A 57,671-nucleotide genomic window follows, 5' to 3' on the forward strand; every position below is an offset into this window, starting at 1 on the left:
ATGCTTTTATCACACCAACATCATTGCCGAAACTGCCAACAGCGCGTGGCCGCAGCGGCGCGATGTCACGTTCGATAAATTTATCTACAATCTGCCGCAGCTGACGCTGGGCGTGCTGTGCTGGTGGCTGCTAGTGCTGCGCCCTGACCGCAATAAGCGCTCAGGATAAATGGGCATCAAGCGGCGGTGTTAATCACCGTGCCAACCGTGGTGGCCGCGGCGATACTCTTGTCGCCGTTTTCAGGCCCAGCAAGATCACTGACACGCTCACCGGACGCCTTGGTTTGACTACCATCCGATTTAGGGACGGTCACCTTACGGTCGGCATCCTTTTGCAGCAAGGCTATTTGTAATGCCTTGATCTGCTGCTCAATACCGTCAATTTGCTGCTGCAATGCGATCCTTTGCTGGATCCCGCCTGAACTGCGGTCGCCTGCCAACTTGGCTAATTGTTCGCCGAGCCCGGCTTCCAGCTTTTGCAGCTTGCGGATTTGCTGCAGGATCGCGGCCCGCGCCGTGGTGCTTTCCGTGGCGCCCGACGCGCCCGGAGCGCCAGTGGCGATGGCCAACTGCGCAAGGTACGCAGGAGCTACATTTGATGCGTTCATACGCCCTCCCGTTCTGGTCCTTCCATCGTTAGCGACAGACTTCGGAAGAACCTTAGCAAGAAGCTACATGACTAAAGCCTATTGCCCAACCTCAGAAATTCCGTTATATTGAACAGGAGTTCGCTATAGCGGATATTAATTATGCATCAAGAGTCGGTTGATCCGACGCCAACCTGCCTCCCCGGGCAAGGTGGAAGCCATTACGGCGATGCGGCCTTTTAACGGCAACGAAGCGGGTGCACATGAATTGCTCCGAATCGAGCCAAGATTTCTGGAGCAATCATGACCACTCAGACTTCCCTTTCCCACGACACCTGCACCTCGGACCTGGACAACCAGTTCCGCATGACGCACACCTTCCACCTGCATCTAGGCTCCAGCCAACCAGCCGCCGGCCAGCTCGAATCCACGCTGAAAGAATCCAATGCCCGCATCGACAAATGGCTGATCCTGCGTCGCGGCGGCAATTACGAGCACAGCATCACCGTCGGCGGCATCGGCGAAGCCGCCGCCCGCACTCTGCGCAAAGCCCTTTCCAGCCTGAACAACGAAATCAAAGTCCACGTCGAACACATGCTGCACTTCGACAGCGCCGCCGCGTCCCGCTAGAACGCGATACTCTTTTTGCAATCCAACGCTTGCAAGAAGTTCAGTGATGCTGGTGGTGTCAATTCAATACCTGGTCAGCGAAAACGACGTCGAGCTACTCAATGAAACGGTAACGACGCCGCTGGAACGCGTCCTGCAAAAACTGGAGCGCGTGGAGGCAATTAACACCACGACGAGCCACGGAAGCGTCGAGGCCGAGGTCCACTAAAAACTATAGGCGAAAAAAAACGGGCCGAAGCCCGTTTTTTGTTTGCTGCGTAAACCGTGGATTAACGCTTGTCCAGCGGTGGTACGTCGCGGGTGGTCGCGCCAACGAACAGCTGGCGTGGACGGCCGATTTTCTGTTCTGGGTCGGCGATCATTTCGTTCCACTGGGCGATCCAGCCGATGGTACGCGCCATCGCGAAGATGCCGGTGAACAGCGATACTGGGATGCCCAGTGCCGATTGCACGATGCCCGAGTAGAAGTCGACGTTCGGGTACAGTTTGCGCGAAACGAAGTATTCGTCGTTCAGTGCAATCTTTTCCAGCTCCATCGCCAGCTTGAACAGTGGGTCGTCTTGCAGGCCCAGTTCGTTCAGCACTTCGTAGCAGGTTTCACGCATCAGCTTCGCACGTGGGTCGAAGTTTTTGTAGACGCGGTGACCGAAGCCCATCAGCTTGACGCCGGAGTTCTTGTCTTTCACCTGAGCGATGAAGGCCGGGATGTTTTCCACCGAGCCGATTTCTTTCAGCATGGTCAGTGCCGCTTCGTTAGCGCCGCCGTGAGCAGGGCCCCACAGGCAAGCAATACCGGCAGCGATACACGCGAACGGGTTGGCGCCCGACGAACCGGCCAGACGCACGGTCGAGGTCGATGCATTTTGCTCGTGGTCTGCATGCAGGATCAGGATACGGTCCAGAGCGCGCACCAGCACGTCGTTGACTTTGTACTCTTCGCATGGATTGCCGAACATCATGCGCATGAAGTTGGCCGAGTACGACAGGTCGTTACGTGGGTACATGAACGGCTGGCCGATCGAGTACTTGTAAGCCATTGCCACCAGAGTTGGCATCTTGGCGATCAGACGGATCGCCGAAATTTCGCGCTGCTTGGCATCGTTGATGTCCAGCGAATCGTGGTAGAACGAAGCCAGCGCGCCAACGGTACCAACCAGTACCGACATCGGGTGCGCGTCGCGGCGGAAGCCACGGAAGAAGAATTGCATCTGCTCGTGCACCATGGTGTGCTTGGTCACGGTGTCGACGAATTCTTGTTTCTGCACGCCGTTTGGCAGTTCGCCGTTCAGCAGCAGGTAGCACGATTCCATGAAATCGGCGTTCACAGCCAGTTGTTCGATTGGGTAGCCGCGGTATTGCAGTTCGCCTTTATCGCCGTCGATGTAGGTGATCGACGAGTTACATGCCGCAGTCGACATGAAACCTGGGTCGTAGGTGAACTTGCCTGTGCCGGCGTACAGCTTACGGATATCGATGACGTCTGGACCTACGGTGCCTTTGTAGATCGGGAATTCGATCGGCTGGCTACCATCGGAGAACGAGAGAGTGGCTTTGTTATCAGAGATGTTCATGGACTCTTCCTTCTTGGAGAGATGATGCGAATAAAAAAAGCAAAAATTCTGGGTGTGATTTAACTACGCACTACGCAACCGCTGCAGCATCGCATGTACGTGCGGCAGGTCGATTTCGCCTTCCGGCTCTTTACGGGCCAGTACCAGATCCATCAGGGCATTGTCCGACAAGTCGAGGAGCCGCGTGAATGCGTCCACTTCCTCGTCGGTCAATTCGGTTTCATGCGCATCCAGAAAACGGGTGAGGATGATGTCGTTTTCCAGCAGACCCCGGCGGGAGCGCCAGCGCAGGCGGGCACGGTTGGCTGGGTCGGACTGATGCGCAGAGTGGTTCGTTTCAGTCATAGTCTTACTACTTTACAAAAACGGGCGGCGCGCGACACGCCGCCCGATTGCGCATTAAATTGCGCGGCGTACCATCAGCTCTTTGATCTTGCCAATTGCCTTGTTCGGGTTCAGACCCTTAGGGCAGACATCGACGCAGTTCATGATCGAGTGGCAGCGGAACAGGCGGTACGGATCTTCCAGGTTGTCCAGACGCGGGCCGGTGGCTTCGTCGCGCGAGTCGGCGATGAAGCGGTAGGCTTGCAGCAGGCCGGCTGGGCCGACGAACTTGTCCGGATTCCACCAGAACGACGGGCACGAGGTCGAGCAGCACGCGCACAGGATGCACTCGTACAGGCCGTCGAGTTCTTCGCGCTCTGCAGGCGTTTGCAGACGCTCTTTCTCTGGGCGGATCGAATCGTTGATCAGGTATGGCTTGATCGAATCGTACTGCTTGAAGAACTGGGTCATGTCGACGATCAGATCGCGGATTACCGGCAAACCTGGCAGCGGACGCAGCACGATAGGCTCGCTCAGCTCGTTCAGGTTGGTGGTGCAAGCCAGACCGTTCTTGCCGTTGATGTTCATCGCGTCCGAACCGCACACGCCTTCGCGGCAGGAGCGGCGCAGGGCCAGCGAATCATCCACGTCCGACTTGATGCGCTGCAGTGCATCCAGCAGCATTTTGTCGGTGTCTTTCAGCTCGACGGTGACGTCTTGCATGTACGGCTTGGCGTCCTGATCCGGGTCGTAGCGGTAAATTTTCAGTTTGAGAGTGCGTGCCATTTTATAGCCTTAGAAAGTACGTGGTTTCGGTTTGAAGGTATCAACCGTCAGCGGCTTGGTGACGACTGCCTTGTAATCCAGACGGTTGCCTTCCGAGTACCACAGCGTGTGCTTCATCCAGTTGTCGTCGTCGCGGTGCGGGTGGTCATCCTGAGCGTGGGCGCCGCGCGATTCTTTGCGGGCAGCGGCCGAGATCATGGTGGCTTTCGCGGTTTCGATCAGATTGTCCAGTTCCAGTGCTTCCACGCGAGCGGTGTTGAACACTTTCGACTTGTCCTTGAACGACACGTGCTTGCGGCGCTCGTCCAGCTTCAGGATTTCTTCCACGCCTTTGTTCAGCATCTCGTCGGTACGGAACACGCCGCAGTATTTCTGCATGGTGGCGCGGATGTCGTTGGCGACGCCCTGCACTTTTTCGGTACCGGTCGAGGTTTCCAGCGCGTTCAGACGATTCAGCGCGAAGTCGGCAGCGTCTTTTGGCAGCGGCTTGTTTTCTTTTTGCTTCAGGTTCGAAGCCACCACGTGGTTGCCGGCTGCACGGCCGAACACCAGCAAGTCCAGCAGCGAGTTGGTGCCCAGGCGGTTAGCGCCGTGTACCGATACGCAGGCGCATTCGCCGATGGCGTACAGGCCGTTGACCACTTTCTGCGAGCCGTCGCCGTTAGGCGTCACCACTTGACCGTGGATATTGGTCGGGATACCGCCCATCTGATAGTGGATGGTTGGTACGACCGGGATTGGTTCTTTGGTCGCATCGACGTTGGCGAACTTGTGGCCGATTTCCAGAATCGACGGCAGACGCTTCTCGATGGTGTCCTTGCCGATGTGGCGCAGATCCAGCATGACGTGGTCTTTGTTCGGACCGCAGCCACGGCCTTCCTTGATCTCCTGGTCCATCGAACGGGACACGAAGTCGCGCGGCGCCAGGTCTTTCAGCGTTGGCGCATAACGCTCCATGAAGCGCTCGCCTTCCGAGTTGATCAGGATACCGCCTTCACCGCGTACACCTTCGGTGATCAGCACGCCCGCGCCGGCCACGCCGGTCGGGTGGAACTGCCAGAATTCCATGTCTTGCAGTGGCAGGCCGGCACGTGCCGCCATACCCATGCCGTCGCCGGTGTTGATGAACGCATTGGTCGAGGCAGCGAAGATACGGCCAGCACCGCCGGTGGCGAAGATGGTGGTCTTGGCTTCCAGGATCATGGTTTCGCCGGTTTCCATTTCCAGCGCGACTACGCCGACCACGTCGCCTTCGGCGTCGCGGATCAGGTCCAGCGCCATCCACTCCACGAAGAAGTGGGTGCGGGCTTTGACGTTACGCTGATACAGGGTGTGCAGCAGTGCGTGGCCGGTACGGTCAGCTGCGGCGCAAGCGCGCTGCACAGCTTTTTCACCGAAGTTGGCGGTGTGGCCGCCGAACGGACGCTGGTAGATGGTGCCGTCCGGGTTACGGTCGAAAGGCATGCCGAAGTGTTCCAGCTCGTACACGACCTTCGGTGCTTCGCGGCACATGAATTCGATCGCGTCCTGGTCGCCCAGGTAGTCGCCACCTTTAACGGTGTCGAACATGTGCCAGAACCAGTTGTCTTCGGCCATATTGCCCAGCGAGGCGCCGATACCGCCCTGCGCTGCCACAGTGTGGGAACGGGTTGGGAATACTTTCGACAGCACGGCCACGTTCAAGCCGGCTTCGGCCAGTTGCAGCGATGCGCGCATGCCGGAGCCGCCGGCGCCGACGATTACCGCGTCAAAGCGGCGGGTAGGGATTGCAGATTTGATAGCTGCCACGATTAGACACTCCAGATAATTTGAATCGACCACACGGCGCAGCCGATCAGCCAGGCCATGGTGGCGATTTGCAGGAACAGGCGCGGACCAACAGCGCGCACATAGTCCATCCAGACGTCACGCATGCCTACCCACGCGTGGTAGAACAGGCCGATGAGGGTCACAGCGGTCGCCAGTTTGAACCACTGCTGGGCGAACAAGCCGGCCCAGCCTTCGTAGGTGAAGTTCTGGCCGGTCAGGAAGGCCAGCACCAGGGTGGCGGTGTAGATCACCATGATGACTGCGGTGACGCGTTGCGCCAGCCAGTCGCGCATGCCGTACGATGCGCCTACTACTCGGCGCTTAGGGCCGATACCGTTATCGTTGATGGACATTTCAGAATACTCCAAACAGTTTCAGGGCGATCAGGGCGGTCAGCACCAGGCTGATGACCAGCACGGTGGCCGACGATTTACGCGCCGAGTGCTTGTCCAGACCGATGTGCAGGTCCATCACCAGGTGACGGATACCAGCGCACATGTGGTGCAGGAAGCTCCACGACAGGCCCAGGATGATCACTTTGACCAGCGGATAGGTCACGAAACCTTCGTAGTACGCGAAAGAGATCTCGGAGCGCAGGGAGTTCTGCAAGAGATACAGCACGAATGGCAGCAGCACGAACATGCCAACACCGGAAATACGGTGCAGGATGGATACGATGGCAGCCAATGGCATACGGTAGTTGGACAGCTCGGTAACATGAATGTTACGGAACTCCGGCCGTTCTTTTTTAGGGGCTTCCCTTACGGCTTCTGACATAACAAGACCTCCTCAGGCTTATACAAAAATTTGGTGAGACTGCGATTTTCGCCGATTTCCACTCTCATAACCAATATCTATTGTTACATATAATAAAAATAGTAGTTGGCAACACTCCGGGAATCTCGGCTGTGGCTACCTTTCCGTAGCTCAACGTATTATCAGCGCAACAATGCTACAGCCGTATGACTGCGCGCCGTGTCTCCATCAATTCAACTCATTGTGGTAGTGGTGGCGCTCCGTCAGGTACAAGCCGCGGCGCAGCTCGACCGGCTTGTCGCCATAGGTAAACGAGACCCGCTCCGACGCCAGCAGTGGCGTGTTGGCGGTGATTTTCAACAGTGCGGCGTCGTCCGCACCAGCACAGACGGCGCGGATTTTTTCCGTGGCACGTATCATGCGCGTGCCGAATTCCGATTCAAACAGGCCGTACATCGGGCCTTTGTATTCTTCCAGGCGCTCGGCGGTCAACCCCTTGAAGGTGAGACCCGGTAGCCACAGTTCTTCAACGATAGTCGGTACACCGTCGAACGATTGCACGCGCTTGACGAAGATCACGGCGTCGCCGGACTTCAAGTCGAGCAGGCGCGCCACATCAGCCGGCGCGCGCATGCGCTTGACTTCTATGAACTTACTTTCAGGGTAGTGCGGCACGCCTTCGTCCGGCATCAGACGCAGGAAACGGAAGTGGGCGCGCGCTTCGTGGTGGGTGGACACGAAAGTGCCCTTCCCTTGCTTGCGCATTACCAGGTTTTCCGCAGCCAGCTCATCAATCGCCTTGCGTACGGTGCCCTGGCTGACCTTGAACCGGTTGGCCAATTCCACTTCGCTGGGGATCAATTCGCCCGGTTTCCACTCACCGGACTGCAAGCTCTGCGTGATCAGGGCCTTGATTTGCTGGTACAAAGGAGAGAAAGTAGGAGACGAGCCACCCGCACCGCCAGCGTTCGCGGCAGCAGGATTATTATTCGAATTAGGTGGGGTGGAACTCATAGGCCAAGATTTCACCACAAAAGACCAGTGCCGTCCAGAAAAACCAGCAATAACTTATCTGTCTTATATAAGACATAAGATAGGATTGACAGATAGTGGCGTCAAGCCTACACTCCCGAGCCAAGCGCTTTATGGATACTCGATTATAAAGCGCTTATTTTGCAGTATCATTACGTTTTCCCGGACCGGCCGCCGGTCCTGCTTCACGAACGATTCACTTCCCACTTTGGAGATTCATCATGGCTAAAACCCCTCTGCGTGTTGCTGTTACCGGCGCCGCCGGCCAAATCGGCTACGCCCTGCTGTTCCGTATCGCTAACGGCGACATGCTCGGCAAAGACCAACCAGTTATTCTGCAACTGCTGGAAATCGCCGACGAAAAAGCACAGAAAGCGCTGAAGGGCGTGATGATGGAAATCGACGACTGCGCATTCCCGCTGCTGACCGAGATGACCGCTCACTCCGATCCACTGACCGCATTCAAAGACGTCGACTACGCCGTTCTGGTTGGCGCCCGTCCACGCGGCCCAGGCATGGAACGTAAAGACCTGCTGGAAGCCAACGCACAGATCTTCACCGCCCAAGGTAAAGCACTGGACGCCGTCGCTTCGCGCAACGTTAAAGTACTGGTAGTCGGCAACCCAGCCAACACCAACGCTTACATCGCCATGAAATCGGCGCCATCGCTGCCAGCGAAAAACTTCACCGCCATGCTGCGTCTGGACCACAACCGCGCCCTGTCGCAAGTGGCTGCCAAAACCGGCACCCAAGTGAAAGACATCGAGAAGTTGACCGTGTGGGGCAACCACTCGCCAACCATGTACGCTGACTACCGCTTCGCGACCGTGAACGGCAAAAACGTTAAAGACCTGATCAACGATCAAGAGTGGAACGCTAACACCTTCCTGCCTACCGTGGGCAAACGCGGCGCAGCGATCATCGAAGCGCGCGGCCTGTCGTCGGCTGCTTCGGCTGCCAACGCTGCCATCGACCACGTGCATGACTGGCACGTCGGCACCAACGGCAAATGGACCACCATGGGCATCCCATCGGATGGTTCGTACGGCATCCCGGAAGGCATCGTGTTCGGTTTCCCAGTGACCACCGAAAACGGCGAATACAAAATCGTTCAAGGCCTGGAAATCGATGCATTCTCGCAAGAGCGCATCAACCTGACCCTGAAAGAACTGACCGAAGAGCGCGAAGGCGTTAAGCACCTGCTGCCATAATCTTCTGTCCGCACGTGGAACCGGTTAAACCACCGATCCGCCGCACCCGCCGCGCTGCCGAGAGCAGCGCGGTATCCGTTTCACCTGATCCCACCTGCATGCACCCATCCGAGGTTTTATTCCAGGGTAACCGCCAGCCGCTGTTACTGCCAGCATGTGATCACTACGCCGGCTCCGAAAAGCTGATGCGCAAGTCGATCGCCCTGCAACAAGAACTTGGCCCCCTGTTCGACATCACCCTCGACTGCGAAGACGGCGCCAGCGCCGGCAACGAAGAAGCCCACGCCAAGCTAATCGTCGAGCTACTCAACTCCGAAGAGAACAAATTCAACCGCATCGGCGCTCGCGTGCACGATGTGGAGAGCCCGTTCTTTGCGCGCGATGTAGAAATTATCTGCACTGCCGCCCAGCGCCTGGCCTACATCATGGTGCCGAAGGCGCATAGCGTGGCCGAAGTCGAGCGCGCCATCAAGTTGATCAACACCCACGCCGCCAAGGCCGGCCGCAAGGACCTGCCGGTGCACGTGCTGATCGAAACCCACGGCGCCCTGCGCGATGCCTACGCCATCGCTGCCCTGCCCCAAGTGCAGAGCCTGTCGTTCGGCATCATGGATTTCGTCTCGGCCCACTACGGCGCGATTCCGGGCGCAGCAATGCGAACGCCGGGCCAGTTCACCCATCCGCTGGTGACGCGCGCCAAGCTGGAAATCGCCGCCGCCTGCCACGCGCACGGCAAAGTGCCGTCGCATAACGTGACCACCGAAATCAAAGATACTGCTGTCGCAGCGAATGATGCCCAGCGCGCCGCCGCTGAATTCGGCTACACGCGCATGTGGAGCATCCACCCGAACCAGATCAAACCGATCATCAAGACGTTCACGCCGCGCCTCTCCGAGGTCAGCGAGGCGGCCGCCATTTTGCACGAAGCCGCAGCCGTGCAATGGGGGCCGATTGCCCAAAATGGCCGATTGCACGATCGCGCCAGCTACAGATATTATTGGACCGTTTTACAGCGCGCCAAACTGGCCGGGCTGACTCTGCCCGAGTCGGTCGCCCCGCTGTTCAACGGTAGCACGACCGTTCACCCATAGGAAGCACACAGATGTCCATCTCCAAATTATTCATGGCCTGCAGCCTCGCGCTGGCCTCCCTGACGCTGGCTACCGGCGCCCACGCCGCCGACGCCGACACCACCAAAAAAGTGGTGAAGAAAGCCGCCGCCAAAACGACCAAGAAAACCGCCAAGCCGGCCGAGCCGAAAGCACCGGATGAAGAAGCCGACGAACCGGCCATCACCGACTCCGCCGTCACCGACTTCGACTGCGAACTGGGCAACAAGATCACCATCTACGCCAACACCAACGACGAAGCGCACATCGCGCTGCGCTGGAAGAAGCGCCTGCACCGCCTGACCCGCGTCGGCACCACCACCGGCGCCAACCGCTTCGAAAACAAGTTGTACGGCCTGATCTGGATCGGCATTCCCGCCAAAGGCATGCTGCTGGACTCCAAGCAGAACCGCCAGCTGGCCAACGAATGCCGTAACGCCGAACAAATGAAGCCGGTGGCGACTGCCGCCACCCCGGCCAACACGCTGCAATAAGCTTAAAAACCCAGTACCCACCCGAAGGAGAGGTCATGTCCCACAACACGCTTAACACGCTTCAGGAATTCAAAATTTCGGGTAAAAAGGCGAAGTTCTACTCGCTGCCTGCCTTGGAAAAAAGCCTGGGCACCAAAATCTCGCGCCTGCCGGTATCGATCCGCGTTGTGCTGGAATCGGTTCTGCGTAACGTCGACGGCAAGAAGGTCACCGAAGAGCACGTGAAGCAGGTTGCCAACTGGGGCGCGACCGCCGAGCGCGTCGACGAGATTCCATTCGTCGTCGCCCGCGTGGTACTGCAAGACTTCACCGGCGTGCCGCTGCTGGCCGACCTGGCCGCAATGCGCAACGTCGCGTACAAAATGGGCGTGAACGCCAAGAAGATTGAACCGCTGGTGCCGGTAGACCTGGTGGTCGACCACTCGGTCACCATCGACCACTTCCGCGAGCCGAACGCGCTGGACCTGAACATGAAGCTGGAATTCTCGCGCAACAATGAGCGCTACCAGTTCATGAAGTGGGGCATGCAAGCCTTCGACACCTTCGGCGTGGTGCCACCGGGCTTCGGCATCGTCCACCAGGTCAACCTGGAATACCTGGCGCGCGGCGTCCACAAGGACAACAACGGCGTCTACTACCCTGACTCGCTGGTCGGCACCGACTCGCACACCACCATGATCAACGGCATCGGCGTAGTCGGCTGGGGCGTGGGCGGCATCGAGGCGGAAGCCGGCATGCTGGGCCAGCCAGTCTACTTCCTGACCCCGGACGTGATCGGCGTCAACCTGACCGGCGTGCTGCGCGAAGGCTGCACCGCGACCGACCTGGTGCTGACCATCACCGAGATGCTGCGTAAAGCCAAAGTCGTGGGCAAATTCGTCGAGTTCTTCGGTGAAGGCACCCAGACCCTGTCCGTCACCGACCGCGCCACCATCGCCAACATGGCGCCGGAATACGGTGCGACCATGGGCTTCTTCCCGGTTGACGACGCCACCATCGAATACTTCGAAGGCACCGGCCGCACCAAGGAAGAAATCGCTGCCTTCCAGGCCTACTTCAAGGCCCAGGGCATGTACGGCATTCCGAAAGCCGGCGACATCGACTTCACCCGCGAACTGCAGCTGGACCTGTCGACCGTGACGCCATCGCTGGCCGGTCCTAAGCGTCCGCAAGACCGTATCGAAATCGGCAACGTGCGCAACAACTTCATCGAGCTGTTCTCGAAACCGACGTCGGACAACGGCTTCAATAAAAAGCCGGAAGACCTGACCACCACCTACACCACCACCAACGGCGTGGACGTGAAAAATGGCGACGTGCTGATCGCCGCCATCACCTCCTGCACCAACACCTCGAACCCGAGCGTGCTGCTGGCTGCTGGCCTGCTGGCCAAGAAAGCCGTGGAAGCCGGCCTGACCGTGGCGCCGCACATCAAGTCCTCGCTGGCCCCTGGCTCGCGCGTAGTGACCGAGTACCTGACCGCTGCCGGCCTGCTGCCCTACCTGGAAAAACTGGGCTTCGGCGTAACCGCTTACGGCTGCACCACTTGCATCGGCAACGCCGGCGACCTGACGCCTGAACTGAACGCTGCCATTACCTCGAACGACATCGTCGCTTCGGCTGTGCTGTCCGGTAACCGTAATTTTGAAGCGCGTATTCACCCGAATATCCGTTCGAACTTCCTGGCATCGCCACCGCTGGTGGTGGCCTACGCCATCGCCGGCAACATGACCGTCGACCTGATGACCCAGCCAGTCGGCAAGGGCAAAGATGGCAAAGACGTGTATCTGGGCGACATCTGGCCGACCTCGAAAGAGATCGCCAAGCTGATGAAGTTCGCGATGAATTCGAAAGTCTTCAAGACCAACTACGCCGACGTCAAGGGCAACCCTGGCAAGCTGTGGGAAAACGTCTCGTCGACCGAAGGCCAAGTCTACAACTGGCCTGCTTCGACCTACATCGCCGAGCCGCCATTCTTCGACGGCTTCGAGATGACGCCGAAAGAGACCAACCCGAACATCAGCGGCGCACGCGCGCTGGGCGTGTTTGGCGACTCGATCACCACCGACCACATCTCGCCAGCCGGCTCGATCAAGGAAGACGGCCCGGCCGGTAAATGGCTGAAGGAAAACGGCGTACTGAAGTCGGACTTCAACTCCTACGGCTCGCGCCGCGGCAACCACGAGATCATGATGCGCGGTACGTTCGCTAACGTGCGTATCAAGAACAAGATGATCCCGCCGAAAGCCGACGGTTCCGCAGTGGAAGGCGGCATCACCATTCACCAGCCATCGGGCGAACAGCTGTCAATCTACGATGCGGCCATGAAGTACGTGGCAGCGGGCACCCCGACCATGGTGTTCGGCGGCGAAGAGTACGGCACCGGCTCGTCGCGCGACTGGGCAGCGAAAGGCACCCAGCTGCTGGGCGTGAAGGCAGTGATCGTGCGTTCGTTCGAGCGTATCCACCGCTCCAACCTGGTGGGCATGGGCGTGCTGCCGCTGCAATTCATCGGCAACGACTCGGTCGAATCGCTGGGCATCACTGGCAAGGAAGTCTACGACCTGAAAGGCCTGGACGGCGAGATCAAGCCGCAGCAACAAGCGACTCTGGTGATCCACCGCGCCGACGGTTCGAAGCAGGAAGTGCAAGTGCTGCTGCGTATCGACACCCCGATCGAAGTGGACTACTACAAACACGGCGGCATCCTGCCGTTCGTGCTGCGCCAACTGCTGGCTGCCTGATGCCTTAAAGGAAAAGAAAAAGCCCTGTGATTCTTTGATCACAGGGCTTTTAACAATATCAAAAACAATCGAGATCACAGTCAAAATTTAGTATCAAGCATCAGTTTCCTCAACCTCTTCGACGGAAATTACGTCCACTAGTTTCCCGTACAAAGAGTCAAGAGTATCAACTATAAATTTCGGTGTTAATTCATTAATTTTCGAATTTCTCACTGATATGTAGTTCCAAATATAAACCAAGTTGTCAAGATTTATCGGCAAAGTTGGCCGGGCCCGATTTAATACCGACATTACCGCTACCCGATCAATACGAAATATTGCCTTTGCCAAGTCCAGATCAGCATCAAAAAGAACGCAAAGCGGTGCAGACAAATGGGGCTCGACTCGCATCCGAATCTTATTGTGCAACATTTCCGGCCACTTCCTACATTTATAGTTCCGATATGCCAAATCATCAAATATCTTGCGCATGGACCATTCTGCCGTTTCGATTGTAGCCATAATACCGTTCAGTGCACGACTTAAATCTGGCTGAGATTCCCAGTTTTTCTTCGACTTATAACGCAAATCATGCTCAACTTCGTGCCATCCCTCAGAAAGTATACTTCTAAGTTGAACCTCAAACGTCTTATCAATCGGCAAACTACCTATTGCTTTCGTTACATCGCCGCTGTGTTGCTCTGGAACTGTAAAAATTAAATTATGCCGTGTTACAGCGAACTGATCAGCTTTAGGAACATCAACCGTAGATGAGGCCCTATCAATATTAAACTCCTTATCCAGTAGCCCAGCAACAATTTCAACATCCTCAGAAAAATAGAGTGCTACTCTGATGCCAATAGCATCTTGAATCATTTTTCCATCGCGACTATACTTTCCCGACTCTCTTTCAAGCTTTTTCCTTAAAGATTGCTCATCTTTCCCTCTCGCGAATACACGACATAAGATCCCGGCTCTTTGTAGGATCGTCTCTACTTCTCGCCTAATATTTTCCGCGGAATGTCTGAAGTTAGTTGCCATGAACTGCCCCCTGCCGCCCTAGAATCAAGCGGACTTCGATAATCTTCTCGAAATTTAATTCTACAAACGAAGCTGAATGAGGTTCTAGCAATATTCCTCGTTTTTTTAACGAAAGTATAGAGTCCAGTATTTCACCTTGTCGAAATTCTCCAGAATTAGAACAAATGCCTTTGATCGGCCTATGTTTGTGCATGACTGTATCGCGTCCAACAGGCCAGAAGCGCTCTAATACGAATCTATCAAGAAGCAACTGCCTATCAGGCGCGACAGCGTCAGCGGCATTTACGGTAGACTGTGTAAGCAGCTCAATTATTTCCTGATCGCCGATTCCACCAAACTCATGAATCGGCCCCTTCGCCGTCAAATTTATTATTTGACAATCATAATATCTACAATTGAGAAAGGTTACCTCGCTCAACATGCTAAGATCAAACTCACACTTCTTGAAGACGCATTCATTGAACTGGAAATTAGAAATATAGGCTTGGCCTATTAATAACTCAACGAATTCCAGACCCTGAGCTTCGTCATTTTCCAACTCAAATCCAACCTCTTCTTTAAGTCGTGCAGAAATATCAATTTGATCGGAAACAGGAAGGAAATTTAATGACTGAGACAAATTTTCCCATAACTTACCTTTCGTTGATGATGATCGTGGTTGATAGGAAATTACCGCGGGTTCAATAAAGCGAAGATCATCACTTATCCAGTCGGCATCCTTAAGTATAATCTGAGCAATAAAGTGACCAAAAACAAACTCATTAACGAAACTAATCTTATCAGGCTCTCTTACATTACGATCTAACAAAGCGTGACTCGCAAGTTTATTTACCAATCCTTCCTTTGTAGGTCTCTGTCCTGGTGGATATGCCAATAACGCGTCATCAAGTAATTTCGAATTATCACGTGCTATTTGATCAACTATATAGTCGCGATTTTCTGATGTGTAACCAAAATTAATCATATCTTCAGCTATGGATTTTAAAACCCTTTGTTGCCGAGCAGGATTCATTCGCAGATCTTGCCGTATAGTTTCACGGTTTAGCATAAAATCAAAATACCGATCCACCAATTCATGCGGTTGAGAAGCCACATCAACAAATTCCGCATCTGAAATACACCTTAGATAAGATAGCAATACCGGATTCGCTATATGCTCAACTTTTAAACCAGCCTCTTGGAGAGAGGAAATACGGGCATCCGGCAGCCAATCGGCTACTTTAGGTTCACTGATTTTTATTCGGATAAGATCAAACTCATCACTATGCTTATCAACCCAGCTATGGAACGCATCACCTTCGAATAAAACTGTTCTCCTTGTGGTCAAAACTATCTTTGCATTGCCAGTCAAAAATTCTCCGATAGTTTCCAACATAGGTTCATGATTCTCGAACTCACCTCCGTCATCATTTTTCCTGAGCAACTCATCGAAACCATCAAGTACCGTAATTACACGGCCATTGCGCATTTCATTTTGCACTAGTCGAGAGCTCAACATGGGGAAAGTCCGATCTATTTCATCAAGTAAGATGTGACGAAATATTACGGCCTGCCTGTTGCGTGATAACTCTGAAAATAATGGTAAAAACTCATGCTTTTCGGTAAGTTTATGTACTAATTCATATGCCGTACAAGTTTTTCCAAAGCCTGCTGCTGCCTCAATAAGAAATAAAGTGGGTTTAGTAGAGGATATCCTAGAAGTAACTTCTTCAGCAGGACTCAAAGCACCGGGTTTTCCGTTAATCAAGTACGGCGCATTAATATATTCATATTTTGCGTCTTCCGAAAAGGCAGAAACTATATTATTTGCAAAACGCTGATAATCGTTATCTAAACGAGCTAAAATAGAATCAACTGAAAAAAAACCCTTAAACAGTTGTTGCTCCGCCTGATCCGGCGATAAAAAAGAGCGAATAGTGCACGCGAATCCAGCGTCAGAAAATTCTTTAAATGCCACACCGGAGTCACTCTGGGCGTCAGTGGGAACAATATCAGCGTTGTCAAAGTATCCTGTTTTTAGTGTAAAAACCAAAACACTGTCGTTTTTATATGTTTTTGCCAGCTCAAAACCATAAGTCTTATATATGTCTGTCAACTTCCGTATCAGAGCTTGATCCATGCAGCTTCTCCGTCGTGGTCACTGTTCTTTACCAAAAGGTATTGCAAAATTGCAACTCAACCATTAGTAGTTAAGAAAGACTAATCGAGTGATGCAGTCTAAACAGTACCCTACTATCGGTACGCAGGAATCAACCCAAAGATCACATTTTCAATGGAAGGTCAACTCGACAGTCCTCTTAGCAAGAAGCGATACGTACGGCGCTCGACATGAACCTATTACATGTTCATCACCCTATTGTGACCACATAGGATTTGTACGATAAGCTCGCGACGTTCGCGCTACGTATTGGATTGTGTCAGCATCAAGAGGGCAAAAAACTAATGGAGTATGTGCACAATAACGATCGACGGCCAAGCATGTTCTGCAGGGTCAACAGGCACATTGACTGCTTTCATCACCAAGCTCAACATCAGGCAAGGCTCAGCGAAGAGTTAGCTCACTAAGCCGGCTCGGCGAGAGCGGTCAAAACATCTCAATCTGAGTAATCAACTACAATAGGGCTTATAAGGGTTATCATTTGCATGACTGATCCGTTTTATTCACTTTTAATGAGACTCTTACTGCGCTATGCGTCGTCCATCTAAAGCTTCATCCCAAAAATTGTCCGCCGAGAGCCAGCGCCTCGCCACTTATGCCCAGGCAGTCGGGCAGGCGGCTAGCCGTATCGAAGAACGGGCGTGGGAACACTCTCTCGATGCACAGCTCCATAAACTCCTGAAGACCGGCCACCAAGACTCTATCGACGCCACGCTCAACGCGCTGTTCAAGGAAGACCTGAACGCATACGACGTGCTGATGGACAGCGTGGAAGCGGTCAGCGAATCGGGCAGCTTCAACGTCGACACCGCCGATGGTGTCAGCAAGCCATATGACGTGCTGCTGGTGGCTGCGCCTATCCTGGCGTGGACTCGCTTTGCGATTGCCTCCGGTGCGATTCCATCCGATATCCTGCAAACGCTGTCGGCCCATTTCTCCGCCCACCTGCTGGCCGATGGTACGCAGATGGCGATGTCGCCTACCCTGTTTTCGATCGACCAGCTGCCGCGCAGCCACGTCGAGACCTACGGCAAAGTACACAAGCTGGCGCAAGCAGCCATCAAAGGCAGCACGCTGAAGGCCGACACCAAAGTGCCTGAAACCGCGCCCTTCCTGGCCGACACCCGCTACCTGCTGGTGGCCGTGGTGGCGCCGGCTGGCGCGCCGCTGTTCCGTTGGCAGATGCCTGAGCACCAGGCCAGCTTCGCTGTTGAGCGCGCATCCGCGCTGGAGCAATGGCGCCTGCAAGCCACGCCAACCGTCAACCGCCTGCTGCCGGGTTGCGGCGTCGAGCTGCTGCTGCCGGAGGCGTACTACATGGCCTGCCGCGAAGCCGACAAGTTGATCCGCCCGGTCTCGATTCGCGCAGCGGTGCACTACCTGACGCACACGCTCGCAGTGGAACCTTCCGAACTACGCGCCGTGATTGCCGGCTTTGGCGAGGAAAGTGCCGACGGCCAGATCGACGAATACCGCGTGGCCTTCACGCAGCGTTCATCGTCGGATGTGATCTACGGCGTAGTGTGGCCGCTGTACGGGCAAGAGGATGAGGAAGGCACACCACCGGAAGGTCCGGTCGCACTGGCAGCGCTGCAAAAGCCGCTGACGCCGGTAGAGGACATCAGTGCGCACCTGAACGCAGCAGGCATTACGCAGATCAAGAAGCACACCGAGCGCTACGTGGTGGAGTTCTGCGATGACTGCGGTGCCCCATTGTTCGCCGACCCACAAGGCGAACTAGCCCACGCCGAAATGCCGGAAGACGCCCCAGCCGGCACGGAGCACTTCCACTAAAACAAAAGCCCCATGTGCGCATGCAGCAGCCAAGGCCGCCGCATTGCCACATGGTTTTTTTATTTACCAGGCAGAGTACGGGTGCTTGATCAGGCTTGAGTTGAGGTAGCGCAGATCATCGGTGACTTCCTCGCCGATCCAATCCGGCTTGTCGAACTGCTGGTCCTCCGACTGCAATTCGATCTCCGCCACGACTAAACCGGCATTTGCGCCAAGGAACTCATCTACTTCCCACAAATTGCCCGCAAACGTAATGCGGCGGCGGTATTTCTCGATCAAAGGCTGCTCGCACAAACCGTCCAGCAGTTCGGCCGCATCGGCAACGGGAATCTCATATTCCCACTCGCCGCGCGTGGCGCCGACGTTGCGGCCCTTGACCGTCATGACCGCACGCCCGCCTTCAATCCGCACGCGCACCACGCGGTCCTTGTGCGACGACAGGTAGCCCTGCTTGAAGAACACCGGTTCTCCAAGCTGCATCCAGCCATCGCCGCGCAACAGGAACTTGCGCTCGATTTCAACGCCCATGATCAGTAGTCGTTCAGCGACAGCAGGATAGGCTGCAAGATCGCAGCACCCAGTGCAGCACTACGCGCGCCGTTCCAGCCGACGTGTGGATCCGGCAGATCAGCGTTGTCCTTGAACGGCATTTCGAGGGTCAGCGCCAGGCAGCCGAAGTGATGGCCGACGTACTTGGAGGCCAGCGTCAGCATGTCTTCCTTGTACTTGCTGGCAGCGTAGCCCACGGCATCCTGGAAGTCCGGCGATGCATTCTTGTAGCGGTCAATGAAAGCCTGTTGCTTGGCGCGGCGCTCATCGCTGAAGTTCTCCAGCATTTCGTTACCGGCCACGAAGTTGTACGGCAGCGCTTCGTCGCCGTGAATATCGAAGAACATATCGATGCCGGTTTCGTGCATCTTCTGCTTCACGTACAGCACTTCCGGGCTGCGCTCGACGGATGGCGTCATCCACTCGCGATTCAGGTTAGCGCCAGCCGCGTTGGTGCGCAGGTTGCCGCGCACCGAGCCGTCCGGATTCATGTTCGGCACGATGTAGAACACGCAGCGTTGCAGCAGCTTGCGCGCGATTGGATTCGCGTCATCCAGCAGCGAATCGATCAGGCCTTCGATGAACCACTCGGCCATCGATTCGCCCGGGTGCTGGCGCGCGATGAACCAGATTTTCTTTTCCGCTTCCGGCTTGCCGATGACGACCAGGTTCATATCGCGGCCATCAACCGTCGAACCCAGATCATGCACGCGGGCCAGCGGATGCTCGCCCACCTCGCCCAGCAAACGCAGGTGGCGTTCGAACGAATACGGCTCGAAATAAGCGTAATAGACGCTGTCGGTATCCGGCGCGTGCTGGATCGTCATGACCTCGCCATCAAACGTAGTCGGCACGCGGAACCAGTTCTCGGTGTCGTAGCTGGCGACTGCCTGATAGCCATCGTATCCCTTGGCGTAGGTTGCCGAACCGGCGTTCAGGAAGCGCATGTTCAGCTTTTGGCCGCGTGCACCCTGGACTCGGAAGTGGAACCACTGGTGAATGTCCGCGTGCGAATCTTTGCGCAGGTTCAGTTCAATGGTGGCTGCACTGTCGGCGCGCAGCACTTCGATAGCGCCGGAGTCGAAGTTCTGGCTGATTTTGATGGTCATGTTGATCCAATATTAAGAAGTACCAATGACCACTATTTTACCAGCATGCTCCCTTCGCGTTTATAGCGGGCGTGCCACGACAAAGCTTGCTCCAGCACGTGCGGCGTCTGGCCGCCACCCTGCTTCGCCTCCTCAAAATAGGCTCGTAGTTGCGGGCGATAATCCGGGTGGGCGCAGTTCTCGATGATGAGCGGCGCGCGCTCGCGTGGCGCCAGGCCACGCAGGTCGGCCAAGCCCCATTCCGACACCACCACGTCCACATCATGCTCGGTGTGGTCAACGTGCGCCACGAACGGCACCACACTCGAAATCGCGCCATCCTTGGCCACCGACTTGCTGACGAAGATAGACAGTTGGCCGTTGCGCGCAAAGTCGCCCGAGCCGCCGATACCGTTCATCATGTGGGTGCCGCTGACGTGGGTCGAATTCACGTTGCCGTAAATGTCGTACTCCAGCGCCGTGTTCAGTGCGATGATGCCGAGGCGGCGTACCACTTCCGGATGATTGCTGATCTCCTGCGGCCGCAACACGATGCGCTCGCGGTACTTCTCTAGGTTCTGGATGAACTTCTCATGCATGGCCGCCGACAGCGTGATCGAGGATGCCGACGCCATCGACAACTGCCCGGAATCCAGCAGCTCAATCGCGCTGTCTTGCAGCACTTCCGAATACATGGTCATGTCGCGGAACGGCGAATCGATCAGGCCATGTAGCACAGCATTGGCGATGGTGCCGATGCCCGCCTGCAGTGGACGCAGCGAGGCATCCATGCGCCCTGCTTTCACCTCGCCTTCAAGGAAGGTGATGACGTGGCGCGCAATGGCGTCGGTCTCGTCGTCCGGTGGCAGCGCGTTGGATGGGCTGTCCGGGCTATCCGTAATGACGATGGCGGCGATGCGGTCCGGGTGCACCGGGATCGCGGTCCAGCCCATGCGCTGCCAAGGCGTCAGCAGCGGAATCGCGCCGCGATGCGGACGCGCAGCCGGTACGTAAATATCGTGGAAGCCTTCCAGCGCCAGCGGCGCACTGAGATTGATCTCGACGATCACCTTGTCGGCCTGCTGCACGAAGTTAGCCGTGTTCCCGACCGACATGGTGGGAATGATGCCACCATCCGGCGTAATCGCCACTGCTTCAATCACGGCGATATCGATGGATTTCAAATCGCCGGAGCGCAGTTGCTCGGCGGTCTCAGACAAGTGCTGGTCGATAAACATCACCTCGCCGGAATTGATCTTGCGGCGCAGCGCGGCGTCGGCCTGGAACGGCATGCGGCGCGCGACCACGCCGGCATTGGCCATCAAGCCATCGCTGTCGTTACCGAGCGAAGCGCCGGTTAACAGAGTGAGATGCAAAGGCGACTGGCGCGAACGTTCAACCAGCGCTAACGGCAGCGCCTTGGCGTCTCCGGCTCTGGTAAAGCCGCTCATACCCACAGTCATGCCATCTTTGAATAAAAGGGCGGCTTGTTCGGCGGTCATTACTTTGTTCATGAGCGCCGGGCGGCGGATGCGATCTTCGTACATGATTGTTCTCCTCATTCTTTGATCCAGTATAGAATCAGGAGAAAGTCGTTTCATGACTTAAATTCTCAACTTCCAGTCGTTATATTCATGGACCTGCGATCACTGCGCTACTTCGTCGAAACCGTCCGTCTGAACAGTTTTACGCAGGCGGCGGAAAGTTTGCACGTCACGCAATCGACCATCAGCAAGATGGTGCGGCAATTGGAAGAGGAAGTTGGCGCGCAGCTGCTGATACGCGAAGGCCGCCGATTAACGCTGACCGACACCGGAAATGTGGTCTACGAACGCGGCGTGGAAATGCTGGCCACCATGCGCCAACTGGCGACCGAAGTGCGCGACACGCAGGCGCTGGAACGCGGCCATCTCACGGTCGGTATCCCACCGATGATCAACCTGCTGTTCACGCCAGTGCTGAAGGCCTTCCGCCAGCGCCATCCCAACATCACACTGACATTGCAGGAAGACGCCGGCCAGGCGATAGAACGCCAGGTGGCGCAAGGCGATCTGGAAATTGGCCTGACAGTGCTGCCGGCCGATCCGGCATTGGGATTGCAGTCGTCGCCGATTGCCAGCTACCCGATCTGGGCGCTGGCCGCGCGCAACACCTTCCAGAAAAACCGCACCACGCTGAAACTGAAGTCGCTGGCGAAAACGCCGCTGGTGCTGCTGAAAGACGATTTCGCCATGACCCGCGCGCTGCGCACAGCCTTTGCCGAAGCGGGCTTCGAGCCGCAGATCGCCGCGCAGAGCGGCCAGTGGGACTGGCTGGTGGCGATGGCCTCCGCCGGCATGGGCGTCGCCCTGCTGCCGGAGCCCTTCATCCACCGGCTGGCCATCGGCCATCTCGATGCAGTGAAGCTGGTCGATCCCGAACTGCCATGGCAACCAGCCCACGTGTGGCGCGGCACTTACCTCTCGCACGCGGCGCGCGCGTGGCTGGAAGTCTGCGACGACGTACTAGGCTAAGTTACAAAGCAGCTTCCAGCTCCGCGAGTTTTTTCTCCAGGACGGACCGCTCTCGTGGATCGACATTTTGCAGCACCTGACGCAGCGCCAATGCATTTGCTTTAACCAGGGCCTTATCGGAGGCGATAGCCACATCGGGCTTAACGCCAGAACCTTCCCAATCGCCTTTTGTGATCGGGTTAATCGAGCGTCCCACCGGGATCACGGCGATTAAGTTCGTATCGATGCGGAATGGCTGGATAGGATGCGCGCCGCCTCCCGTGGTTTCACCAACGACCGTGATGCGCTTGATCGCCTGGAGGTTGTACGTAAAATCTTCAGCTGCAGAGAAGGTCTCGCCGCTGGTCAGCACATACACTGGCTTGTCCGCACCAAAGTGCGCGCCCGGAACGGCAGGGTCGCTCCAGAAGGAATTGGTCTCATTATCAGCACGGTAGTAGATGTCCGAGAGATGGATCTTCTTATCGCCAAGCAGATAACTCGCCAGATGCGCCACCATGCGCGGATCGCCGCCGTGGTTGTCGCGCAGATCGATAATCATCGCGTTCCCGTTGGCTGACAGATTCATGGCCGCCGTAGCAGCTGCCTTGGCGATATCCGCTTCAAAGAAGCCGTTTAACTTGAGATACATGATATTTCCGTGCAGGCGCTCCACCTTCTCAAACGAGAAGTTCATGTATTTTCCAAACTCGGTCATACGCTGCCGCATCTCGGCAGGCATGCCTTGCGTGGGAGATGGGCGAGGCCGGTCAGGTAGCGCGTTGGGGACGAAGCGGACGCTCAAGTGCTTGTCCGGGTGGGCCGCCTGGATATGAGCGGTCAGTAGTTCGGCGAATTCTGCATCCGTCGAAGCTTTATCGTAGTCGCCCTTACGCAAATGATCGCGGACGGCGGCAGCCATCTTGCCTCCTTCGTCCGCGTAAATATATTTGTCGGACAGGCGCTGGGCTAACAGATCGACAGTAGCTGCCTTGTCTGCAGCGCGGGCGGTGATGGCGCTGAAGATCATGACTGCTGCGAGAAGGAATTTACGCATGAGACTTTGACTCCATAAAAGTGATCGTGCTGGTAGCTTAGCTGTTGATTTATTATCAAATCAGCTGATGCGACGAGCAGCCACTTTCATGGCGTAAAACGCCTTTATCATGCGACCAGTTCGTGGATCGCGATGCCCTCGATAGGATCGATAGGCTGGTCCCACGGGCGCTGCTTGATGAAACGCTGCGTGTCATCGTAACCGGCCTGCCAGCGGGCGCGGATGCCGGCGGCGCTGAAGTCGATGTCCTTGGTGTGGTCCTCGTTGCCGATGCGCGGTGCGCGCAGCGAGACTACGTGCATGTCGGTGCCGCAGCCCCATGATGCGAGGTCGCGCACTTCCTGCGATGCCAGTTCTTCCGGCGGCAGATGCTTGGTCAGTTCGCGGATCACATGGCGCAGGCGGTGCAGCTTGCGCTGCTGTTCGATATTGCTGGCGCGGCTGGCGTACTGGATTTCCTTGTGCTTATCCAGTACATCGAGCACGCTTTCCGGCTCACTGCCGTCCGGGTTCCACACTTGCACCGAGAAGATCACCGAACTGCGGCGCGGTTCATCGTCGAGCACCGCTTCTATCGGCGTATTGGAGTAAATGCCGCCGTCCCAGTATGGCTCGCCGTCGATGCGCACCGCAGGGAAGGCTGGCGGCAGCGCGCCAGACGCCATCACATGCTCCACGCACAGCGGCTCGCGGCGCGTGTCGAAGTAGCGCATCGCACCGCTGCGGGCATTCACCGCGCCCACCGTCATGCGCATATGCTTCGCGTTGAGGTAATCGAAATCGACCAGATCCATCAAGGTGTTACGCAGAGGCGTGGTCTGGTAAAAGGAGGCATGCTCCACGCCGACGCGCGCTTCGGGATTCCACCATGAGGTCAAATTCGGCTCAAAGAAAGCCGGTATGCCCTGCCCCACTGTAATCGCATTCGCCACCGCGCGCGGCATGGCGTCAAAACCGAAGGAATTACGCTCCATGCGATGCCAGAATTCGCGCAGCCGATCCAGCCGCTGCTCGGGCGGATTGCCCGCAATGAGCGCGCCATTAATCGCGCCGATGGACGTGCCGATCACCCAATCGGGCTCTATGCCTGCTTCATGCAAGGCCTGGTAGACGCCAAGCTGGTAGGCGCCCAAAGCGCCGCCGCCCTGCAAGACCAGAACGATCTGGCCCGGCAAGGCGGAAGATGGTGGACAAGCGGGATGAGACTTCAAGTCGGACCTCCACGGTGCACTGCAACATTACGATTGTAGTGCACTTCGCGGCGGCCAGCCGTGGTCTTTAGGCCACGTTGACGCCACGCGCTTTTAATGCTGCGCGCACGCCGGCGCCGTAGGCGGCATCGGCTTGATCAAAGTGCGCCAGCTGGCGGGCGATGATCTCGGCGCTGACCTGGCTCAATGGACCGGCGATGTTGTTGAACAGCTTATGCTGCGCATCGGCCGGCATCAGGCGGAACAAGTCACCGGCCTGGGTGTAGTCATCTTCCTTGCCCCGACCGTCGTAGCGGCCAGCCGCGCCGTCCAGCGCCAGCGGTGGTTCGCCGTGGCCCATGCCGTGCGGATTACTGCCGTTGGACTGCACCGGATCGTAGTTGACCGACGCGCTGCCGTTGGCGCCCGCCATCGCACCGTCACGCTGCTGGTTGTGGAACGGGCAGCGTGGCGCGTTCACCGGCAAGTGCTGATGGTTGGTACCGACGCGGTACAACTGCGCGTCGTGGTAAGCGAACAAGCGCGCTTGCAGCATCTTGTCCGGCGAGTAGCCCATGCCCGGTACCACGTTCGATGGCGACAACGCAGCCTGCTCCACTTCCGCGTGGTAGTTGACCGGATTGCGGTTCAACTCCAGCACGCCGACGGGGATCAGCGGGAAGTCTTTGTGCGGCCAAACCTTAGTCAGGTCGAACGGATTCCAGCCGGTGCGCGCTTCCCATGCCGCCAGTTCGGCTTCGGTGGCCACTTGCAGCTTGACCGCCCAGCGCGGGAAGTCGCCAGCGGCGATGGCGCCAAACAAGTCACGCTGCGCGTAGTCTGGATCTTCACCGGCGAGACGCGTCGCATCGGCAGCCGACAGGTTCTTGATGCCTTGCTGGGTCTTCAAGTGCCACTTGACGTAGACGCGTTCACCAGCCGCGTTAATCAGGCTGAAAGTGTGGCTGCCAAAGCCGTCCATGAAACGATAGCCATCCGGCGTGCCGCGATCGGAAAACAGCATCGTCACTTGGTGCAGACTTTCCGGGGTCTTGCTCCAGAAGTCGAACATCATGGTTGGCGATTTCAGATTGGTCTGCGGGTCGCGCTTTTGGGTGTGGATGAAGTCCGGGAACTTGATGCCGTCTTTAATGAAGAACATCGGCGTGTTATTCCCGACCAGATCCCAGTTGCCTTCCTCGGTGTAGAAGCGCAGCGCAAAGCCGCGTGGATCGCGCTCGGTATCAGCGCTGCCCTTCTCGCCGCCCACGGTAGAAAAGCGCACAAAGGTCTCGGTCTGCTTGCCCACCGCTGCGAACAATTTGGCCTTGGTGTATTGGCTGATGTCGTGGGTGACAGTGAAGGTGCCGTAGGCGCCCGAGCCTTTGGCGTGTACCACGCGCTCAGGAATGCGCTCGCGGTTGAAGTGCTGGAGTTTTTCGATCAGGTGGAAGTCTTGCAGCAGCACCGGGCCACGTGGGCCGGCGGTCAGGGAATTCTGGTTGTCGGCGACTGGGATGCCGGATGCGGTGGTGATTTTCATGACAATGACCTCTCGTTGTTTGATAGCGTAGAGCTATTCTAAACAACGAGCGTCATATGTAAAATCTATTTATATCTATGGAATCGATAGATATAAACTAAACTATGCTTCTTTGATACGCTTGGCGATGTGGGCCAGCGCGTCTTCCACCTGGTCGATCAGGATCAGGCACAGGTCGCCGTCTTGCAGGCGGGACAGCGCCGTATCGATGGCCTTGAATTCGCCGTAGATTTCCTCGATGTGTGAAGTGCGCGGTGCGCCGTTCAGGCCGGAGCGCAGCAGCGCGACAACCTCGCCATCGACACGGCCACGCTGGCAGGCATCTTCATACAGCAGCACGTCGTCAAACGCGCGGCCGAGGATTTCGGTCTGCTGCGTGATGTCCTGGTCGCGGCGGTCGCCGGCGCCCGAGATCACCACCACGCGGCGCTTGGCCGGCATGGTCTCCACAGCCTTCACCAGCGCCAGAATCGCGTCCGGATTGTGGCCGTAGTCGGCGATCAGCGTCGCGCCTTTGTAATCGAACACGTTGAAGCGACCCGGCGCATTGTCGGAATCATTGGCGAAGGTTTTCAGGCCGAGACGGATCGCGTCCCAGCTGATGCCCACGCCCCATGCCGCAGCCACCGACGCCATCACGTTCTCGACCTGGAAGCCAATCGCGCCATTGCGGGTGATCGGCACGGCCGACAGCGGAATGGTGTGCTGCTCGCGGCCTTCTGCTGCCACGATGTGGCCATCTTCCACGTACACGGTGCGGCTGCCCTGCGCCAGATGCGTGGCGATCACAGGGTGCGTGCGGTCGGCGCCGAAGAAGATTACCTTGCCGCGGCAATTTGCAGCCATGCCGGCAACGATAGGATCAACTGCGTTCAGCACCGCGAAGCCGCTCTCCGATACGTTCTGCACGATCACGCGCTTGAGTACCGCCAGGTCTTCCACGGTGGTGATGTAATTCAGGCCCAGGTGGTCGCCCATGCCGATGTTGGTGACGACTGCGACCTGGCAGCGGTCGAAGGCCAAGCCTTCACGCAGGATGCCGCCACGCGCGGTTTCAAACACCGCCGCATCAACGTCAGGGTGCAGCAGCACGTTGCGCGCGCTGCGTGGACCGCTGCAATCGCCGCTGTCGGTCTGGCGGCCTTCGATGTAGACGCCGTCGGTATTGGTCATGCCGGTACGCAGGCCGCTGGCAGTCAGCAGGTGCGCGATCAGGCGCACGGTAGTGGTCTTGCCGTTGGTGCCAGTTACCGCCACCACTGGAATGCGACCGTTCTCGCCCGGTGCAAACATGGTGTTGACGATAGCCTCGCCCACCGCGCGGCCTTTGCCGAACGATGGCGCAATGTGCATGCGCAGGCCAGGTGCGGCGTTCACTTCCACCACGCCGCCGCGTTGATTCTCAATCGGCGACAGCACGTTGTCGCACACCACGTCCACACCGCACAGATCGAGGCCGATCATTTGCGCCGCTTCCACCGCGCGTGCCGCTACTTCAGGATGCACGTCGTCGGTGACGTCGGTGGCGGAACCGCCGGTCGACAGGTTGGCGTTGTTACGCAGGATGACGCGCTGGCCGTGGGCCGGCACCGAATCCGCCTGCAGGTCTTGCAGCGCCAGGCGCGCAATCGCAATATCATCGAAGCGGATTTTGGTCAGCGAAGTCGAATGGCCAGAGCCGCGGCGCGGGTCGGCATTCACGATGTCCACCAGCTCACGCACGGTGTGCTTGCCGTCGCCCACCACTTGCGGTGGATCGCGGCGCGCAGCGGCCACCAGCTTGTTGCCGATAACGAGCAGGCGATAATCGTGGCCTGGCAGGTAGCGCTCGACCATCACATCGTCGCGGAATTCTTTGGCGGTGCGGAAGGCGGCTTCGAGGTGTTCCTTGGTCATGATGTTGACCGTTACGCCCTTGCCCTGATTGCCGTCCTTTGGTTTCACCACCACCGGCAGACCGATTTCCTGCGCGGCTTTCCAGGCGTCGGCTTCATCTTCCACCGAGCGGCCGATAGGCACCGGCACGCCCGCTGCGTGCAGCAGCTTCTTGGTCAGTTCCTTGTCCTGCGCGATGGTCTCGCCAATCGCACCGGTGGTGTCCATTTCAGCAGCCTGGATGCGGCGCTGTTTCGAGCCCCAGCCGAACATCACCATCGAGCCTTCGGTCAGGCGGCGGAATGGAATATCGCGCACCACAGCGGCGTTGACGATGGCGCCGGTGCTTGGGCCGAGGCGCACGTCTTCATCCAGATCAGCCAATTCTGCCAGCGCTGCGGCCAAATCAAACGGCGTATCAGCCAATGCGGCGTTGATCAGGTTTTCCGCCAGTTCCACGGCACGGCGACCGACTGCTTCTTCGGTGTATTCGACCACGGTCTGGTAGATGCCATCTTCCAGCGTCGCAGTGGTGCGGCTGAAGGTGACCGGGCAACCAGCTTGCGCTTGCAGGCTCAATGTCGCCACTTCAAGCACGCGGGCTAGCGGCACGGCGTCCGAGGTGCCGGTCGGACGCAAGGCGCCGATGGTGCCAAAGCGCTCGCGCAGGCGCTGCTCAAAGCCGGCCAGCGTGGCGATCGATTGTTCTTCCGGCGGGCACGAAACGATGACTTCCACCGCGGTGTGGTGGCTCCACAGGTTCGGGCCACGAAGGGCGCGGGTGCGTATGACTTCCATATGACTCTTCTTGTTCTTTCTGTGATTTCGATCAGTGATGCGTTTTCTTCGGCGACGCTTCCCACGTGCGCAAGCCGGCGCCGATCAGGTCCGCCGTCAGACCCAGCGCCCAGCCGGCGGCAATCGCGGCCAGCACGGCTTCCGGCGGCACCAGCGGCGACAACGGCAGGCTCGCGACTTCGGCGTCGCCATTGGCCATCACGATACAGTGGGCACGCTGGAATACCACGCGCTTGCCATCCTGGCGGTGCGCGGCGATGGCTACCAGGTGCTCGTCGGCGCCGTAGAAAATCACTTCGCCGTCGCACAAGTCGGCCATCTCCACCACTTGCGGATCGGCGGCGTTCAGCACCGCAGCGCCGCTCGGCAGCACCACGTCCACTTGCGTGCGCAGCACGTTGTACAGCTTATCCAGGCTCTCGATGTGGAAGTCGCTGACGTCTTCAAAGTCGCTGACATCCGTCACCACGCCGACGGCGCATTTATCGTAGGCCAGGCCTTCGGCCAGGATCATGCGCGCGCTCGATTCGAACACACCTGCTTCCACGCTCTTGTTGAGCAGCAGGCGCTCGCCGGTTTCCCATTCACTCAAGCCATCCAGCGGCAGCTCGCGGCCGTTGACGAACAAGCCGTCGGCGCACGTCAGGCCGGTTTTCTTGCCGCTGATTTGCAGCAGCCACGCGATCAGGCGCGCGGTCATGGTGGTGCCATGCTTGCCGCTGACGCCAACGATCGGCATGCGGCCAGTGGCTTCGCCGAACAGGTGTTCAACAATCGCTTCGCCGACGTTGCGTGGTTCGCCCACGGCCGGCTTCAGGTGGGCCAGCAGGCCCGGGCTGGCGTTGACTTCGATGATAGCGCCGCCAGTTTCGTCCAGCGGACGCGAAATGTCGGAGGTCACCAGGTCGATGCCAGCGATGTCCAGGCCGACCACGCGCGCCGCCAACGCCGCCGCTGCGGCCACTTGCGGGTGAACTTTGTCGGTGACATCGACTGCCACATTGCCGTTCGGCTGGATCAGCACTTTCACGCCCTCGGCCGGCACGGAGTCGTGCGTCAGGCCCTGGCGCTGCAGTTCCAGCACGATCTCGCCCGATTCACGCGGCGTCACGCGGCCCAGCGGGAATTCCTCGGTATCACCACGGCGCGGGTCGGTGTTGATCTGGCTGTCGCACAGTTGCAGCACGGTGGATTTGCCGTCGCCGGTGACCCACAGCGATTCACCAGCGGCAGCAGCCACCACGCGGCGGCCCACTACCAGCAGGCGGTGTTCGTCGCCGACGATGAAGCGTTCGACGATCACGCTGCTGCTGTCACCCTCTTTTGCGGCCAGCGCATAGGCGGCGGCGATGTCGGCTTCGGTGCTCAGGTTGAGCGAAACGCCACGGCCATGATTGCCGTCGTATGGCTTCAGTACCACTGGCAGGCCGATGTCTTGCGCGGCATCCCAGGCTTGTTCGGCGCTGCGTACCAGCTCGCCTTCCGGCACCGGCACGCCGCAGGACGAGATCAGGGTCTTGGTCAGGTCTTTGTCGCTGGCGATGCCTTCGGCGATGGCCGAGGTGTGTTCGGTTTCAGCGGTCCAGATGCGGCGCTGCGCGGCGCCATGGCCCAGCTGCACCAGGTTGCCATCGGTCAGGCGGATGTGCGGGATCTTGCGCACGCCGGCAGCATCGACGATGTTGCCGGTGCTTGGACCGAGACACAGGCTCTCGACCATATCGGTCAGTTTTTCAACGGTGGCGGCCAGATCGTAAGGCTGGTCTTCGATCATCGCCATCAGCAGGTCGCGGCCGGCGGCCAGCGCGGCGCGGCCGACTTCTTCCTGGCGGGTGCGAAAAGCCATTTTATACAGGCCGGTGTCTTCGCCGATCTGGCGGGTCTTGCCGAAGCCAGTCTTCATGCCAGCCAGGTTTTGCAGCTCCAGCACCACGTGTTCGAGGATGTGGCCGGCGTAGGTGCCGTCGCGCAGGCGTTCGAGGAAGCCGCCGTGCTCGCCCACGCCGCAGCGGTGGACGATCAGCCCCGGCAGGATCGCCGTCAGGCGCTCATACAAACCGGGCAGCAAATTCGAGGGAAAGTTCTCCAGCTCGCCGATATCCAGCCACGCCTCGATCACTGGGCGATACGTCCAGATGTTGGGGCCGCGCAAGTGGGTCACGCGGAGAACTTCAATGTCTTTCTTCTTAGTCATGTATTGATTCTTGTAACTTTGTTATCGGCTTAGCCAGCACGCGCCGCGTATTTTAAACCCTTGAACCCTGTATCCCGGGCAGGCTGCTGTGCGGTATACTTGCCGCCACAGCAAAACATCCGGTTTTATTGTTTTCTGTCAAATGTTTGATCACTGACAGAATACCGTAAATAAGCCGTTATAACAGCCCTTTTCCCCACCGGAGCAAGCCTCACGATGACAACCGAACAACTTTCCACCGTATCCAGCACAGGCGATCTTCCAGAACGCTGGCGTTCCGAGATACAGGCACAACTTTCCCAAGGGGAAAACGCAGTAAGTGCCCTGGAGGTTGACTTGGATCAGCAACTTCGTTTTTCCAAGGGGATAATTGTGGTCACACCGGGCCGTGTGCTGGCCCGCGCGCCGGGTGCATCCGGCTGGGAATCGTGGCCGTTTGCGCCGGATCTGGTGCTGAGACACCACGATCACGCCGGCGTCGGCCATCTGGAGCTGGTAAATGCGCACGGCCGCCTTGGCGCGTGGCGTTTCACACTGGGCCAGAATTTGTCGGCTATCCGCCTGGTCGAACAATTCGATGCGCACCTCGACAGCCATTCGACCGGCCAGCCTGTGGTGCAAGAAGAGAAAAATATCTGCCCTAGCTGCAAGGCGCCGCTGGAGCCCGACCAGGAAGAATGCCCGGTCTGCACCAAGGTGGTCTACACGCCGCCGTCGACCTGGACCCTGTTCCGCCTGTGGCGCTTCGCCAAGCCATATAAATGGCAGCTGGCGCTGGGCTTCACGTTCATGCTGCTGTCTACCGGCGCCCACCTGATTCCACCCTACCTGACCATCCCGCTGATGGACAATGTGCTGATTCCGTACCAGAACGGCAAGGCGGTCGATCCATCGCTGGTGGTGATGTACATGTCTGGCTTGGTCGGTGCCTCGATACTGGCGTGGATTTTCGGCTGGGGCAAGACCTATGTGCTGGCGCTGGCCTCGGAGCGCATAGGCGCCGACCTGCGCACCACCACCTATGAACATTTGCTGCAGCTGTCGCTGGAATACTTCAGCGGCAAGCGCACCGGCGATTTGATGTCGCGGATAGGCTCGGAGAGTGACCGCATCTGCGTGTTCCTGTCACTGCACCTGCTGGACTTCCTGTCCGACTGCCTGATGATCGTGATGACTGGCGTGATCCTGTTCAATCTCGATCCATGGCTGGCCATCTGCACGCTGGCGCCGCTGCCGTTCATCGCCTGGATGATCCACCTGGTGCGCGACCGCCTGCGCACCGGCTTTGAAAAGATCGACCGCGTGTGGGGCGAAGTCACCAACGTGCTGGCCGATACGATTCCCGGCATCCGCGTGGTGAAGGCCTTTGCGCAGGAAGCGCGCGAGGCCAACCGCTTCCGCACCGCTAACAAACATAACCTGGCAGTCAACGACAAGTTGAACAAGGTGTGGTCGCTGTTCTCGCCGACCGTGTCCTTCCTGACGGAACTTGGGCTGCTGGTGATCTGGGTGTTTGGTATTTATCAGGTCTCGAAAGGCAATATCACGGTAGGTGTGCTGTCGTCATTCGTGGCCTACGCCAGCCGCTTCTATGGCCGCCTGGATTCGATGAGCCGTATCGTGTCGGTGACGCAGAAATCGGCGTCGGCGGCCAAGCGTATTTTCGATATCCTCGACCACGTATCGTCGGTGCCGGAGCCTGTGAATCCGGTCAAGCTGGGCAAGATCAAGGGCGACATCAGCCTGCGCGAAGTCGGCTTCCGCTACGGCAACCGCGCGGTTAATCGCGGCATTAATCTCGATATCAAAGCGGGCCAGATGGTGGGTCTGGTGGGCCATTCGGGCTCCGGCAAATCCACGCTGGTCAACCTGATCTGCCGTTTCTACGATGTGGCGGAAGGCGCGATCCTGCTGGATGGCGTGGATATCCGCACCTTTGCAGTGTCGGACTATCGCCGCAATATCGGCTTGGTGCTGCAGGAGCCATTCCTGTTCTTCGGCACCATCGCTGAGAATCTGGCGTACGGCAAACCGGGAGCGACGCGCGAAGAAATCATCGCCGCTGCACGCGCAGCGCATGCGCACGAATTCATCCTGCGCCTGCCGCAAGGTTACGACTCGATGGTCGGTGAACGCGGCCAAGGCCTGTCGGGCGGTGAACGTCAACGTATCTCGATTGCACGCGCCTTGCTGATCGATCCGAAGATCCTGATCCTCGACGAAGCCACCGCCTCGGTGGACTCGGAAACCGAAAAAGAAATCCAGCGCGCGCTGGACAACCTGGTGCAAGGCCGCACCACCATCGCGATTGCGCACCGTCTGTCTACTTTGCAGAAAGCAGACCGCTTGGTCGTGCTGGATCGCGGCGTGGTGGTGGAAGATGGTCCGCACGATGAACTGATGGCCCTCGAAGGCGCTTACTATCGTCTGTATCAGGCGCAAGCGCGCAATGCGGAACTGGCCAAGGAAGAATAAGATGACGAAGCAATTTGAACTGACCCGCAATCCCTTCGGCAAGCTGGTGCTGACCACCACCGAAGGCGTGGTGCACGAAGGCGTCTCGCCGGTGCGCGCCTTCCCGGTGCAAGCGCCGGAGGACGGCATCTCGCTGCTCAATGGCGACGGCAAAGAAGTAGCATGGATCGAACGCATTAGCGACCTGCCTGCAGCGATCGGCGCCTTGGTCAGCGAAGAACTGAGCGGCCGCGAATTCATGCCTGAAATCGCCCGCATCAATAGCGTGACCAGCTACGCCACGCCGTGCACCTGGTCCGTAAAAACTGATCGCGGCGATACCGAATTTGTGCTGCGCGGCGAAGAGGACATTCGCCGTTTAACCATCGATACGCTGCTGATCACCGACATCCACGGCATCCACTACCTGATCCGCGACCTGCGCGATCTGGACAAGCACAGCAAAAAAATCATCGACCGCTTCCTCTAAGCGCATCAGCCTTTCCCAACTGATCCATCGCAATGCAGGCGTTTAAAGCGCCTGCATGATGGAATCGTGCGCCCATCAAGAAGGCGCTGAAAGGCATACAATGAATTTCCTCGAACCGAAGTCTCATTTCCCGTAGCGCCCGCCTCCCAAACGGAAACGCAAACGCCGCAAGCCCGCGCCGCCCAATCCGCAGCCCAAGAAGGAGGAAACTGACCATGGATGAAGATAAGGACGAGCTCTACTTCATATTCCGCTACGGGCAACGGCTGTGCCAACGCACAGCCCGCTTCTACCGTCGCATCCAGACCACGCTTATCTTCATGAGCCTGCTTGCCGGCAGCAGCGCGGTGGCCACCTTGGCAGCACAAATGCCAACGCTATCGGCTTGGCTGCTGGCGACATTCGCCGTGTTTGGTTGCATAAACCTTGCCATTCGACCGGCGGAGCGTATTGCAGCCAACGAAGCCGACGTCAGGAAATATGGCGCACTGCTCGCCAAACTAAATCTGCTGGATCCGCCGGCCCTCCAGCAACTACTCGACGAAGCGCGGCAATCCGACACGAACGAGGTTGAGCATCTACGGCCCGCGGCTTTCAACGATGTTGTAATGGAAATCGATGAGCCGGATGCCGTGATTCCGCTGACTCGCATACAGCGCTTGATTGGCGCCTTGGCTTGATTACTGCGGCAAGTGCTGGCGCAGGGCGTCGATGAAGGCGTCAGGTTTGTCGAGGCTGAGGTAGATTTTCGAATACCGGCCGCCCTCGCGCAGGCGGATTTCTACGTTGATGCTGCCCATCTGGCGGTAGCGCAGGATTCGAACAAAGCAAACGGCGCGAAGCCGCGCTTACCGAAGCGGCTGTGAATCGCCTGCGCCAGCGCTTCATCCGCATTCCCGCTAAAGCGCAGCAAGGTTTTTACACGGCGCACCAGCAGCACCATCAAGTACACCTCCAGCACACTCTCGGCCAGTACCAGCAGCATCCAGTAGCCCTGGATATCGCGCGCCACTCCGCCATTTTGCGGCCATAATCATTGGCGACAAACGGCACGCGGAAAAAGAAGTAATGCGCGGTGAGCGTCACCGCTACGATCAAGGCAAACCACTGCTTCCTGCTTAACGCGCCAACCATATGCACACTCCCATAAAAAAAGCTCCCCGCAGGGAGCTTTTGAGCGATCAAGGTAACCCTTATTTTTCGCTGTACATATTAGCGTATTTCAGGCCGAACCACAGGATGAAGGTGTAGCACGCAGCCGGCACCAGGAAGGACAGTTGCAGGCTGATGGTGTCAGCCAGCAGGCCTTGTGCGAACGGCACCAGCGCGCCGCCGACGATGGCCATGCACAATACGCCCGAACCTTGGCCGGTCAGTGGTCCCAGCTTGTTCAAGGCCATCGAGAAGATGGTCGGGAACATGATGGAGTTGAACAGGCCAACCGCCAGAATCGCCCACATCGCCACCGAGCCACCGCTGAAGATGGCCAGCAGCACCAGCAGGATCACCGCTGCCGCGTTAAAGGCCAGTGCCTTGCCCGGGCTGATGGTGCGCATCACAGCGAAGCCGATGAAGCGGCCGATCATCGCACCGCCCCAGTAGAAGCTGACATAGTGCGCAGCATCCGCCGCCGCCAGGCTGGCGACTTTGGCATCGCCCAGGAAGTTGATCAGGAAGCTGCCGATACTGACTTCACCGCCCACGTACAGGAAGATCGCCACCGCACCCAGCGCCAGATGGCGGTGTTTCAGTACCTCTTTGAAGCCGCTTTGCGCGCCATTGCCTTCTGCCTCCGCGATCTTAGGCAGGCGTGCCAGCGCAAACAGGATGGCCAGCACCAGCAGCGCCGCTGCCAGCGCCAGATACGGACCTTGCACAGCTGCCGCTTCCTTGGCGTGATACGCAGCCTGCTCCACCGCCGGCAGCTTGGCCAGGTCGTCGGCGCTCAGCACCACGCCGCCCAAAATCAGCATGCCGCCCAGCGTAGGCGCCACGGTGGTGCCCAGCGAGTTGAAGGCCTGGGTCAGGGTCAAACGGCTCGACGCGGTGCGCGGATCGCCCAGCACTGCCACGTAAGGATTAGCCGCCACCTGCAGGATGGTGATGCCACTCGCCAGCACAAAGAAGGCAATCAGGAACAGCGTGTAGCCGCTGGTCGCCGCTGGATAGAACAGCGCGCAACCGGCCGCCGCAATGGTCAGGCCAGCCACGGCGCCGTGCTGGTAGCCGAGCTTTTTAATCAGCATACCGGCTGGCAGCGACACGATGAAGTACGCGCCGAAGAAGCAGAATTGCACCAGCATCGCCTGCACATAGCTCAGCGTGTAGACCGCCTTCAGGTGCGGAATCAGCACGTCGTTCAGTGAGGTCAGCAGACCCCACATGAAGAACAGGATGGTGACGATGACCAGCGGCACGGTATTCCCGCCTGCCGACTGCGACTGCCCGGATGCTACCGGGGCAGCTTGCGAATAGTGTTCCATACTTTTACCTTCTCCTCGTTTTTTTATTTAAAGTCCCCACACGCCAGCGCATCCTTGTCCTTGGCAGCGCCGCCAACGATCTGGATGTTGGCAAACGTCGCGGCGAACGGTGCGTCGGCGCTCACGCTGAACGGCGTACTCAAAGCGGCCAGCGACAAGCCTTTGGCGCTGAAGCACGACAGAGGGATTTTGACCGTCTGCTTGCCCTTGCCCGCCAGTTGCTGGAATACAGCGCTGGCGTCCAGCTCCACCGTCTCGATGCCGATAGCGACCTTGCCCTGCGGCGCAGCCGACACGATGGCGTCAAATTGCAACGCGCCATCTGTACTGGCGTATGCCGGCAGTTTGATCGCCTTGCGACCCTGCGCCTCCAGTTTCGCCGCACCGGTCCAGGTCAGGCGCTTGGCGTCCTGCTGGGTGTTGATCTGGGCAGTTTCCACTTTGACGGTCGGCAGGTTGAACACGGCGTTCAGGTCTGCACCCAGCGCCACGCGCTGGCCGCCGCTGCTCACATATAAGCTGTAAGTCGAGCGGTCCGTTGGATTGTACACTGGTACTGCCGTAGTTTTGCTACAACCACCATCAGGATAGCTAGTATCGAGCTGTGGCAGAGTGTTTTTGCTGTTGTAGTTCAAGCCAAAACCGAATTTGAACAACGGGTCGTAATTGGCGTCGCCGAGGTTCAGCGGTGTCTGGCAAGCCGACTTCGGCCACGAGAAGGACAGCTTGCCGCGGAAGTCGACATTCACTTTGCCGTTCGCCTTGCGGAACAGGACATCGGTCACGCCCTTGCCCTCGGTGCCCGGCAGCCAGGCGGCCACAAAGCTGTCCGACAGGTTGAGCAGATCGTTGGTGTACAGCGGACGGCCGGTAATCGCCAGCGTCACCACCGGCTTGCCTTTGCCCGATACGGCTAGCAGCACTGCCAGGTCTTCCGGATGACGGCCGCTCAGGCGCAGCGTGCCCGCTGGGCCGATGTCGCCATCGCCTTCAGCGTAAGGCGTTTCGCCGATCACTGCGATCACGGCGTCGAACTTGCTGACGTCAACGCCGGCGGCGTTTTCGCTGAAGGTGACATTGTCCTTGCCAGCGACTTCCTGGATCGCGGTCAGGATGGTGTCGCTGTATGGGTAGTCGCTGTTCTGGTTGTCGGTGCCCTGCCAGGTCAGCGACCAGCCGCCCGACTGGTTGGCCATGTTGTCAGCCGACTTGCCGACCACGAGGATCTTTTTGCCGCGTACCAGTGGCAGCACGTTGCCGTTATTCTTCAGCAGCACCAGCGACTCCTGCACCGCCTTGCGCGCCAGTGCGCGATCTTGCAGCGCTTCCTGCTTGCCGGCGTAGATGTTCTGCGACGGCTTCTTGCCGTCGAACAGGCCGGAACGCAGTTTCACGCGCAGGATGCGGGTCACGGCATCGTCGATGCGCGACATTGGAATCTCGCCCTTCTCTACTTGCGCAATGGTGTTGGCGATAAAGGTCTTCCATTTTTCCGGCACCATCACCAGGTCGACACCAGCGTTGATCGAAGCGGCACAGCTGTCTTCCGCGCAGCCCGGAACTTCGGTGATGGCGTTCCAGTCGCTGACGATCAGGCCATCGAAGCCCATCTTCTCTTTCAACGCCACGGTCAGCAGCTCGCGGCTGCCGTGCATCTTGCCGTGGTCCGTGCTGCCTTTGACGTCGTTCCAGCTATTGAAGGATGCCATCACGGTCTGCACGCCCGCTTGCAGCGCCGGGTAGTAACCCTGCGCGTGGATATTGATCATCTCCGACATGGTGGACTGGTTGACGCCACGGTCCTTGCCCTCCGCCGTGCCGCCGTCGCCGACGAAGTGCTTGGCGGTGGCCACTACGGAGTTATCGGATTTCAGGTCACCCTGCAGGCCTTTGACGTAGCCGGCGGCGTACGATTTGACGACGGACGGATCTTCCGAGAAGCTCTCGTAAGTGCGGCCCCAGCGATCATCGCGCACCACGGCCAGCGTTGGCGCGAACACCCAGTCGATACCGGTGGCGCGTACTGCCTTCGCCACCGACTTGGCCATGTCGGCCACCAGCTTAGGATCGCGCGCAGCACCGAGGCCGATGTTATGCGGGAACAGCGTGGCGCCGTACATATTCGAGTTGCCGTGCATGGCATCGATGCCCCAGATAACCGGGATCTGCACCTTCATGTCGGTGCTCATCGAAGCGTCGTAGTAAGCGTCGGCCAGCTTGACCCAGTCAGCGGCGCTGGCGTGCTTGTTATTCTGCGGCCAGCTACCGCCGCCATTCAGCACGGAGCCGATGTAGTAGTTGCGGATGTCTTCCGGCGTGCTGAATTTGATTTCCGGCTGCGTCATCTGGCCGACCTTCTGCGCCAGCGTCATACCGGCCACGATCTGCTTGATCTTTGCTTCCATCGCCTTGTCCTGCTTGACGGCGCTGGTGATGTGCGGCCAGTCGGTCAGCGGTTTTTCAGCTGGTGCGGCGATGGCGTTGGCACCGAGTGCCAGGGTAGCTGCCAGTACGGCGCGGCGCAGGATGTGGTTATGCGAATTCATTCAGTCTCTCTCCGTTGGTGTTATCAGTTGCTATCAGTTCGCACCGCGCACAAAGGCGCTGTACCATTCGCCGCTTTGTTTGACGATGCGGCGTTGCGTTGCGTAGTCGATGTAAGTGAGGCCGAAGCGGCGCAGATAGCCCTCCGCCCATTCAAAGTTGTCCAGCAGGCTCCAGGCGAAGTAACCTTTGATCTTGCCGCCGGCTGCAATCGCGTCGCGCATGGCGGCCAGGTGGCGGATCAGGTAATCGCGGCGCGCAGTGTCGGTGACGGCGCCGTCAGCGCTCAGGTGATCGTCGTAGGACGAACCGTTTTCGGTGACGTACAAATCGCCGGTTGGATAATCGCGGGCCACGCGTTCCAGCAGCGAGATCAAACCTTCCGGCGAGACTTCCCAGCCGAAGTCGGTGCGCTGGCGGTCTTGCGGATAGACGATGCGGGTGCGCAGCGGATATTCATCCGGCGCATCCACCACCTCTTCCGGGAAGTAGTAGTTCACGCCAAGGAAATCGCACGGTACGGCGATGGCGTCCATGTCGCCCGCTTCCACCACCGGCGCATCCTTGCCCACCAGCGCCAGCGCTTCCGCCGGATAGCCACGGCCATACAGCGTATCGAGGAACCAGCGGTTGCGCAGCGCGTCGTGACGCGACACGGCGGCGATATCGGCCGCGCTGTCGCTGTGTGCTTTCACCGGATGCAGGCTAAGGGCGATGCCGACCTTAGCGCCCGGCACATTGGCGCGGATCAGCGGCACGGCACGGCCGTGCGACACCAGCACGTTGTGGCAGACCTGCAGCGCCAGCGGCAGCGACTTGTTGCCCGGTGCGTGCATGCCGTCCCAGTTGCCATGCATGGCGGTGCACCACGGTTCGTTGTGGGTGATCCAGTGCTTGATGCGATCACCCAGGTGCCTGGTCATGACGTCGACGTAGTGCAGGTAAGCGTCGATGGTGGCGCGGTTGTTCCAGCCGCCTTGATCTTCGAGGTACTGCGGCAAATCCCAGTGATATAGCGTGCACCATGGCTGCAGGCCGCGCGCCAGCATGCCGTCCACCAGCTTCGAATAAAACTCCAAGCCCTTCGCATTAGGCTCCGCATCCACACCGTTGAAGATGCGTGTCCACGCGATCGAGAAGCGATACGAATTCAATCCCATCGCCTGCGCCAGATCGAGATCCTCTTCCCAGCGGTGGTAGTGGTCGCAGGCCACGGCACCGGTCGCGCCATCGCGGATCTTTCCCGGCGTCGCAGCGAAGGTATCCCAGATCGACGGCACGCGGCCATCTTCAGCAGCAGCGCCTTCAATCTGGTAAGCCGAAGTAGATACGCCCCACAGGAAGTCGCTGGCAAAATCGGAGCGCTTGATCGCCGTTGGCAAGTCAGTAAGAATCATGGTCATAGTTTTTATTTGGCGAAGGGAGTCGGTGGTACGGCGGAGTTCATCCACTTGATGGCGGTTTGCTGCGGTTGATACGGCACGCTGCCGAACAGTCGGAATAACTTTTCGATGTCGGCCAGTGAGGCCGTGGTGAAATCCAGTTTCGGTATGGCGGCGTTGGGCGCGTTGGTGACGAGGCCCCAAGTGCCCTTGCCCTGCCCGCCCTTGTTGGTGACGACTTTCCAGGCCCACGCGGTCGAGGCCCAGCCATTGGCGACGTAAGTGTCGTAGGTGACGCGCATGACTTGTCCGCCATGCTCCGCGCCCATGAAGGCCCACGGCTGGAATTCGCCGACGAAGAAGGCGGTGTTCAAGCCATCCAGCTTGGTCTTCCACTTGCAAACGTTGTCACCTTCGCCCGTGCATTGCAGCCAGCCTTGGTGCACGGCCAGTCCCGGCTTGCCCCATCCAAAGTGGCCGGGATACGGATGCATTTCGAAGGCGACGTTGCTCATGCCATGGTCGGACGGCTTGCCGTAAGCGTCGATGCCCTTGTTATGGCCGGGCAGGATGATGACGTGGTTCTGGTCCACTTCGCGGATCGCCTTGTACAGCGTGCCCATGACGACGGCCAGGTTTTCCGGCGTGGTGCCCCATGGTTCGTTCAGGATGCTGTAACCGGCGACCGCGCCGCGATCCTTGTAGCGCATGGCAATCTGCTGCCACAGCCAGATGGTGCGTTCCTGATCTTCCGCGCTGTCCCAGTATTTGTTCTGGCCTGCACAGCCGCTGTGATGTTCCCAGCCCTGGCTGCCGACGGCGCCATGCAAATCGAGGATCACATAGATGCCGCGCTGCTCCGCTTCATCGATCACGCGGTCCAGATACTTCCACGCGTCGGCGCGCAGATGGCGCGGATTCTTTTCATCTTCGATCACGCTGTAGATGAATGGCAGGCGCACCAGGTTCAAATTCATCTTGCGCAGCAGGTCCCAGTCGCGTGGCTTGATCCAGTTATCGCGAAAGAGCCCATATAAACGCTGGCGTTCTTCGTAGCCGAAGCGCTGATCGAGCACTGCTTCCAGCTTGCACTGATCGTCGACGGCCTTGGTCTCCTGCCCCATCATCCAGAACTCCTGAATGAGGTAGTTACCGAGGTTGACGCCGCGTAGCGCCGGTTGCTTGCCGCTGGCGTCCAGCCACTGCCTACCCTCGGTGTGCAGCATCGGCAGCGCGGCCTGCGCCTGCGCGGCGGCGGCCAGCAGCAAGGCGGTACTGAACCATCGTTTTATGTGCATGCCATCCTCATCATGGAATCGTTTCCAAGTCAATCTAAAAAAAGAGCATGCGACAGGCGCGTGCTCTTTTTAATTCTTTACTTCGTTTTACCCGCTACCGCTGCTACCGATGCCCGTTGCGCCACATGCAGTTGGTATTCCCGCACCACCGGACGCTTCAAGTCGTAGCACTGGTTGAGCAAATAATTCAAGCCATTCATGGTCATCTCACTCCACGGGATATGCACGCTGGTGAGCTGCGGCGCGGTGAATTCTGCGCTGTGCGTATCATCGTAGCCGAGTACCGACACCTGCCCCGGAATTTGCACTCCGGCCTTCTGGAACATCGACAAGGCGCCCACCGCCATCTCATCATTGGCGCAAAATACCGCCGTAAATTCTTCGCCCGACTGCAGCAGCTTTTCCGCGCAAGCCAGGCCGCCTTCCGGCGTGAACTCGCCGTCGGCCATCCACATCTTGCGGGTGTCCACGCCCGCCGCTTCCAGCTCCGCCTTGAACCCGGCGATACGCTGCAAGTTGTCAGGCGCCGCCGCGCGGCCGGCAATTACCGCAATCTTGCGGTGGCCCAGTTCCAGCAAGGTACGCGCGGCAAGCCGTCCGCCGGCATCGTGGTCCACCGTGAAGCACTGCTCGCTGATACTCGGGAAGTCCTGGTTAATTACCACCACCTTGGACTGGAACGGGCCCAGCGCCGTAAAGTCTTCATCTTCCATCGCGTTGCTCATCACGATCAAGCCATCGCTACCGCGCTCGATCAGGAAGTTCAAGCCATCGATGGCCTGGTTGCGCGCATCGCCGTCGCCGACGCCGAATGCCACCACCATGTTCAAACCGGCCTCGCGCAGCGCCGTGTAAATCGACTGCAAAATCGGCGTGTAGAACGTCCCGCTCAGGTACGGGATGTACACACCGATCATCTGCGAACTTCCCGACAGCAGCGAGCGCGCCGCATGCGATGGCCGGAATTCCAGCTCCTCGATCGCTTTGCGCACCTTGTCCACCGTGGCCTGCGATACCGATCCCTTGCCGCTGATAACGCGCGAGGCGGTGCCCAGTCCCACGCCCGCCAAGCGGGCTACGTCTTTGATGGTTGCCACGAGTTCCTTTATCCGTTCAGTCTATGCGGCGGCAAGGATAACGCGCCCCCGTCAATCTTGCAACGCCGCGACTATCCCCTTCTGCGCCTTCTCCACCGGCATGCGCGTGTTCCAGTAAGTTGTCAGTACATCTTGCAGCGCGCCGTTCTGGTCGGGCGTCAGGAACACCTCGATCATGCCGACTGCGCGCGACTTGTCTTTTAATATCGCCATGCCGGCTTGCGCGCACACATCCATGCTCGACGCGTCGACATTGCTGAGGATAGGCAGCGAGCCTTTGATCTTGTTGAACTCCAGCTGCGCGCCCGGCGTCAGCATGGTAGTGGCCAGCAGCTTCTGCGCGCGCACCGCATCCGGCTGGCTGGTTTTCGGGAACACAAAGGCGTCGCCCTGGATCAGATACGGCGTGCTGGCGCCCAGACCCGGGATGCAGCCGAAGTCCTTGCCGGCGGTCTGCTTGGCGGCGGCGAATTCGCCCTTGGCCCAGTCTCCCATGATCTGCACGCCGGCCTTGCCGCTGATGAGCATGGCGGTGGCGTCGTTCCAGTTGCGGTTGGGCGAGCCAGCGTCCACGTAAGATTGCAGGCGTTTGAAGGCCAGCAGTACTTTCTTGAACGGCTCGGAGTTGATGGCTTTCGGATTGCGATCGCGCAGCACTTGCAGATACAACTCCTTGCCGCCGACGTTGGCCAGCATGGCCTGAAACAGGATGTTCTCCTGCCACGGCTGGCCGCCGTGCGCCAGGCCAATCAGGCCGGCCGCTTTCAGTTTATCGAGCGCGGCGAACAGCTCGTCCGGCGTGGCCGGCTCTTTGGCAATGCCGGCTTTCTTGAACGCGGCCTTGGAGTACCAGATCCAGGTCGACATGTGGATGTCCACCGGCACCGCGTAGAAGTGGCCTTTGACCTTGATGACATCCAGCACCGGCTGCGGCATCAGCTGGTCCCAGCGGTCGCGCACGGCGATGTCGTCGACGTTGTTGAGCGAGCCCTGGTCGATCAGGTCGCGGAATTGTTTGGTAGTGTTGAACTGGGCGGCGGTCGGCGGGTTGCCGCCAACGATGCGGTTAATGGCCACGGCCTTGGCCTGATCAGCGCCGGCAATCGCGGTATCGCCCCAGACGCCGCCAGCGGCGCGGTAGGCGTCGGCAAATTTACGGACAGCGGCCGATTCGCTGCTGGAGGTCCACCAGTGCATCACTTCCGCTTTGGGAGCGGGGGCGGCAGCAGCGGCGGCATGCGCGGCGCCAGCCTGGGCCGCACCCAGCGCCAGCACGGCCAGCAAGATCCCTGCGCGGCGCGCGGCGCCCGTGGTGTGCTTGTCCATCCAGTCTCCGTCTATTTTTTGTGATTCACCCAATATTACCGTCTTCTTGCGGGGAAAAAAACCGGCGCCGCCCAAGGCGCCGGTAACTCCGCGGGGCGAAGAGACGAGGGTGAGATTGGAAACGTTACCAATCTTGGGTGAAATATAGCATCTATTGTTTTTGAGTGTCAACGGAAAAGGATAAACGACGGTTTGCACCGCCGTTTATCCCACCTGCCCTCTACATTTCCAGCGCCATCACGCGCAGGCGGTGGCCATCGCGGTCCAGTGCGACGAAGGTGTAGCCGAAGTCCAGTGCGGTGGGCTGCTGGGCGATGGCCAGGCCGCGCGCGGCCCAGTCAGCATATAAGTCGGTGACCACGCTGCGGTCCGGCACCGAGAACGCCAGCTCGCTGCTGCCGCCATAGGCCATCACCTTGGGCTCGGCGGTATGGCGCGACCACAGGCCCAGCTTGAGGCCGGACGGCAGTACGAACAGCACAAAGGTCGGCGACGACTCCACCGGCTGCAAGTCCAGCAGGTCGGCATAAAACTCGCCGCTGGCGGCAGGATTATCGACAAACAACAGCACGTAATCGGGGCTCATGTGGTTCTCCATTCAAGGTTGGCAATGAAGCTAGTTTAAGAGCCTGCTGCGACAGTTTCTGTCAGTAGCCTGCTTGCGCCGGATCAAGAGGCGATATTTCCTGCTGGATAGAATCAAACGCATGCCTACCATCCTTCCACCGTTGCCAGCTCGCCAGCACGGCGCCATCGCCATCATGTTCGTTCTGATGGTGCTGACCTTGCTCAGCGTCGCCGGACTGGTGCTGGACCTCGGGCAGGCTTACAACCGCAAGCTGGAATTACAGTCGCTGGCGGACGCCGTGGCGCTGGCTGCCGCACGCGAGCTGAACGGCACGGCGGCCGGGATCAATAGTGCAGCCAGTGTGGCCGCCAGCACGGCGGCGGGCTACAACTACCAGTACAACCACTTGCAGGTCCAATGGTCCGCCGCGGCGCTGCGCTTTGCATCCGCACCCGGCGCACCGGACTCATCCTGGACCGATGCCGCCGGCGCGGCGGTCACACCAGCCGGCGTGCTGTTCGCCAAAGTCGACACCAGCGCGCTGGACGCCGGCATGGGCAGTGTCGCCTCCGTGTTCTGGCGCGCCGCCGGCACCGCGCCCACTATCTTGCACATCAGCGGGCGTGCCGTGGCTGGCCGCATGACCATCCCGGTCACGCCGCTGGCGATTTGCGCCCAGTCGGCCACGCGCGCCGCTACCCGCGCCAACAGCGCCAACCCGGCCTACAACGAGCTGGTGGAGTTCGGCTTCCGGCGCGGTGTCGGCTACAACCTGATGAACCTCAATCCGAATGGCAGCGCACCGGAAAACTTCCTGCTCGATCCGCTATCGCCCCCCGGCGTGGCGGGCGCCGCCGCCAACTTCAGCACCGCCGTGGTGGGGCCATTCGTGTGCGCCGGCAGCCTGCTGATGCCCAGCGTCACCGGCGGCACGCTCAATGTGCAGCGCAACTTCCCACTGGCAGCGCTGTACCTGCACCTGAACTCGCGCTTCGACAACTATAGCGGCAACAACTGCGTGCCCGACGCTGCACCGCCGGACAGCAACATCAAATCCTATGTGTACTCCAGCATCAGCTGGATGTCGCCGGTCGCCGCCACCCAGACTGCCGCCAGCTGGACCAGCAGCGGCCCCAAGCTGTGGACCCGCGCCGATCCCCTGCCCGGCGACGCCAGCAACACCGCCGCGCAGTACGGCCCCTTGTGGGCCTACGCCAAGGCGGTGCCGTACTCGGCTTATGCCGCCGCGCCGGAAGAACCTCCGGCCGGCTACACCACCTTTGCCGTCAGCGCCTGGTCCAGCTTGTACACGCCCGGCCCACCCGCCGCCAGCAGCTATCCCAGCGCCACTGCCAGCGCCACGCCTTACAGTGCCACGGTCGGCAGCAATTTCCTGGCTCCGTCCACGGCGCACAAGCCGGGACTGGGCGGACGCCGCGTGCTCAATGTCGCGCTGCTGGCCTGCCCGGTGCCGGCCGGGGCCATCGCCACTGCTACCGTGCTTGGCATCGGCCGCTTCTTCATGACGGTGCCGGCCACCGCCACCAGCATCAGCGCCGAGTTTGCCGGGGTGGCGCCGCCGTCGTCGTTGGCCGGTGTGGTGGAGCTGCAGCGATGAAGCGGCAAGGCGGCATGGTGGCGCTGGAACTGGCGTTGGTCCTGCCAGTGCTGCTGGTCTTGCTATCCGCCGTGCTGTATTACGGGCGCCTGACCTACGCTTACGAAGTCACGCAAAAAGCCGCGTCGGCCGGTGCGCGCTACCTGTCCAGCGTGGCGGCAGTCAATATGAAAAACCCGGTGCAGGCCGGCCAGGAAAGCAACCTGGCGCAAACCATCGTGCAGACCGAGCTTGCCGCATTGAGCGCGCTAGGCGTATCGACTGCGGTAGAGGTCGACTGCGACGCCATTTCATGCGCCATGCTGGGTGGGATCCCGAACGAGGTATCGGTAACCATTGTGGTGTGGGTGCCGAATATCTTCTTCGGCTACCTGCAGGAACTTGCGGACCAGCGGCTGGTGATACGCCGCAGCATGCGATATGTGGGCAATTAAACCGCGGCCGCAGCACGGCGCCACCCTGGCGGAATTCGCGCTGAGCGTACTGTGCTTTTTCACGGCGATGTTTTTTGTACTGGAAGTGTCGCGCGCGCTGTACCTCTGGAACACGCTGCAGGAAGCCACGCGCCGGGCGGCGGCACTGGCGGCGGTCAGCGATTTCAGCAACGCCGCCACCATGGCCAAGGTGCGGCAGGCAGCCGTGCTGCGCGACAGCGCCGGCACGCTGCCGCTGGGCATGCCGGTGAGCGACGCCCATATCCGCATCGACTACCTGTCGCTGACGCGCAATCCCGACAACAGCCTGAGCATGACGCCGATTCCGTCCGCCAGCATGCCAGCCTGTCCGGCGCGGGCGCGCCTGAACTGCATCGCCAATCCCTACGGGGGCAGTTGCATCCGCTTCGTGCGCGTGCGGCTATGCGCGCCGGGTGCGGATGCCTGTGGCGAGGTGCAATACCAGCCACTATCCCCTTTGACCGGCCTCAGTCACATGCTGCCGCAGGCGACTACGATAGCCAAGGCTGAGTCGCTCGGCTACCAGGCTGGGAGCAGCTTATGCCCGTGACATTACGGCACCAGCTTCACACCCTTAAGCCACTGCACAAAGTGCTCATTCCAGTTATCCGCACTGGTGCCGACCTTGCGCATGCCGAAGCCATGCTCACCCGCCGCGTAGACATGCAGCTCGGCAGACCGCCCGGCAGCACGCCATGCTTCAAAGATCGGCACGCCGGCATAGGCCATGATGCCATCGTCAGCCGCCAGCGCCACGAACACCGGCGGCGCATCCTTCGGCACAGGACGCTCTGGCGCCGCACCGTAAATCGCGCCGACAAAGTCCGGCCGGCTGCCGGCATCATAGGCAGTGGCCACGTTCATCGCCGTAACAGCACCGGCAGAAAAACCGATGATGCCGATCCTGGCCGGATCGACGCCATATTCAGCTGCATGGCCCCGCACCCAGCGCACCGCCGCCAAACCGTCTTCCTGCGCCAACGGAATGTCAGCGCTTTCCGCCGGATCGATATGCGTGCGGCGCGGATTGCCACCGCTCATGCGCTCCCCAACCACCCGCAGGAAGGCCGGCGCCTCCTTGGGCGTCGGATCAAGACGGTACTTCAGCACGAAGCTGGTGATGCCGCGCTGCGCCAGATACCGCGCCACCATCATGCCCTCCGTATCAAAGGCAAGGCTAAGGAAAGCACCGCCCGGCGCGATGATCACCGCCGTGCCATTCGCCTTGCCCGCCGCCGGCCGCACCGGATACAAAGCAGGCTGCGTCACATTGCGCACCACCCGCAGGCCGAACATATTCATCCAGTCCTCCGTGGCTGCAGAACCGCCGGCCGCAATCGGCACCGACGCTTCCACCGCAGGACTGATGGTCATAGGCGGATGCGCTGCGAGGAAGGACACCATATCCTGCATGGTGCGCGGCTGGTCCTGCGCACCAGCTACACTGGCCGCACCGGCCAGCAGCGCTGCTATCAGATATCTCTGCATGCTGCTGTCCTTTCTTAAAAACGATAGTCGACCGTCACGCCCACGCGGCGGAACGAATTATCGCCAAGGCTGTACGCAAAGCCCGAACCGGCGCCCTTGCCTGGCAATGGATAGATAATGCCGTTCGGGACGCGCGTGTCAGACAAGTTGCGCGCATACAGCTGCACGCCCCATTTATTGTCCGGCGAGTTGATCCCCAGGCGCAGCGACGAAATGGTGTGGCCACGGAAGCTGCACTCAACATCGGCCAGATTGCAGTAACGCACGCGGCTCTTGTAGACCAGGTCCCCGCCCAGCTTCAACTCATAATCGCCCGGCAGTTCCCAGCTGTAGTCCGCCGACAGCGTGGCCTTCTGCTTCGGCGAATACAGCAAGCGCTCGCCGCCGACATTGCTGTTATCGAAAACGAAGCCAGTCGGGTAGCTGGTATCGAGGATCACTGCCACGCTCATGCCGATCTGCAGTTGCGGCAGCGGACGCGCACGCACGTCGGCCTCAAAGCCTTTGCTGGTTACGTTAGGCACGTTGATCGGCGTGCAGCTCAACGCACCGACGTCGGTCAGCGTGCAGTTCTGCTCCTGGAAGTCCTTGATCTTGGTGTGGAACACAGCCAGGTCCAGGTCCAGGCGGCGATTCAGGAACGACAGCTTGGTGCCCAGCTCCAAACTGGTCGGCACCTCCGGCTGTACCAGCTTACCCTGATAGCTGCCTGCGCCTGCGGCTGCGCTGATCGGCGACTCATTATCGATCTGCGGTCCTTTGTAGCCGCGGCTCAGCGTCGCATACACATTGGCGTCCTTGGACAGCGTCTGCTGCAGGCCAAGCTTGCCCGAGACATTGGTTTCATGCGCGCTGCCCGCTGCCGTCTTCACCGTGGCCGGCAGCGAGAAGCCATCGAAGGCCACCACGCTGGACTGGCTGTAGTCGCTGCTGACGTTATCGCTGGTGTAGCGCAGGCCCGTAATCAGGTTGGTGGTATCGGTCAGGCGGAAGGTGGTCTGGCCGAACAGCGCCTTGGTGGTCAGCTTCGCATGCTCGACGGAGTCGGTGGCGATCGAGCGCGGCACCGGCGGCGATGGCAGCACCGGGTTAGGCAAAATGGTGGTGAGCGTATCGCGGTCCACGTCCGAACTAGCGTAAAACGCACCAAGCACATATTCGATCGGCTGCTTGGCTGGCGAGGCAATCCGCAGCTCTTGCGAGAACTGCTTCACGTTCTGGTAAGGCGTGTAGTTGCGCACCTTGTCATAGCCTTCCGACATATCGATGCTGACCGTGTTCGGTCCCACCTCGCGCTTGCGCAAGGCGGTAATCGACGTCAGCGTATGGCCGTTGGCGAGATTCCAGTCCAGCTGCCCGGAGAAGCCACGCACCTGTGCGCGCGACAGCTCTGGTCCGTCCGAGCACACCTGGTTATTGGTCTTCGAGACCGTCACGCCGCAGGCCGCAAATTCGGCCGCCGGATGATGGCTACCTGCGGTATTGGTCACCGTGGCCACGGCCGGAGCAAAGAACACGGCATTCTCGCTGCGCGTATTGGATGCTTCGGCTATCAGGTTAAGCGTGACATCGCTGTTCGGCTTAAGCAGGTAGCGGATGCGGGCACCGCTGTTTTTGGTCAGGCTATCCTTGTCGTTGTAGGTGTTGTGGTACACACCTTCATTGCGCTCGGTGAGGCCGGAGATGCGCAGCGCCGAAATATCGTTGATCGGGATATTGGTAGTGGCGCGCAGCGCTGCACCGTGGCTGCCCTTGTACTCGAACTGCACGTTGCCGCCCGAGTCGCCGATGATAGGCGCTTGTGTCGACATATTCAGCACACCAGCCGATGCGTTCTTGCCGAACAGCGTACCTTGCGGGCCACGCAGCACTTCCACCCGCGCCAGGTCCAGCATCAAACCGCTGGCGGTGGAGCCTTGCGGCACGCCGTCCACCACCACACCCACCGAACTCTCGGCGGAAATCGTCATCACGGCAGTGCCGATGCCGCGGATCGACGCGCTGCCGCCCGGACCAGCATTGGAATTCGGATCGCCGAATTCCAGCGCAGCTGCGGTTTTAGCCAGGTCGCTGATATCCTTCACGCTGGCACGCTCCAGCTGCGTGGCGCTGACGACAGTGATCGCTACCGGCACTTCCTTGATGCTCTGGCTGCGCTTCTGCGCGGTGACCACGACAGTTTCAACTTCGGACTTGCTATCGGTGCTTTGCGCGACGGCGGGTTGCCAGATCGCGGCCAGGCTCATACTGAGTACGGTGAGATGGGTTTTCATGTGTGTCTCCTGTTATTTTTAAATGTGTGCAGCTTCGTAGTGGACTTCTGTTAAACGGTAGCGGTGCCGGCCTCCCATTCATCGAGCAGCACGGCCAAAGCTTCGCCGGTAGCGGCAACGCCGTAGACGTAGTGGTCCGGCCGCACAATCGCGGCGCAGCATTGGTGACGGGCGAACCATGCGGCCAGCACGCCATCGCATTCGGCAGCACCGACAACGGCGTGGCCCACATCGACAGCAACGGCGCCGGGCGCCACGCTCACCAGCGTGCCAAGCGCTTCGACGCGCGTCGACAGCGCAGGCGGCAGCGACCACACTGGCAAATTGGTCACCACGCGCCAACCGCAGCCAGCCAGCTTGTCCATCAGCTGCGCGCCATGTGCATGCTGCAGGCGCGGTTGCGGGAACAGCGTACCGACGCCACTTCCCTCGCCTGCCAGCAAGCCGCGCTCCAGCGGCGGAATAATGTCTTGCCGCGCCACGGTACGGATCTCACCACCGGCGGCGGCAATCAGCGCGGCATCACGCTCACGTGCGCGCTGCGGATCACGCTCGCAAATCACACGGCCGATTTCCTTGATGCGCGAAGTCAGGCTTCGTACGTGCGCGCCGCGCTCCACACCGTAACTATCGAGCAGCGCATTGCCGCCTTTGCCTTCCAGCGTGGAGCGCAGCTTCCACACCAGATTGACCACGTCACGTACGCCCTGGCACATCCCCTGTCCGAGGAAAGGCGGCTGCTGGTGCGCCGCGTCACCGGCGATGAACACGCGGCCATTGCGCCATTCACGCGCCACCAGTGCATGGAAGCGATAGCTGGCCTGACGCCACAACGCGCCGTCTTCCGGCGTGATCCAGCGCCGCAGCACGCTCCATGCGCCCTCCTCACTCGCCATATAGGCCGGATCCTCACCCGGCAACAGCGAGATCTCCCAGCGGCGATGCATGCCGGGACCGATCACGTAAGTGCAAGGGCGCGCGGGTTCGCAATACTGCACACTGGTCTTCGGCAGTTTGGCTAGCCCGTGTTCGTTAATTTGCACATCGACCACCAGCCAAGGCTCGTCAAATTCCAGATCCTCCAGCGTGATGCCGACAGCGTCGCGCACCGTGCTTGATGCACCATCGCAGCCAATCACGTAGCTGGCGTGCACTGTGCGCTGCAAGCCTTCGTCATCCATCAGTTGCAGCGATGCCTGGTCCGCGTCCTGCCGCAACGCTGCCAGGCGCTGGCCCAGTTCCACCGTCACCGACGGCAGCGCAGCCACATGCGCGCGCAGCACACGCTCTACTTCCGGCTGGGTGAACACCATCGACGGCGTGTGCCCCAACGGATACGGCGGCGCCACTGTAGCCAGGCGCTTGATCAACTGGCCATCCGCGCCGTAATACTCGGACGGCGTGAACGGCTCGCAGTAGCGTGAGATTTCCTCATCCAGTCCCAGTTGCTGGAACACGCGCATGATCTCGTGGTCAAGCGCGATGGCGCGCGGCCGGTCATACACCGCACGGCTACGGTCCACCACCAGCGTGCGCACGCCGGCCTGCCCCAGCAAGGCCGCCGCCACCGCGCCGGAAGGCCCGAAGCCGACGATGGCAACGTCAAACTGCACGTTGTCTTGCAGGCCGCTCATCTCACACTTCCTGTTCAATCGTGTTGACCAGCAGGCCGATTTTCTCGATCTCGATTTCGATCTTGTCGCCATGCTTCATCCACACCGGTGGGGTACGCGACTGGCCTACGCCGGCCGGAGTGCCCATAACAATCACGTCGCCCGGCTCCAGCGTCACGCACTCGCTCAGCAGCGAAATGGTCTCGGCCACGCTCCAGATCATGTCAGTGGTGTTCGCGTCCTGCATCACCTGTCCGTTCAGGCGTGCTTGTATCTTCAGGCCTTCCGCGCCTGGCGCCAGTTCGTCGGCGGTGACCAGCTGCGGGCCGAAGCCGCCAGTGCGGTCGAAGTTTTTACCGATGGTCCATTGCGGCGTGCGTTTCTGGTAATCGCGCACCGACATGTCGTTGAAGCAGGTGTAGCCGAAGACGTGCTGCAAGGCTTGCTCCTGCGTGACGTGGCGCGCACGGGTGCCGATCACCACCGCCAGTTCGGCCTCGTAGTCAAATCGCTCCGACACGCGCGGCAGCAGCGCTGCTTCGCCGTGCGCCAGCAGCGAGGTATCGCAGCGCAGGAAGAACCATGGATAGACCGGCTTTTCACGACCGCTTTCGGCCGCGTGGTCGTAGTAGTTCAGGCCCAGGCAGATGGTCTTGCCCGGCGACGGCACCAGCGGCGCGACTTCCAGGTCGGACAACTGCGTGCGATCCGCTTGCGTGGACTGCGCCAGTGCCACGCGTGCAGCGGAGGTGAGGTCGATCCCGGCCAGCAGCGCGGCGCGCAGGTCCGGCGGCACTTGCGGCAGTACACGGTTGATATCGACAACGCTGCCTTGATCGAGGACGCCGAGACGGGTAGTTGCGCCGGAGCGGAAGGTAATGAATTTCAAGGTCGTACTCCTTATTGATGGGTGAAACGGATTTTTTTCTGCGCTTGCTTGATGCGGTCCGACGGCGGTTTCGACACGCCCCACTGGTCGAAGCGGCCCGCCGGCCAGGTCCAGTCTTCCGGCTTGCCTACGCGGTAGCTGTCATCGACTTGCAGCACGTCGGCGGTGTACTCGATGACGAAATCGTCCGGACCGATGAAGTAAGAGAAGACGTTGTTACCGGGGCCATGGCGGCCTACGCCCCATTCGATTGGGTAGCCGGCGTCGCTCATGCGGCCCGCGCCGCGCATTACGGCGTCCAGGTCGGGCATAACAAAGGCGATGTGATTGAGCGTATTGGCATCGGCATCGGCCAGCGCGATGCTGTGATGGTCGCTGCCGCAGCGCATGAAGGCCATAATGCGGGTGCGGTCGGACAGCGAGAAGCCCAGCGCGCGCTCATAGAAAGCCTGCGCCGCCGCCACGTCGGCGCTATTGAATACCACGTGGGTAATGCGTACCGGTGCATCCGCGCCGCCGGTTTCAGCTTGCAGCGCAGGTGCATGCACGAAGCGCAGGTGCCTGCCTTGCGGATCCTGCACGTCCAGCGCGATGCCGCCGTCCGGCTCCGCATTGTCGTGCGCATCGGCCAGCACGCGGCCAGCGTGGGTGCGCACGCCGTCGGCAATGCGCGCCAGGTCAGCATGCTGCTCGACCACGAAATCGACGCGGCGCACGTCCGGTTGTTCGCTCCGGTGCAGTGCCAGAATGTGATGACCGGCGCCGCTACCACGCAGGTAGACGGCATCCTCGCTGCGCGCGACTGGCGCCAGTCGCCAGGTCGAGACATAAAATTGTTCTGCCGCCGCCAGGTCGGTCACGCCGATGGCAATGCTGCGCAGTTTCAGAGATGCAGGCATGCTCAGTCCTTATTGCAAAGTAGATGGAAGGCCAAGGAATCGCTCGGCGTTGTGTGTAATGAGCTTCGCGCGCAGCACTACATCCGCCACCGCATCGTTGATCGCGGCCAGCGGCTGGCGCTCATGGAAAGCAAATGGGTAATCGGTGCCGATCATCAGCTGGCTCTCGCCGAAGCGCGCCAGCAAGTGCTGCAAGGTCGGCGTGTCGAACACCAGCGCGTCGTAGAACAGGCGACGCGCCTGCTCGGATGGACGGGAAGGCATGGCATCTTGCAGCGCCGGGAACACGCGGCGCGCCTGTTCAAGACGCGGCAGCAGCGCAGCCAGCGTGCCGCCTCCATGGCTAAAAGCGATGCGCAGCTTGGGATGGCGTTCAATCAGGTTGGTGGTCAGCACCGAAGCCGCCGCGAGGCCAACATCGGTCGGATAGCCCAGTGCCTGCTGCAACTGCGCCGGTCCGACCAGACGTTCCTTACCGGCCGGGCGCAATGCGTGCACAAACACCGCAGCGCCCTTAGCCTCGGCCGCAGCGAAGAACGGTGCAAACTCCGGTGCACCCGGCGGCTTGCCATTGATATTGCTGCCGATTTCGACGCCTGCGAATCCCAGGGTGTCGATCACGTAGTCGAGTTCCGCCAGCGCCAGGTCCATATCCTGCAGCGGCAACGCACCCAGTGCGCACAAACGGCCGCCAGACAAGGCCACCATTTCCGCCAACTGCTCGTTGATGTAGCGCAGCAGCTGGGCGGCGGCAGCGGGCGCCATCCAGTACGACAGCAGCTCCGGCATCGGTGAAATAACCTGCAGCGACAGGCCCATTGCATCCATGTCCTCGATACGGCGCGTGGTACTCCAGCAGCGTTCGGACACGGTGCGATACACCTTGCCCGAAATGACCACATGGCGATGGCACTCATGCGCCGGCGCCATCGACGGCCAATCCGCTGGCGCAGCGCTGCCGAGATATGCCGGAAAATGTTCAGGCACCACGTGGCTGTGGATATCGATGCCGCAGGAGCAGGAAGCCTGGTGCATATCACTCAGCCTTCAAGCCAGCGGTGACGATGCCGTGGATGCAGATTGCCTCATCCTCTTCGCCGGTGCCACCGCTGGCGCCGACCGCGCCGAGGATCTTGCCCTCGGCATCTTTAATCAGCACGCCGCCAATCTGTGGAATAAACTTGCCCTGCCCCGTGCTGGCCAACGCACCGAAGAAGTTTGGATTGTCGGCAGCACGCTTCATCAGCGCGCGGCTGGAGACGCCCATCGCCACCGCAGCCCATGCCTTGCCGGTAGCGATATCGACGCGGAACATGCTGGCGCCGTCCTGCCGCTGCATGGCGACCAGATGGCCGCTGGCGTCCAGCACTACCGCCGACATCGGACGATAGCCCTTGCTGCTGGCCTCTTGGATGGCGGCATTGAGAATGATGTTGCTAATGGCGAGAGTCAGTTCAGTCATGATGATTCAAGTAAGTGGTTGAAGATTGATGCGCTGGCGGCTGACGTAGAAGAAGGCGCAAGTCGCGGCGGCGCCGACCAGCACCGCCAGCACGGCCAGTCCGCCGAAGCCGGTGCGCATGGCAACCGAACCAGCAAGCGCAGGGCCGATGGCGGCGCCAGTCATCATCATGGCCGGCGTTGAAGCAACCGCACGGCCGCTGGGATCAAGCCTGGCGATCAGGCCAAACAGGAAGGTATGGGTAAAGATCATCACGGCGGCGAACACGCTGCATGCCAGTGCATATGGTTCGAACACTGGAGAGCTGGCGATAATCACAGCCAGCGTTGCCTGCACCAGCGGCGCAATCAGGGCCACGCGGGTGGCGGACAAACGCTGTTGCAGCAACCCTGCCAGCACGGCCGGCAGCAGGTTGACGAAGCCGCATACCAGCAGCACCTGGTTGACGCGCTCCTGGCCGAAGCCACGCATCACACCAATGCGGTCCAGCATAGCGAAGGTGATCGACTGGTTGAGCGCCATGCAGGTCACGCCCAGTATCGCAAGCCAGGCGACACGTGACAACGGAGCGTGCGCCTGCACATGCTGCGGACCGGTGACGCTTTGCGGGAAGGCGCTGCAAGCGGCTGCGGTGACGGCCATCAGTCCCGCAAACACAAAAAACAGAATCTGCCCGCCGGCGGCCGCAATCGCTGGTGGCACCGCACCATAAAACACCACCGCACCCACGCCCAGCGCAGCACCGGCCATGGCAAACAGGCGGTGCGGATTGGTGCTGCGGCCGATGGCGCCATGCACCATCGACAATCCGGTTCCGAGAGAGAGGCCAGCCAGCGCATGCAGCGGCAGCAACAAGGCAAAGTCACTCACTTGCGATGCGCAGGCAAACGCCAATGCTGCACCGCCGTAACCACCGATTGCGCACAAGCGCTGTGGCATGCGGTTGAAGCGCGGTGCAGCAAACAGGCTGGCGACGACTGCGCCCAGCAGGAACGCCGTGACGATCATGCCTGCATGCTCGAGATCAAAGTGGTAATGCTGCACCAGCGCGCCGACCCATACTGGCAAAGCCACAAGGTCGATCATGCCGGCGAAGTGCGCCAGCATCAATACAGGGTTCATGGGATGTCTCCGTCGTTTTGTTATGTCGACGAAGATAGCAGCGGAACCCTGCAATCTCATAAGCCAGTGTTTCGATACGAGCTATCGCGGATTGTGATTCCTTTGCGCGATAGCTGGTATCACCAAATTAGGCTTTGGGTGCCTCCGGGGCGTGGCTAGACTTTCCCTCCATTCGATCACTACAAAAATGGAGACTCCATGAACGGCATCATTTTCAACAACGTACGTATCTTCGACGGTGCACGCACACTCGACGATTCGGGCAAAGGCGGGGTCCGCGTCGAAGGCCAGCGCATCACCCACGTCAGTGCCGGCGAGGCGATCACGCCACAAGCGGGCGACCGCGTCATCGACGGCGCAGGCGCCACGCTGATGCCCGGCCTGATCGAAGCCCACGCCCACCTGTCGTGGCCTAGCTCAGTGGAGCGTTTCGTACCCGGCATGTCGCTGCCGCTGGAAGACCTGGTACTGACCACCGCGCGCAACGCCCGCATCCTGCTGGACCATGGCTTCACCGGTGCCTATTCGGCCGGCTCGCTGAGCAAAACGGTGGAGACCACGCTGAAGACCTTCATCGACAGCAAAGGCATGCCCGGCCCGCGCCTGATCGCATCGTCGATCGAACGCTCGCCGCCAAGCGCCGATGAACTGAGCCCGGGCGAGGTGGAAGAACACGGCACTGGCCCCGAGGCAGTACGCGGCTTTGTACGCGACTGCGCGGCGCTGGGCGCCAAGTCGGTCAAGTTCTTGCTCTCCGGCGAAGATGCGCTGATGCCTGGTGCGTCGCAGCAGCTGCTCTACTCGCAGGAGGAAGCCAGCGCCGCCGGTGCGCAAGCGCGCGAGTCGGACGTGTGGCTGGCGGCCCACGCACAGGCATCGGAAGCGGTAAAGATGGCGCTGCGCGCCGGCTTCCGCGTGCTGTATCACTGCACTTACGCCGACGCCGAAGCGCTGGATATGCTGGAAGCGCAGCGCGATAACATCTTCGTCGCCCCCGCCATCGGCATCATCCAGGCCACGCTGGACGCCACACCGCCGCCACACTTCGACATGAGCCACATGAAGCGCAGCGCAGCAGAAGTGCTGGAGCTGCAATCCAAGCTGATACCGGAACTGAAGCGGCGAGGCGTACGCGTGCTGCCGGGTGGCGACTATGGTTTCCCATTCAATCCCAACGGCCGCAACGCGCGTGACCTTGAACTGTTCGTGCGCCTGTTCGGCTACACGCACGAAGAAGCACTGTCCGCAGCCACCCTGCTGGGCGGCCAGTTGATGGGCATGGGCGAAGAACTGGGCCAGATCAAGACCGGCTACCTGGCCGACCTGCTGCTGGTGGACGGCGAACCTGACCGCGACGTCACCGTGCTGCAGGACCGCAAGCGCCTGCGCGCCATCATGA

Annotated in this window: 50 protein-coding genes and 1 riboswitch (2 of these 51 cut by a window edge); of the genes, 16 read left to right on the top strand and 34 right to left on the bottom strand. The window is 59.7% G+C overall.

The features are described from left to right. Positions 1 to 169, top strand: the 3' portion of a protein-coding gene (locus GTP46_RS22230) for a hypothetical protein (RefSeq protein ID WP_229259056.1). 188 nt of this gene lie to the left of the window's left edge; 169 of the gene's 357 nt are visible here — the last part of the coding sequence; its start codon lies off the left edge, out of view; the stop codon is at positions 167 to 169. 7 nt (positions 170 to 176) lie between these two features. On the opposite strand, the gene GTP46_RS22235 is transcribed toward GTP46_RS22230, so the two are convergent. Continuing rightward, entirely contained in the window at positions 177 to 608 is a 432-nt protein-coding gene (locus GTP46_RS22235) for a hypothetical protein (RefSeq protein ID WP_161008808.1), read from the bottom strand. A gap of 138 nt (positions 609 to 746) precedes the next feature. After that, a riboswitch (SAM-I-IV-variant riboswitch) is annotated at positions 747 to 850 on the top strand. Positions 851 to 890: 40 nt separating this feature from the next. Here GTP46_RS22235 and GTP46_RS22240 point away from each other — a divergent pair. Further along, the gene (locus GTP46_RS22240) at positions 891 to 1,217 is read left to right on the top strand and encodes a hypothetical protein (protein ID WP_161008809.1); all 327 of its coding nucleotides are present in this window, start codon (positions 891 to 893) and stop codon (positions 1,215 to 1,217) included. A 46-nt stretch (positions 1,218 to 1,263) separates the two neighbouring features. Continuing rightward, a complete protein-coding gene (locus GTP46_RS22245) occupies positions 1,264 to 1,425 on the top strand; it encodes a hypothetical protein (protein ID WP_161008810.1) in 162 nt (53 codons plus the stop codon). Between the two features lie 61 nt (positions 1,426 to 1,486). On the opposite strand, the gene gltA is transcribed toward GTP46_RS22245, so the two are convergent. From gltA to GTP46_RS22280, 7 genes are all read right to left on the bottom strand, one after another. Then, positions 1,487 to 2,788, bottom strand: coding sequence for a citrate synthase (gltA, locus tag GTP46_RS22250; protein ID WP_161008811.1), 1,302 nt, complete (start codon positions 2,786 to 2,788; stop codon positions 1,487 to 1,489). 63 nt (positions 2,789 to 2,851) lie between these two features. Next, positions 2,852 to 3,133 (bottom strand): FAD assembly factor SdhE, encoded by a 282-nt coding sequence (locus GTP46_RS22255; protein WP_161008812.1) that lies wholly within the window; start codon positions 3,131 to 3,133, stop codon positions 2,852 to 2,854. A gap of 54 nt (positions 3,134 to 3,187) precedes the next feature. After that, positions 3,188 to 3,898, bottom strand: a complete 711-nt coding sequence (locus GTP46_RS22260; RefSeq protein ID WP_161008813.1) for a succinate dehydrogenase iron-sulfur subunit — start codon at positions 3,896 to 3,898, stop codon at positions 3,188 to 3,190. A 9-nt stretch (positions 3,899 to 3,907) separates the two neighbouring features. Further along, a complete protein-coding gene (gene sdhA, locus GTP46_RS22265; protein WP_161008814.1) occupies positions 3,908 to 5,686 on the bottom strand; it encodes a succinate dehydrogenase flavoprotein subunit in 1,779 nt (592 codons plus the stop codon). A 2-nt stretch (positions 5,687 to 5,688) separates the two neighbouring features. Continuing rightward, entirely contained in the window at positions 5,689 to 6,060 is a 372-nt protein-coding gene (gene sdhD, locus GTP46_RS22270) for a succinate dehydrogenase, hydrophobic membrane anchor protein (RefSeq protein ID WP_161008815.1), read from the bottom strand. A gap of 1 nt (position 6,061) precedes the next feature. After that, positions 6,062 to 6,484 (bottom strand): succinate dehydrogenase, cytochrome b556 subunit, encoded by a 423-nt coding sequence (gene sdhC / locus GTP46_RS22275; protein WP_161008816.1) that lies wholly within the window; start codon positions 6,482 to 6,484, stop codon positions 6,062 to 6,064. A 207-nt stretch (positions 6,485 to 6,691) separates the two neighbouring features. Next, on the bottom strand, positions 6,692 to 7,477 hold the full coding sequence (locus GTP46_RS22280; RefSeq protein ID WP_161008817.1) for a GntR family transcriptional regulator: 786 nt from the start codon (positions 7,475 to 7,477) through the stop codon (positions 6,692 to 6,694). A 239-nt stretch (positions 7,478 to 7,716) separates the two neighbouring features. On the opposite strand from GTP46_RS22280, the gene GTP46_RS22285 reads away from it, so the two are divergent. From GTP46_RS22285 to acnA, 4 genes are all read left to right on the top strand, one after another. Then, positions 7,717 to 8,706 (top strand): malate dehydrogenase, encoded by a 990-nt coding sequence (locus tag GTP46_RS22285; protein ID WP_161008818.1) that lies wholly within the window; start codon positions 7,717 to 7,719, stop codon positions 8,704 to 8,706. A gap of 98 nt (positions 8,707 to 8,804) precedes the next feature. After that, entirely contained in the window at positions 8,805 to 9,797 is a 993-nt protein-coding gene (locus GTP46_RS22290) for an HpcH/HpaI aldolase/citrate lyase family protein (RefSeq protein ID WP_161008819.1), read from the top strand. A gap of 11 nt (positions 9,798 to 9,808) precedes the next feature. Then, positions 9,809 to 10,309: a hypothetical protein gene (locus GTP46_RS22295; RefSeq protein ID WP_161008820.1), complete on the top strand. Its 501-nt coding sequence runs from the start codon at positions 9,809 to 9,811 to the stop codon at positions 10,307 to 10,309. A gap of 35 nt (positions 10,310 to 10,344) precedes the next feature. After that, positions 10,345 to 13,053 carry an aconitate hydratase AcnA gene (gene acnA, locus GTP46_RS22300; RefSeq protein WP_161008821.1) on the top strand — a complete coding sequence of 903 codons (2,709 nt, stop codon included), beginning with the start codon at positions 10,345 to 10,347 and terminating at the stop codon, positions 13,051 to 13,053. Positions 13,054 to 13,146: 93 nt separating this feature from the next. Here the strand turns inward: acnA and GTP46_RS22305 are convergent, their stop codons facing one another. Next, positions 13,147 to 14,073, bottom strand: a complete 927-nt coding sequence (locus tag GTP46_RS22305; protein ID WP_161008822.1) for a RelA/SpoT domain-containing protein — start codon at positions 14,071 to 14,073, stop codon at positions 13,147 to 13,149. Then, positions 14,063 to 16,192 (bottom strand): NACHT domain-containing protein, encoded by a 2,130-nt coding sequence (locus tag GTP46_RS22310; protein WP_161008823.1) that lies wholly within the window; start codon positions 16,190 to 16,192, stop codon positions 14,063 to 14,065. Before GTP46_RS22310 ends, GTP46_RS22305 begins: the two co-directional genes overlap by 11 nt. Positions 16,193 to 16,762: 570 nt before the next feature. On the opposite strand from GTP46_RS22310, the gene GTP46_RS22315 reads away from it, so the two are divergent. Next, positions 16,763 to 18,025, top strand: coding sequence for a DUF2863 family protein (locus GTP46_RS22315; RefSeq protein WP_161008824.1), 1,263 nt, complete (start codon positions 16,763 to 16,765; stop codon positions 18,023 to 18,025). A 63-nt stretch (positions 18,026 to 18,088) separates the two neighbouring features. Here GTP46_RS22315 and GTP46_RS22320 read toward each other — a convergent pair whose 3' ends face one another. From GTP46_RS22320 to scpC, 3 genes are read right to left on the bottom strand one after another with little or no spacing between them, the layout of a single operon-like run. Further along, entirely contained in the window at positions 18,089 to 18,553 is a 465-nt protein-coding gene (locus GTP46_RS22320) for a CYTH domain-containing protein (RefSeq protein WP_161008825.1), read from the bottom strand. Between the two features lie 2 nt (positions 18,554 to 18,555). After that, positions 18,556 to 19,683 (bottom strand): M14 family metallopeptidase, encoded by a 1,128-nt coding sequence (locus GTP46_RS22325; RefSeq protein WP_161008826.1) that lies wholly within the window; start codon positions 19,681 to 19,683, stop codon positions 18,556 to 18,558. 32 nt (positions 19,684 to 19,715) lie between these two features. Next, on the bottom strand, positions 19,716 to 21,209 hold the full coding sequence (gene scpC, locus GTP46_RS22330) for a succinyl-CoA:acetate CoA-transferase ScpC (protein ID WP_161008827.1): 1,494 nt from the start codon (positions 21,207 to 21,209) through the stop codon (positions 19,716 to 19,718). A gap of 87 nt (positions 21,210 to 21,296) precedes the next feature. On the opposite strand from scpC, the gene GTP46_RS22335 reads away from it, so the two are divergent. After that, positions 21,297 to 22,175, top strand: a complete 879-nt coding sequence (locus GTP46_RS22335; protein WP_161008828.1) for a LysR family transcriptional regulator — start codon at positions 21,297 to 21,299, stop codon at positions 22,173 to 22,175. A 1-nt stretch (position 22,176) separates the two neighbouring features. On the opposite strand, the gene GTP46_RS22340 is transcribed toward GTP46_RS22335, so the two are convergent. From GTP46_RS22340 to GTP46_RS22360, 5 genes are all read right to left on the bottom strand, one after another. After that, on the bottom strand, positions 22,177 to 23,211 hold the full coding sequence (locus tag GTP46_RS22340) for a S41 family peptidase (protein ID WP_161008829.1): 1,035 nt from the start codon (positions 23,209 to 23,211) through the stop codon (positions 22,177 to 22,179). Positions 23,212 to 23,318: 107 nt separating this feature from the next. Next, positions 23,319 to 24,422, bottom strand: coding sequence for a patatin-like phospholipase family protein (locus tag GTP46_RS22345; RefSeq protein ID WP_229259057.1), 1,104 nt, complete (start codon positions 24,420 to 24,422; stop codon positions 23,319 to 23,321). Between the two features lie 67 nt (positions 24,423 to 24,489). Then, a complete protein-coding gene (locus tag GTP46_RS22350) occupies positions 24,490 to 25,944 on the bottom strand; it encodes a catalase (protein WP_161008830.1) in 1,455 nt (484 codons plus the stop codon). Positions 25,945 to 26,046: 102 nt separating this feature from the next. Beyond that, positions 26,047 to 28,617, bottom strand: coding sequence for a cyanophycin synthetase (gene cphA, locus GTP46_RS22355; protein WP_161008831.1), 2,571 nt, complete (start codon positions 28,615 to 28,617; stop codon positions 26,047 to 26,049). 31 nt (positions 28,618 to 28,648) lie between these two features. Continuing rightward, a complete protein-coding gene (locus GTP46_RS22360; protein ID WP_161008832.1) occupies positions 28,649 to 30,811 on the bottom strand; it encodes a cyanophycin synthetase in 2,163 nt (720 codons plus the stop codon). Between the two features lie 216 nt (positions 30,812 to 31,027). Between GTP46_RS22360 and GTP46_RS22365 the strand changes: the two genes are divergently transcribed. The 3 genes from GTP46_RS22365 to GTP46_RS22375 all read left to right on the top strand — a co-directional run bounded on the left by GTP46_RS22365 (position 31,028) and on the right by GTP46_RS22375 (position 34,435). Continuing rightward, positions 31,028 to 33,286, top strand: coding sequence for a cyanophycin metabolism-associated ABC transporter (locus GTP46_RS22365; RefSeq protein WP_161008833.1), 2,259 nt, complete (start codon positions 31,028 to 31,030; stop codon positions 33,284 to 33,286). Position 33,287: 1 nt separating this feature from the next. Next, positions 33,288 to 33,755, top strand: coding sequence for a cyanophycin metabolism-associated DUF1854 family protein (locus tag GTP46_RS22370; RefSeq protein WP_161008834.1), 468 nt, complete (start codon positions 33,288 to 33,290; stop codon positions 33,753 to 33,755). 215 nt (positions 33,756 to 33,970) lie between these two features. Beyond that, a complete protein-coding gene (locus tag GTP46_RS22375) occupies positions 33,971 to 34,435 on the top strand; it encodes a hypothetical protein (protein ID WP_161008835.1) in 465 nt (154 codons plus the stop codon). 101 nt (positions 34,436 to 34,536) lie between these two features. Here the strand turns inward: GTP46_RS22375 and GTP46_RS22380 are convergent, their stop codons facing one another. The 8 genes from GTP46_RS22380 to GTP46_RS22415 form a co-directional block, all read right to left on the bottom strand. Then, entirely contained in the window at positions 34,537 to 34,767 is a 231-nt protein-coding gene (locus GTP46_RS22380) for a hypothetical protein (RefSeq protein ID WP_161008836.1), read from the bottom strand. A 181-nt stretch (positions 34,768 to 34,948) separates the two neighbouring features. After that, the gene (locus GTP46_RS22385; protein WP_161008837.1) at positions 34,949 to 36,238 is read right to left on the bottom strand and encodes a sugar MFS transporter; all 1,290 of its coding nucleotides are present in this window, start codon (positions 36,236 to 36,238) and stop codon (positions 34,949 to 34,951) included. A 23-nt stretch (positions 36,239 to 36,261) separates the two neighbouring features. After that, a complete protein-coding gene (locus GTP46_RS22390; RefSeq protein WP_161008838.1) occupies positions 36,262 to 38,784 on the bottom strand; it encodes a glycoside hydrolase family 3 protein in 2,523 nt (840 codons plus the stop codon). A gap of 33 nt (positions 38,785 to 38,817) precedes the next feature. After that, complete coding sequence (locus GTP46_RS22395) at positions 38,818 to 40,185, bottom strand: GH1 family beta-glucosidase (RefSeq protein ID WP_161008839.1); 1,368 nt, start codon at positions 40,183 to 40,185, stop codon at positions 38,818 to 38,820. A 5-nt stretch (positions 40,186 to 40,190) separates the two neighbouring features. Next, positions 40,191 to 41,462: a glycoside hydrolase family 5 protein gene (locus GTP46_RS22400; protein WP_161008840.1), complete on the bottom strand. Its 1,272-nt coding sequence runs from the start codon at positions 41,460 to 41,462 to the stop codon at positions 40,191 to 40,193. 77 nt (positions 41,463 to 41,539) lie between these two features. After that, on the bottom strand, positions 41,540 to 42,559 hold the full coding sequence (locus GTP46_RS22405) for a LacI family DNA-binding transcriptional regulator (protein ID WP_161008841.1): 1,020 nt from the start codon (positions 42,557 to 42,559) through the stop codon (positions 41,540 to 41,542). Between the two features lie 51 nt (positions 42,560 to 42,610). Further along, positions 42,611 to 43,885 carry an ABC transporter substrate-binding protein gene (locus tag GTP46_RS22410; RefSeq protein ID WP_161008842.1) on the bottom strand — a complete coding sequence of 425 codons (1,275 nt, stop codon included), beginning with the start codon at positions 43,883 to 43,885 and terminating at the stop codon, positions 42,611 to 42,613. A gap of 220 nt (positions 43,886 to 44,105) precedes the next feature. Further along, positions 44,106 to 44,471: a VOC family protein gene (locus GTP46_RS22415; protein ID WP_161008843.1), complete on the bottom strand. Its 366-nt coding sequence runs from the start codon at positions 44,469 to 44,471 to the stop codon at positions 44,106 to 44,108. A 121-nt stretch (positions 44,472 to 44,592) separates the two neighbouring features. Between GTP46_RS22415 and GTP46_RS22420 the strand changes: the two genes are divergently transcribed. The 3 genes from GTP46_RS22420 to GTP46_RS22430 are packed head-to-tail and all read left to right on the top strand — an operon-like array spanning position 44,593 to position 47,076. Continuing rightward, a complete protein-coding gene (locus GTP46_RS22420; RefSeq protein ID WP_161008844.1) occupies positions 44,593 to 46,071 on the top strand; it encodes a pilus assembly protein TadG-related protein in 1,479 nt (492 codons plus the stop codon). After that, the gene (locus GTP46_RS22425) at positions 46,068 to 46,505 is read left to right on the top strand and encodes a TadE/TadG family type IV pilus assembly protein (protein ID WP_161008845.1); all 438 of its coding nucleotides are present in this window, start codon (positions 46,068 to 46,070) and stop codon (positions 46,503 to 46,505) included. Before GTP46_RS22420 ends, GTP46_RS22425 begins: the two co-directional genes overlap by 4 nt. Continuing rightward, positions 46,492 to 47,076, top strand: coding sequence for a TadE family protein (locus tag GTP46_RS22430; protein WP_161008846.1), 585 nt, complete (start codon positions 46,492 to 46,494; stop codon positions 47,074 to 47,076). The genes GTP46_RS22425 and GTP46_RS22430 overlap by 14 nt, the downstream gene beginning before the upstream one ends. Positions 47,077 to 47,078: 2 nt before the next feature. Here GTP46_RS22430 and GTP46_RS22435 read toward each other — a convergent pair whose 3' ends face one another. The 8 genes from GTP46_RS22435 to GTP46_RS22470 are packed head-to-tail and all read right to left on the bottom strand — an operon-like array spanning position 47,079 to position 56,272. Further along, on the bottom strand, positions 47,079 to 48,014 hold the full coding sequence (locus GTP46_RS22435; protein ID WP_161008847.1) for an alpha/beta hydrolase: 936 nt from the start codon (positions 48,012 to 48,014) through the stop codon (positions 47,079 to 47,081). 14 nt (positions 48,015 to 48,028) lie between these two features. Continuing rightward, positions 48,029 to 50,287: a TonB-dependent receptor gene (locus tag GTP46_RS22440; protein ID WP_161008848.1), complete on the bottom strand. Its 2,259-nt coding sequence runs from the start codon at positions 50,285 to 50,287 to the stop codon at positions 48,029 to 48,031. 50 nt (positions 50,288 to 50,337) lie between these two features. Further along, positions 50,338 to 51,921: a bifunctional 3-(3-hydroxy-phenyl)propionate/3-hydroxycinnamic acid hydroxylase gene (locus GTP46_RS22445; protein WP_161008849.1), complete on the bottom strand. Its 1,584-nt coding sequence runs from the start codon at positions 51,919 to 51,921 to the stop codon at positions 50,338 to 50,340. Between the two features lies 1 nt (position 51,922). Further along, positions 51,923 to 52,789, bottom strand: a complete 867-nt coding sequence (locus tag GTP46_RS22450) for a fumarylacetoacetate hydrolase family protein (protein WP_161008850.1) — start codon at positions 52,787 to 52,789, stop codon at positions 51,923 to 51,925. A gap of 11 nt (positions 52,790 to 52,800) precedes the next feature. After that, the gene (locus GTP46_RS22455) at positions 52,801 to 53,688 is read right to left on the bottom strand and encodes a VOC family protein (protein ID WP_161008851.1); all 888 of its coding nucleotides are present in this window, start codon (positions 53,686 to 53,688) and stop codon (positions 52,801 to 52,803) included. A 9-nt stretch (positions 53,689 to 53,697) separates the two neighbouring features. Then, positions 53,698 to 54,723, bottom strand: a complete 1,026-nt coding sequence (locus tag GTP46_RS22460; protein WP_161008852.1) for an amidohydrolase family protein — start codon at positions 54,721 to 54,723, stop codon at positions 53,698 to 53,700. A gap of 1 nt (position 54,724) precedes the next feature. Beyond that, the gene (locus tag GTP46_RS22465; RefSeq protein ID WP_161008853.1) at positions 54,725 to 55,150 is read right to left on the bottom strand and encodes a GlcG/HbpS family heme-binding protein; all 426 of its coding nucleotides are present in this window, start codon (positions 55,148 to 55,150) and stop codon (positions 54,725 to 54,727) included. Positions 55,151 to 55,156: 6 nt separating this feature from the next. Beyond that, positions 55,157 to 56,272 carry an MFS transporter gene (locus GTP46_RS22470; protein WP_161008854.1) on the bottom strand — a complete coding sequence of 372 codons (1,116 nt, stop codon included), beginning with the start codon at positions 56,270 to 56,272 and terminating at the stop codon, positions 55,157 to 55,159. A gap of 198 nt (positions 56,273 to 56,470) precedes the next feature. Here GTP46_RS22470 and GTP46_RS22475 point away from each other — a divergent pair, with 198 nt between their 5' ends. Continuing rightward, a protein-coding gene (locus GTP46_RS22475; RefSeq protein WP_161008855.1) for an amidohydrolase family protein crosses the window boundary here: on the top strand, positions 56,471 to 57,671 show its 5' portion. The gene runs 32 nt beyond the window's last position; the window shows 1,201 of its 1,233 coding nt (coding positions 1-1,201); its start codon is at positions 56,471 to 56,473; its stop codon lies off the right edge, out of view.

The organism is Duganella flavida (genome assembly GCF_009857445.1).
In the GTDB taxonomy this organism is placed as follows: Bacteria; Pseudomonadota; Gammaproteobacteria; order Burkholderiales; family Burkholderiaceae_D; genus Rugamonas; species Rugamonas flavida.

Excerpts from the sequence above, each read along its gene's own strand:
- GTP46_RS22235 (WP_161008808.1), bottom strand. The coding sequence starts at position 608 with ATGAACGCATCAAATGTAGCTCCTGCGTACCTTGCGCAGTTGGCCATC.
- GTP46_RS22240 (WP_161008809.1), top strand. The coding sequence starts at position 891 with ATGACCACTCAGACTTCCCTTTCCCACGACACCTGCACCTCGGACCTG.
- GTP46_RS22245 (WP_161008810.1), top strand. The coding sequence starts at position 1,264 with ATGCTGGTGGTGTCAATTCAATACCTGGTCAGCGAAAACGACGTCGAG.
- gltA (WP_161008811.1), bottom strand. The coding sequence starts at position 2,788 with ATGAACATCTCTGATAACAAAGCCACTCTCTCGTTCTCCGATGGTAGC.
- GTP46_RS22255 (WP_161008812.1), bottom strand. The coding sequence starts at position 3,133 with ATGACTGAAACGAACCACTCTGCGCATCAGTCCGACCCAGCCAACCGT.
- GTP46_RS22260 (WP_161008813.1), bottom strand. The coding sequence starts at position 3,898 with ATGGCACGCACTCTCAAACTGAAAATTTACCGCTACGACCCGGATCAG.
- sdhD (WP_161008815.1), bottom strand. The coding sequence starts at position 6,060 with ATGTCCATCAACGATAACGGTATCGGCCCTAAGCGCCGAGTAGTAGGC.
- sdhC (WP_161008816.1), bottom strand. The coding sequence starts at position 6,484 with ATGTCAGAAGCCGTAAGGGAAGCCCCTAAAAAAGAACGGCCGGAGTTC.
- GTP46_RS22280 (WP_161008817.1), bottom strand. The coding sequence starts at position 7,477 with ATGAGTTCCACCCCACCTAATTCGAATAATAATCCTGCTGCCGCGAAC.
- GTP46_RS22285 (WP_161008818.1), top strand. The coding sequence starts at position 7,717 with ATGGCTAAAACCCCTCTGCGTGTTGCTGTTACCGGCGCCGCCGGCCAA.
- GTP46_RS22290 (WP_161008819.1), top strand. The coding sequence starts at position 8,805 with ATGCACCCATCCGAGGTTTTATTCCAGGGTAACCGCCAGCCGCTGTTA.
- GTP46_RS22295 (WP_161008820.1), top strand. The coding sequence starts at position 9,809 with ATGTCCATCTCCAAATTATTCATGGCCTGCAGCCTCGCGCTGGCCTCC.
- acnA (WP_161008821.1), top strand. The coding sequence starts at position 10,345 with ATGTCCCACAACACGCTTAACACGCTTCAGGAATTCAAAATTTCGGGT.
- GTP46_RS22305 (WP_161008822.1), bottom strand. The coding sequence starts at position 14,073 with ATGGCAACTAACTTCAGACATTCCGCGGAAAATATTAGGCGAGAAGTA.
- GTP46_RS22310 (WP_161008823.1), bottom strand. The coding sequence starts at position 16,192 with ATGGATCAAGCTCTGATACGGAAGTTGACAGACATATATAAGACTTAT.
- GTP46_RS22315 (WP_161008824.1), top strand. The coding sequence starts at position 16,763 with ATGCGTCGTCCATCTAAAGCTTCATCCCAAAAATTGTCCGCCGAGAGC.
- GTP46_RS22320 (WP_161008825.1), bottom strand. The coding sequence starts at position 18,553 with ATGGGCGTTGAAATCGAGCGCAAGTTCCTGTTGCGCGGCGATGGCTGG.
- GTP46_RS22325 (WP_161008826.1), bottom strand. The coding sequence starts at position 19,683 with ATGACCATCAAAATCAGCCAGAACTTCGACTCCGGCGCTATCGAAGTG.
- scpC (WP_161008827.1), bottom strand. The coding sequence starts at position 21,209 with ATGTACGAAGATCGCATCCGCCGCCCGGCGCTCATGAACAAAGTAATG.
- GTP46_RS22335 (WP_161008828.1), top strand. The coding sequence starts at position 21,297 with ATGGACCTGCGATCACTGCGCTACTTCGTCGAAACCGTCCGTCTGAAC.
- GTP46_RS22340 (WP_161008829.1), bottom strand. The coding sequence starts at position 23,211 with ATGCGTAAATTCCTTCTCGCAGCAGTCATGATCTTCAGCGCCATCACC.
- GTP46_RS22350 (WP_161008830.1), bottom strand. The coding sequence starts at position 25,944 with ATGAAAATCACCACCGCATCCGGCATCCCAGTCGCCGACAACCAGAAT.
- cphA (WP_161008831.1), bottom strand. The coding sequence starts at position 28,617 with ATGGAAGTCATACGCACCCGCGCCCTTCGTGGCCCGAACCTGTGGAGC.
- GTP46_RS22360 (WP_161008832.1), bottom strand. The coding sequence starts at position 30,811 with ATGACTAAGAAGAAAGACATTGAAGTTCTCCGCGTGACCCACTTGCGC.
- GTP46_RS22365 (WP_161008833.1), top strand. The coding sequence starts at position 31,028 with ATGACAACCGAACAACTTTCCACCGTATCCAGCACAGGCGATCTTCCA.
- GTP46_RS22370 (WP_161008834.1), top strand. The coding sequence starts at position 33,288 with ATGACGAAGCAATTTGAACTGACCCGCAATCCCTTCGGCAAGCTGGTG.
- GTP46_RS22375 (WP_161008835.1), top strand. The coding sequence starts at position 33,971 with ATGGATGAAGATAAGGACGAGCTCTACTTCATATTCCGCTACGGGCAA.
- GTP46_RS22385 (WP_161008837.1), bottom strand. The coding sequence starts at position 36,238 with ATGGAACACTATTCGCAAGCTGCCCCGGTAGCATCCGGGCAGTCGCAG.
- GTP46_RS22390 (WP_161008838.1), bottom strand. The coding sequence starts at position 38,784 with ATGAATTCGCATAACCACATCCTGCGCCGCGCCGTACTGGCAGCTACC.
- GTP46_RS22395 (WP_161008839.1), bottom strand. The coding sequence starts at position 40,185 with ATGACCATGATTCTTACTGACTTGCCAACGGCGATCAAGCGCTCCGAT.
- GTP46_RS22400 (WP_161008840.1), bottom strand. The coding sequence starts at position 41,462 with ATGCACATAAAACGATGGTTCAGTACCGCCTTGCTGCTGGCCGCCGCC.
- GTP46_RS22410 (WP_161008842.1), bottom strand. The coding sequence starts at position 43,885 with ATGGACAAGCACACCACGGGCGCCGCGCGCCGCGCAGGGATCTTGCTG.
- GTP46_RS22415 (WP_161008843.1), bottom strand. The coding sequence starts at position 44,471 with ATGAGCCCCGATTACGTGCTGTTGTTTGTCGATAATCCTGCCGCCAGC.
- GTP46_RS22420 (WP_161008844.1), top strand. The coding sequence starts at position 44,593 with ATGCCTACCATCCTTCCACCGTTGCCAGCTCGCCAGCACGGCGCCATC.
- GTP46_RS22425 (WP_161008845.1), top strand. The coding sequence starts at position 46,068 with ATGAAGCGGCAAGGCGGCATGGTGGCGCTGGAACTGGCGTTGGTCCTG.
- GTP46_RS22430 (WP_161008846.1), top strand. The coding sequence starts at position 46,492 with ATGTGGGCAATTAAACCGCGGCCGCAGCACGGCGCCACCCTGGCGGAA.
- GTP46_RS22435 (WP_161008847.1), bottom strand. The coding sequence starts at position 48,014 with ATGCAGAGATATCTGATAGCAGCGCTGCTGGCCGGTGCGGCCAGTGTA.
- GTP46_RS22440 (WP_161008848.1), bottom strand. The coding sequence starts at position 50,287 with ATGAAAACCCATCTCACCGTACTCAGTATGAGCCTGGCCGCGATCTGG.
- GTP46_RS22445 (WP_161008849.1), bottom strand. The coding sequence starts at position 51,921 with ATGAGCGGCCTGCAAGACAACGTGCAGTTTGACGTTGCCATCGTCGGC.
- GTP46_RS22455 (WP_161008851.1), bottom strand. The coding sequence starts at position 53,688 with ATGCCTGCATCTCTGAAACTGCGCAGCATTGCCATCGGCGTGACCGAC.
- GTP46_RS22460 (WP_161008852.1), bottom strand. The coding sequence starts at position 54,723 with ATGCACCAGGCTTCCTGCTCCTGCGGCATCGATATCCACAGCCACGTG.
- GTP46_RS22465 (WP_161008853.1), bottom strand. The coding sequence starts at position 55,150 with ATGACTGAACTGACTCTCGCCATTAGCAACATCATTCTCAATGCCGCC.
- GTP46_RS22470 (WP_161008854.1), bottom strand. The coding sequence starts at position 56,272 with ATGAACCCTGTATTGATGCTGGCGCACTTCGCCGGCATGATCGACCTT.